At 56.9% G+C, this 57,274-nt stretch carries 55 protein-coding genes (2 of these 55 cut by a window edge); 27 read left to right on the top strand and 28 right to left on the bottom strand.

The window, feature by feature from the left end:
- Nucleotides 1-201, top strand: partial view of a 30S ribosomal protein S12 methylthiotransferase RimO gene (gene rimO / locus BM035_RS07610; RefSeq protein WP_092030986.1) — the 3' end only. It extends 1,146 nt beyond the left edge of the window; only the last 201 of its 1,347 coding nucleotides appear in the window; its start codon lies off the left edge, out of view; it ends in the stop codon at nucleotides 199-201.
- A gap of 455 nt (nucleotides 202-656) precedes the next feature.
- Here rimO and gatB read toward each other — a convergent pair whose 3' ends face one another.
- From gatB to gatC, 3 genes are read right to left on the bottom strand one after another with little or no spacing between them, the layout of a single operon-like run.
- Entirely contained in the window at nucleotides 657-2,108 is a 1,452-nt protein-coding gene (gatB, locus tag BM035_RS07605) for an Asp-tRNA(Asn)/Glu-tRNA(Gln) amidotransferase subunit GatB (RefSeq protein WP_092030984.1), read from the bottom strand.
- A 34-nt stretch (nucleotides 2,109-2,142) separates the two neighbouring features.
- Nucleotides 2,143-3,600 (bottom strand): Asp-tRNA(Asn)/Glu-tRNA(Gln) amidotransferase subunit GatA, encoded by a 1,458-nt coding sequence (gatA, locus tag BM035_RS07600; protein ID WP_092030983.1) that lies wholly within the window; start codon nucleotides 3,598-3,600, stop codon nucleotides 2,143-2,145.
- An 11-nt stretch (nucleotides 3,601-3,611) separates the two neighbouring features.
- Nucleotides 3,612-3,899 (bottom strand): Asp-tRNA(Asn)/Glu-tRNA(Gln) amidotransferase subunit GatC, encoded by a 288-nt coding sequence (gatC, locus tag BM035_RS07595; RefSeq protein WP_014577753.1) that lies wholly within the window; start codon nucleotides 3,897-3,899, stop codon nucleotides 3,612-3,614.
- Between the two features lie 374 nt (nucleotides 3,900-4,273).
- Between gatC and BM035_RS07590 the strand changes: the two genes are divergently transcribed.
- From BM035_RS07590 to BM035_RS07560, 7 genes are read left to right on the top strand one after another with little or no spacing between them, the layout of a single operon-like run.
- The gene (locus BM035_RS07590) at nucleotides 4,274-5,314 is read left to right on the top strand and encodes a rod shape-determining protein (RefSeq protein WP_008170134.1); all 1,041 of its coding nucleotides are present in this window, start codon (nucleotides 4,274-4,276) and stop codon (nucleotides 5,312-5,314) included.
- Nucleotides 5,315-5,343: 29 nt separating this feature from the next.
- A complete protein-coding gene (mreC, locus tag BM035_RS07585) occupies nucleotides 5,344-6,240 on the top strand; it encodes a rod shape-determining protein MreC (protein WP_092030981.1) in 897 nt (298 codons plus the stop codon).
- Nucleotides 6,240-6,716, top strand: coding sequence for a rod shape-determining protein MreD (gene mreD / locus BM035_RS07580; protein WP_069183063.1), 477 nt, complete (start codon nucleotides 6,240-6,242; stop codon nucleotides 6,714-6,716). Before mreC ends, mreD begins: the two co-directional genes overlap by 1 nt.
- Before the next feature lie 2 nt (nucleotides 6,717-6,718).
- The gene (locus BM035_RS07575; protein WP_092030979.1) at nucleotides 6,719-7,324 is read left to right on the top strand and encodes a Maf family protein; all 606 of its coding nucleotides are present in this window, start codon (nucleotides 6,719-6,721) and stop codon (nucleotides 7,322-7,324) included.
- A complete protein-coding gene (rng, locus tag BM035_RS07570; RefSeq protein ID WP_092030978.1) occupies nucleotides 7,321-8,802 on the top strand; it encodes a ribonuclease G in 1,482 nt (493 codons plus the stop codon). Before BM035_RS07575 ends, rng begins: the two co-directional genes overlap by 4 nt.
- Nucleotides 8,803-8,842: 40 nt before the next feature.
- Nucleotides 8,843-12,598 (top strand): YhdP family phospholipid transporter, encoded by a 3,756-nt coding sequence (locus BM035_RS07565; protein WP_053112676.1) that lies wholly within the window; start codon nucleotides 8,843-8,845, stop codon nucleotides 12,596-12,598.
- A 30-nt stretch (nucleotides 12,599-12,628) separates the two neighbouring features.
- Nucleotides 12,629-13,474, top strand: coding sequence for a carbon-nitrogen hydrolase family protein (locus BM035_RS07560; protein ID WP_008170148.1), 846 nt, complete (start codon nucleotides 12,629-12,631; stop codon nucleotides 13,472-13,474).
- A gap of 9 nt (nucleotides 13,475-13,483) precedes the next feature.
- On the opposite strand, the gene yjgA is transcribed toward BM035_RS07560, so the two are convergent.
- From yjgA to BM035_RS07500, 12 genes are all read right to left on the bottom strand, one after another.
- The gene (gene yjgA, locus BM035_RS07555; protein WP_008170149.1) at nucleotides 13,484-14,011 is read right to left on the bottom strand and encodes a ribosome biogenesis factor YjgA; all 528 of its coding nucleotides are present in this window, start codon (nucleotides 14,009-14,011) and stop codon (nucleotides 13,484-13,486) included.
- Nucleotides 14,012-14,026: 15 nt separating this feature from the next.
- Nucleotides 14,027-15,388 carry a magnesium transporter gene (gene mgtE, locus BM035_RS07550; protein WP_062781914.1) on the bottom strand — a complete coding sequence of 454 codons (1,362 nt, stop codon included), beginning with the start codon at nucleotides 15,386-15,388 and terminating at the stop codon, nucleotides 14,027-14,029.
- A gap of 9 nt (nucleotides 15,389-15,397) precedes the next feature.
- Complete coding sequence (locus BM035_RS07545; protein WP_008170151.1) at nucleotides 15,398-15,667, bottom strand: HPr family phosphocarrier protein; 270 nt, start codon at nucleotides 15,665-15,667, stop codon at nucleotides 15,398-15,400.
- A gap of 7 nt (nucleotides 15,668-15,674) precedes the next feature.
- Nucleotides 15,675-16,559 (bottom strand): RNase adapter RapZ, encoded by an 885-nt coding sequence (rapZ, locus tag BM035_RS07540; protein WP_008170152.1) that lies wholly within the window; start codon nucleotides 16,557-16,559, stop codon nucleotides 15,675-15,677.
- Between the two features lie 28 nt (nucleotides 16,560-16,587).
- Nucleotides 16,588-17,058, bottom strand: coding sequence for a PTS IIA-like nitrogen regulatory protein PtsN (gene ptsN, locus BM035_RS07535; RefSeq protein WP_008170153.1), 471 nt, complete (start codon nucleotides 17,056-17,058; stop codon nucleotides 16,588-16,590).
- Between the two features lie 87 nt (nucleotides 17,059-17,145).
- The gene (gene hpf, locus BM035_RS07530) at nucleotides 17,146-17,454 is read right to left on the bottom strand and encodes a ribosome hibernation promoting factor (protein WP_092030976.1); all 309 of its coding nucleotides are present in this window, start codon (nucleotides 17,452-17,454) and stop codon (nucleotides 17,146-17,148) included.
- Between the two features lie 101 nt (nucleotides 17,455-17,555).
- Nucleotides 17,556-19,082, bottom strand: a complete 1,527-nt coding sequence (locus BM035_RS07525) for an RNA polymerase factor sigma-54 (RefSeq protein WP_175497359.1) — start codon at nucleotides 19,080-19,082, stop codon at nucleotides 17,556-17,558.
- Between the two features lie 151 nt (nucleotides 19,083-19,233).
- Nucleotides 19,234-19,959, bottom strand: coding sequence for an LPS export ABC transporter ATP-binding protein (lptB, locus tag BM035_RS07520; protein ID WP_008170158.1), 726 nt, complete (start codon nucleotides 19,957-19,959; stop codon nucleotides 19,234-19,236).
- On the bottom strand, nucleotides 19,937-20,491 hold the full coding sequence (lptA, locus tag BM035_RS07515) for a lipopolysaccharide transport periplasmic protein LptA (protein ID WP_008170160.1): 555 nt from the start codon (nucleotides 20,489-20,491) through the stop codon (nucleotides 19,937-19,939). The genes lptB and lptA overlap by 23 nt, the downstream gene beginning before the upstream one ends.
- Nucleotides 20,475-21,059, bottom strand: a complete 585-nt coding sequence (gene lptC, locus BM035_RS07510) for an LPS export ABC transporter periplasmic protein LptC (RefSeq protein ID WP_008170163.1) — start codon at nucleotides 21,057-21,059, stop codon at nucleotides 20,475-20,477. The genes lptA and lptC overlap by 17 nt, the downstream gene beginning before the upstream one ends.
- A complete protein-coding gene (locus BM035_RS07505; protein WP_008170166.1) occupies nucleotides 21,056-21,604 on the bottom strand; it encodes a KdsC family phosphatase in 549 nt (182 codons plus the stop codon). Before BM035_RS07505 ends, lptC begins: the two co-directional genes overlap by 4 nt.
- Nucleotides 21,605-21,626: 22 nt before the next feature.
- Nucleotides 21,627-22,607, bottom strand: coding sequence for a KpsF/GutQ family sugar-phosphate isomerase (locus tag BM035_RS07500; RefSeq protein WP_008170168.1), 981 nt, complete (start codon nucleotides 22,605-22,607; stop codon nucleotides 21,627-21,629).
- 188 nt (nucleotides 22,608-22,795) lie between these two features.
- Between BM035_RS07500 and BM035_RS07495 the strand changes: the two genes are divergently transcribed.
- The 11 genes from BM035_RS07495 (at nucleotide 22,796) to BM035_RS07445 (ending at nucleotide 31,770) form a co-directional block, all read left to right on the top strand.
- Complete coding sequence (locus tag BM035_RS07495; protein ID WP_008170170.1) at nucleotides 22,796-23,608, top strand: ATP-binding cassette domain-containing protein; 813 nt, start codon at nucleotides 22,796-22,798, stop codon at nucleotides 23,606-23,608.
- Nucleotides 23,605-24,387 carry a lipid asymmetry maintenance ABC transporter permease subunit MlaE gene (mlaE, locus tag BM035_RS07490; RefSeq protein ID WP_008170172.1) on the top strand — a complete coding sequence of 261 codons (783 nt, stop codon included), beginning with the start codon at nucleotides 23,605-23,607 and terminating at the stop codon, nucleotides 24,385-24,387. Before BM035_RS07495 ends, mlaE begins: the two co-directional genes overlap by 4 nt.
- Nucleotides 24,388-24,421: 34 nt before the next feature.
- Nucleotides 24,422-24,871: an outer membrane lipid asymmetry maintenance protein MlaD gene (mlaD, locus tag BM035_RS07485; protein ID WP_008170174.1), complete on the top strand. Its 450-nt coding sequence runs from the start codon at nucleotides 24,422-24,424 to the stop codon at nucleotides 24,869-24,871.
- 32 nt (nucleotides 24,872-24,903) lie between these two features.
- Nucleotides 24,904-25,557 (top strand): MlaC/ttg2D family ABC transporter substrate-binding protein, encoded by a 654-nt coding sequence (locus BM035_RS07480; RefSeq protein WP_008170176.1) that lies wholly within the window; start codon nucleotides 24,904-24,906, stop codon nucleotides 25,555-25,557.
- Complete coding sequence (locus tag BM035_RS07475) at nucleotides 25,554-25,886, top strand: STAS domain-containing protein (protein ID WP_008170178.1); 333 nt, start codon at nucleotides 25,554-25,556, stop codon at nucleotides 25,884-25,886. Before BM035_RS07480 ends, BM035_RS07475 begins: the two co-directional genes overlap by 4 nt.
- Nucleotides 25,887-25,990: 104 nt before the next feature.
- Complete coding sequence (locus tag BM035_RS07470; protein WP_008170179.1) at nucleotides 25,991-26,233, top strand: BolA family protein; 243 nt, start codon at nucleotides 25,991-25,993, stop codon at nucleotides 26,231-26,233.
- A gap of 28 nt (nucleotides 26,234-26,261) precedes the next feature.
- Nucleotides 26,262-27,524: a UDP-N-acetylglucosamine 1-carboxyvinyltransferase gene (gene murA, locus BM035_RS07465; RefSeq protein ID WP_008170181.1), complete on the top strand. Its 1,263-nt coding sequence runs from the start codon at nucleotides 26,262-26,264 to the stop codon at nucleotides 27,522-27,524.
- Between the two features lie 40 nt (nucleotides 27,525-27,564).
- Nucleotides 27,565-28,206, top strand: a complete 642-nt coding sequence (gene hisG / locus BM035_RS07460) for an ATP phosphoribosyltransferase (RefSeq protein ID WP_014577730.1) — start codon at nucleotides 27,565-27,567, stop codon at nucleotides 28,204-28,206.
- A gap of 53 nt (nucleotides 28,207-28,259) precedes the next feature.
- Nucleotides 28,260-29,564, top strand: a complete 1,305-nt coding sequence (gene hisD, locus BM035_RS07455; RefSeq protein WP_092030975.1) for a histidinol dehydrogenase — start codon at nucleotides 28,260-28,262, stop codon at nucleotides 29,562-29,564.
- Nucleotides 29,565-29,725: 161 nt separating this feature from the next.
- Nucleotides 29,726-30,778, top strand: coding sequence for a histidinol-phosphate transaminase (hisC, locus tag BM035_RS07450; protein WP_092030973.1), 1,053 nt, complete (start codon nucleotides 29,726-29,728; stop codon nucleotides 30,776-30,778).
- A gap of 248 nt (nucleotides 30,779-31,026) precedes the next feature.
- Nucleotides 31,027-31,770, top strand: coding sequence for a Nif3-like dinuclear metal center hexameric protein (locus tag BM035_RS07445; RefSeq protein WP_053112668.1), 744 nt, complete (start codon nucleotides 31,027-31,029; stop codon nucleotides 31,768-31,770).
- Nucleotides 31,771-31,998: 228 nt separating this feature from the next.
- On the opposite strand, the gene BM035_RS07440 is transcribed toward BM035_RS07445, so the two are convergent.
- Entirely contained in the window at nucleotides 31,999-32,439 is a 441-nt protein-coding gene (locus BM035_RS07440; RefSeq protein WP_008170195.1) for a YhcB family protein, read from the bottom strand.
- 231 nt (nucleotides 32,440-32,670) lie between these two features.
- On the opposite strand from BM035_RS07440, the gene zapE reads away from it, so the two are divergent.
- The 6 genes from zapE (at nucleotide 32,671) to BM035_RS07410 (ending at nucleotide 41,818) form a co-directional block, all read left to right on the top strand.
- Entirely contained in the window at nucleotides 32,671-33,768 is a 1,098-nt protein-coding gene (zapE, locus tag BM035_RS07435) for a cell division protein ZapE (protein ID WP_008170197.1), read from the top strand.
- Nucleotides 33,769-33,804: 36 nt separating this feature from the next.
- Nucleotides 33,805-34,989 (top strand): thiolase family protein, encoded by a 1,185-nt coding sequence (locus BM035_RS07430; RefSeq protein ID WP_008170199.1) that lies wholly within the window; start codon nucleotides 33,805-33,807, stop codon nucleotides 34,987-34,989.
- A 283-nt stretch (nucleotides 34,990-35,272) separates the two neighbouring features.
- Entirely contained in the window at nucleotides 35,273-35,485 is a 213-nt protein-coding gene (locus tag BM035_RS07425) for a hypothetical protein (RefSeq protein WP_008170200.1), read from the top strand.
- Nucleotides 35,486-35,613: 128 nt separating this feature from the next.
- Entirely contained in the window at nucleotides 35,614-37,506 is a 1,893-nt protein-coding gene (locus tag BM035_RS07420) for a DUF1302 domain-containing protein (RefSeq protein ID WP_092030972.1), read from the top strand.
- A 34-nt stretch (nucleotides 37,507-37,540) separates the two neighbouring features.
- Entirely contained in the window at nucleotides 37,541-38,902 is a 1,362-nt protein-coding gene (locus BM035_RS07415; protein WP_092030970.1) for a DUF1329 domain-containing protein, read from the top strand.
- A gap of 213 nt (nucleotides 38,903-39,115) precedes the next feature.
- Nucleotides 39,116-41,818: a LuxR C-terminal-related transcriptional regulator gene (locus BM035_RS07410; RefSeq protein ID WP_092030969.1), complete on the top strand. Its 2,703-nt coding sequence runs from the start codon at nucleotides 39,116-39,118 to the stop codon at nucleotides 41,816-41,818.
- Here the strand turns inward: BM035_RS07410 and BM035_RS07405 are convergent.
- From BM035_RS07405 to pilB, 12 genes are all read right to left on the bottom strand, one after another.
- Nucleotides 41,784-42,698 (bottom strand): acyltransferase, encoded by a 915-nt coding sequence (locus BM035_RS07405; protein ID WP_008170205.1) that lies wholly within the window; start codon nucleotides 42,696-42,698, stop codon nucleotides 41,784-41,786. The genes BM035_RS07410 and BM035_RS07405 overlap by 35 nt on opposite strands.
- A 12-nt stretch (nucleotides 42,699-42,710) precedes the next feature.
- A complete protein-coding gene (locus tag BM035_RS07400; protein WP_008170208.1) occupies nucleotides 42,711-43,646 on the bottom strand; it encodes a glucosaminidase domain-containing protein in 936 nt (311 codons plus the stop codon).
- A gap of 89 nt (nucleotides 43,647-43,735) precedes the next feature.
- Complete coding sequence (locus tag BM035_RS07395; protein ID WP_092030967.1) at nucleotides 43,736-45,907, bottom strand: hypothetical protein; 2,172 nt, start codon at nucleotides 45,905-45,907, stop codon at nucleotides 43,736-43,738.
- 137 nt (nucleotides 45,908-46,044) lie between these two features.
- A complete protein-coding gene (locus BM035_RS07390) occupies nucleotides 46,045-46,602 on the bottom strand; it encodes a YfaZ family outer membrane protein (RefSeq protein WP_092030965.1) in 558 nt (185 codons plus the stop codon).
- A gap of 112 nt (nucleotides 46,603-46,714) precedes the next feature.
- Complete coding sequence (yacG, locus tag BM035_RS07385) at nucleotides 46,715-46,903, bottom strand: DNA gyrase inhibitor YacG (protein WP_008170214.1); 189 nt, start codon at nucleotides 46,901-46,903, stop codon at nucleotides 46,715-46,717.
- Nucleotides 46,904-46,965: 62 nt separating this feature from the next.
- Nucleotides 46,966-49,317 (bottom strand): response regulator, encoded by a 2,352-nt coding sequence (locus tag BM035_RS07380; protein ID WP_092030964.1) that lies wholly within the window; start codon nucleotides 49,315-49,317, stop codon nucleotides 46,966-46,968.
- A 43-nt stretch (nucleotides 49,318-49,360) separates the two neighbouring features.
- Nucleotides 49,361-50,104 carry a tRNA (N6-threonylcarbamoyladenosine(37)-N6)-methyltransferase TrmO gene (gene tsaA, locus BM035_RS07375; RefSeq protein ID WP_092030962.1) on the bottom strand — a complete coding sequence of 248 codons (744 nt, stop codon included), beginning with the start codon at nucleotides 50,102-50,104 and terminating at the stop codon, nucleotides 49,361-49,363.
- A complete protein-coding gene (locus BM035_RS07370) occupies nucleotides 50,104-51,198 on the bottom strand; it encodes a hypothetical protein (protein ID WP_092030960.1) in 1,095 nt (364 codons plus the stop codon). The genes tsaA and BM035_RS07370 overlap by 1 nt, the downstream gene beginning before the upstream one ends.
- Entirely contained in the window at nucleotides 51,191-51,790 is a 600-nt protein-coding gene (gene coaE / locus BM035_RS07365) for a dephospho-CoA kinase (RefSeq protein ID WP_092030959.1), read from the bottom strand. The genes BM035_RS07370 and coaE overlap by 8 nt, the downstream gene beginning before the upstream one ends.
- 3 nt (nucleotides 51,791-51,793) lie before the next feature.
- Complete coding sequence (locus BM035_RS07360) at nucleotides 51,794-52,669, bottom strand: prepilin peptidase (protein WP_092030957.1); 876 nt, start codon at nucleotides 52,667-52,669, stop codon at nucleotides 51,794-51,796.
- A gap of 120 nt (nucleotides 52,670-52,789) precedes the next feature.
- Complete coding sequence (locus BM035_RS07355) at nucleotides 52,790-54,010, bottom strand: type II secretion system F family protein (RefSeq protein WP_092030956.1); 1,221 nt, start codon at nucleotides 54,008-54,010, stop codon at nucleotides 52,790-52,792.
- Nucleotides 54,011-54,012: 2 nt separating this feature from the next.
- Nucleotides 54,013-55,728, bottom strand: a complete 1,716-nt coding sequence (pilB, locus tag BM035_RS07350) for a type IV-A pilus assembly ATPase PilB (RefSeq protein WP_092030954.1) — start codon at nucleotides 55,726-55,728, stop codon at nucleotides 54,013-54,015.
- A gap of 429 nt (nucleotides 55,729-56,157) precedes the next feature.
- Here pilB and BM035_RS07345 point away from each other — a divergent pair, with 429 nt between their 5' ends.
- Complete coding sequence (locus BM035_RS07345) at nucleotides 56,158-56,616, top strand: pilin (RefSeq protein ID WP_092030953.1); 459 nt, start codon at nucleotides 56,158-56,160, stop codon at nucleotides 56,614-56,616.
- A gap of 73 nt (nucleotides 56,617-56,689) precedes the next feature.
- A protein-coding gene (locus BM035_RS07340) for an O-antigen ligase family protein (protein WP_092030951.1) crosses the window boundary here: on the top strand, nucleotides 56,690-57,274 show its beginning. Its footprint extends 1,191 nt past the window's final position; only the first 585 of its 1,776 coding nucleotides appear in the window; it begins with the start codon at nucleotides 56,690-56,692; its stop codon lies beyond the right edge, outside the window.

Here is a 57,274-nt window from a genome sequence, read left to right as displayed (position 1 = left end):
CAGGCCAAAATCGGCCAGACAATCGACGTGCTGATTGACGAGGTCGACGAGGAAGGCGCCATCGGCCGCTCCAAGGCAGACGCGCCGGAGATTGACGGTATGGTTTACCTTAACGACGAGACCGACCTTGTTCCGGGTGAGATTGTTCAGGCGGTTGTTGAGCATGCTGATGAGCATGATCTTTGGGCTCGGCTTCTTTGATGGCTTCCGGCTTGGGCACCTAGCCTGCCGAATTTGGGGGTAGGCCTCGGCGGGGTGTGCCTCCCAAAAACCGCTACGAGCACATCCATGTGCGCTTGGCGTCGGCCATCCATGGCCGCCGACATTTTTGGGAGTCACACCCCGCCAAGGCCTCAGAATCTTCAGGGATAGGGAGCAATCGGGCCGGATAAACAAGGTCAGTAGGTCGGATCAGGTGAAGCCGTAATCCGACCTATCATTTTGTTTTGATGGCCTGTCTTCGCGAGGGCACGCCGCCAGCTCGAGTGCCGTGGTGGGTAGAGCCTCCCAAAAATCTGGAGCGCCAGGGATGGCGCGACGAAGCCCTACAGGGATGTATTCACGGGCGTTTTTTGGGAGGCTCTACCCACCATGGCAGTCCCCCCAAGCTAGCAGGCTAGGGCCGCAGTCAGAAACCACGACCCAAGCCAAAAGGGTCACCCCCCAAGCTTGCGAACAAGAATCTCATTAAACAGCTTGGGATTCCCCTGACCTTTGGAGGCCTTCATCAGAGGCCCCATGAAACCCCCAAGCATCTTCTTGCGCTTCTTCGGGTCTTCCTCGTTCTGATACTGCGCCACCTGATCCGGCATGCCCGCTAGAACCTCATCTACCATGGCTTCCAAAGCGCCGGTGTCAGACACCTGCTTCAGACCCTTGGCATCGATGATGGCGTCAACGCTGTCGTTCTCACCAGACCACAGCGCCTCGAACACCTTCTTCGCGCCGGCGGATGAAATCGTATTGTCGGCAATCCGTACCACCAGATCGCCCAGCTGAGCACCGCTGATGGGCGAATCGGCAACCGATTTCTCCTCTGCATTCAGGCGCGCAGAGAATTCGCCCTGGATCCAGTTGGCGACCAGCTTTGCGTCTTTGCCCTGGCTGGCCGCTTCTTCAAAGAACGTGGCCAGTTTTGAGTCGCCGCTGAGCAGGCTGGCGTCGTAGTCGTTCAGGCCGTAATGGTCCATAAAGCGGACTTTGCGGGCGTCCGGCAGTTCCGGGAGACTGTTGCGGGCTTCTTCAATGAAGGAATCATCGATTTCTACCGGCAGCAGGTCCGGGCAGGGGAAGTAGCGGTAGTCGTTGGCTTCTTCCTTGGTGCGCATGGAGCGGGATTCGTCACGGTCGCCGTTATACAGGCGGGTTTCCTGCACGATGCTGCCGCCGTCTTCCAGAACGTCCATTTGCCGCTCAACTTCGTGGGCAATGGCCTGCTCCATGAACCGGAACGAGTTCAGGTTCTTGGTTTCGGTACGTGTGCCCAGAGTGTCGGCCCCCTTCGGTTTCAACGAAATATTCACGTCGAAACGCATGGAGCCTTGGGACATGTCGCCGTCGCAGATGCCCAGGGATGTCACGATGCTGTGCAGCTTCTTCGCGAAGGCGACGGCTTCTTCCGCGTTGTTCATATCCGGTTCGGTGACCACCTCAATGAGCGGTGTGCCGGCCCGGTTGAGATCCACGCCGGTCATGCCGTGGAAATCCTCATGCAGGGATTTGCCGGCATCCTCTTCCAGGTGGGCGTGGTGAATGCGAACGCGCTTGGTCTCACCGTTCGGCAGATCAATGTCCACGAAGCCGGGGCCGACAATCGGGCGCTCCAGCTGAGTGGTCTGATAGCCTTTGGGCAGATCCGGGTAGAAGTAGTTTTTCCGCTCGAACATGGAGCGGCGCTCGATCTCCGCATTCACTGCCAGGCCAAACATGACCGCATAGCGGAAAGCCTGCTCGTTGGGGACCGGCAGCGTGCCGGGCATGGCCAGGTCAACGGCGTTGGCCTGCGTGTTAGGCTCGGCGCCGTAAGCGGTGCTGGAGCCTGAAAAAATCTTGGTTTTGGTGGCGAGCTGAACGTGAATTTCCAGCCCGATCACAATGTCCCACTGCATAGTTGCTCTCTCCTGTAAGGGGCCTGTCCCGGGCTTATTGCGGTTCACGCTGGTGCCAGTCGGTCACCTGCTGGAATTGATGGGCGGCGTTCAGCAAACGGGCCTCGGAGAAATAATCCCCGATTATCTGAAGACCCACCGGGAGACCGTCCACGAAACCGGCCGGTACCGACATGGCCGGTACACCCGCCAGGTTGATGGCGATGGTGAATACGTCTTCCAGGTACATGGTCACAGGATCGCTGGTTTTTTCACCCTGAATAAATGCCGGCGAGGGCGTGGTGGGGCTCATCAGCACATCCACTTCCTTGAAGGCATTGATGAAATCCTGCTGGATCAGCCGCCTCACCTTCTGGGCTTTGAGATAATAGGCATCGAAATAGCCGGCAGAGAGAGCGTAGGTGCCCACGAGAATCCGACGTTTCACCTCTTCACCAAAACCCTCCGCGCGGGAGCGGGTGTAAAGATCCATCAGGTCCTTGGGATCCTCGCAGCGGTAGCCATAGCGTACCCCGTCAAAACGGGACAGGTTGGCGGACGCCTCTGCTGGAGCAATTACATAGTAGGCAGCAATCGCGAGCTTCGCGTTTGGCAGCGACACCTCTTTAACGGTGGCGCCCAGTTTCTCGTATTCCTTTACTGCGTTGCGAACCTGCTGCTCCATCGCCGGGCTTAGCTGATCGCTGAAATATTCCCTGGGCAGGCCGATTCTTAAACCTTTTAGGGGCTCGTTCAGCGTGGCGGTGTAATCCGGCACCTCGCGGTCAATAGACGTCGAGTCCTTCGGATCAAAACCTGCCATCACATTCAGCATCAGCGCATTATCTTCTGCTGTGCGAGCCATAGTGCCGCCCTGGTCGAGACTAGACGCAAAGGCAATCATCCCGTACCGGGACACCCGGCCATAAGTGGGCTTCAGGCCAGTAACACCACACAGTGCCGCTGGCTGACGGATCGAGCCGCCAGTATCCGTGGCGGTAGCTGCCGGAGTCAGTCGAGCGGAAACCGCCGCAGCCGACCCGCCTGATGAACCGCCCGGCACCCGCTTATTACCTTCACTCAGGCCCCAAGGGTTGGTCACTGCGCCAAAATAACTGTTCTCGTTGGACGACCCCATGGCGAACTCATCCATGTTGGTCTTGCCCAGACACACGGCCCCTGCCTCGCGGAAATTCGCAGTGACAGTCGCATCGTAAGGGGGGACAAAGTTCTCCAGCATCTTGGAGCCGCACGTCGTGCGAACGCCGTTGGTGCAGAAAATGTCCTTGTGCGCGAAAGGAACGCCCGTCCAGGGCGTCGCGTTCCCAGACGCCCGCTGCTCATCCGCCACGCGGGCATCGGCCAGCGCCTGCTCTTCGGTCACGGTGATAAAACTGTTGTACTTCGAATCTTCCCGCTTGATGCGGTCGAGGAACTCCTGGGTCAGCTCCACACTGGAAATCTTGCCGCTTTCCAGTTCCCGGGAAAGCTCTGCTACGGATTTGTTATGCATGACGTGTCCTTTCACTCGATCACTCGGGGAACCAGATAAAGCCCGTTCTCGGTAGCCGGCGCAATCGCCTGGAACGCTTCCCGCTGATTGGTCTCGGTTACCTCGTCAGCGCGCAGGCGCTGGACTGCATTCAACGGGTGGGCCATGGGCTCAACCGAATCGGTGTCGGCGGCCGCCAGCTGATCCACCAGATCCAGAATATTGCCCAGATCCTTCTCCAGAGCCGAAACCTGCTCGTCATCCACACGAATGCGGGCGAGCACAGCGACTTTCTCAATGTCCTCACGGGAAATGGTCACGCATTGCCTCCCAGGTAAATGAAATGTCGGTAATAAATCTTTTGAAAACGAGGGCCAAACCTGAGCTTCGGGGCCGTTCGGGGAATCCTTTTCAAAACTGTAGAGGGCCATGGATGGCCCGAAACAAGCCCACATGGATGTGCTCGTAGCGTGTTTTGAAAAGGATTCCCCGAATGGCCCTTCACCAGGGCCAGAAAACCAAAGCGAGTATGGTAACAGATTCGAACAATGGCGGGAGGCCCCAGCCCATAAGGTAAATGTGTGAACCGTAAGGCGTGAGGCCCGCTAGCGCCTTGCCTGCAGGGGTGCTCACTGCTAAAGTTGCCGCATCTTTTCTTTGCGACTGCAACTCTCAGGTTGAAACTACACGAATGTTGATAAAAAGACTCCGAGGCATCTTCTCCAGCGATCTGTCCATCGACCTGGGCACCGCCAACACCCTCATTTACGTGCGTGAGCGCGGAATCGTGCTGAACGAGCCCTCGGTAGTGGCCATTCGCACCAACAACTCCCAGAAAATGGTCGCCGCGGTAGGCGCCGAAGCCAAACGCATGCTCGGCCGTACACCGGGCAACATTACCGCCATTCGCCCAATGAAAGACGGCGTAATTGCAGATTTCGTGGTAACCGAAAAAATGCTCCAGCACTTTATACATAAAGTGCATGAGAACAGCTTCATTACCCCTAGCCCGAGAGTGCTGGTGTGTGTGCCCAGCAAGTCTACGCAGGTTGAGCGCAAGGCCATCCGCGAATCCGCCCTCGGTGCTGGTGCACGGGAAGTCTTCCTCATTGAAGAGCCCATGGCGGCTGCTATCGGTGCCGGCCTTCCGGTTGAGGAAGCCAGCGGTTCCATGATCGTCGACATCGGTGGTGGTACCACCGAAATCGCCATTATTTCCCTGAACGGCATCGTCTATGCCGAATCCGTGCGTGTTGGTGGTGACAAGTTCGACGAAGCCATCGTTACCTACGTGCGCCGCAACTACGGCAGCCTGATTGGCGATTCGACCGCCGAGCGCATCAAGCACGAAATCGGCTGCGCCTACGAAGGCCTCGAAATTCGTGAGATCGACGTGCGCGGCCGCAATCTTGCAGAGGGTGTGCCCCGGGCATTCACCCTCAACAGCGAAGAAATTCTCGACGCGCTGCAGGAATCCCTGGCGCAGATCGTTCAGACCGTCAAAAGTGCTCTTGAGCAGTCTCCGCCCGAACTGGCGTCCGATATTGCCGAGCGCGGTATTGTACTGACCGGTGGCGGCGCTCTGCTGCGCGGGCTGGACAAGCTGATCAGCGAAGAAACCGGCCTTCCGGTGATCATCGCTGAAGACCCGCTGACCTGTGTTGCCCGTGGTGGCGGCAAGGCGCTGGAAGTGATTGATCGGGGTGGCATCGGAATGTTCTCCCAGGAGGGATAATCCTGTGGGGAGGGCTCGCCATTAAAACCATCTTCGTCCAGGGGCCTGTTCCCGGCTTCAGACTCCTCATTGTTCTACTCGTATCGGCAGCCCTGGTGGTTGCCGATGCGCGTTTCGACAAGCTCTCAACCGTGCGAAGCACCATCGCTACTGGTCTGGCCCCCGTGTACTGGCTGGGCAACGCGCCATACGAACTTACCGACTGGGCCGCCGGGCTGTTTGAAAATAAACAGGATCTACAGGAAGAAAATGAAGATCTCCGCGCCCGTTTGCTGATCCTTGAACGTCGCGCCCTGAAATACGCCGCCCTTGCGTCGGAGAACAACGAGCTGCGCCGCCTGATGAACTCTTCCGAAGTTCTGGACGATCGGGTGATTGTCGGTGAGGTTGTCGGCGTTTCCCCGGATCCCTTCTCCCACGAAATCATCATCAACAAGGGCCGCAGCGACGGCTTGTCGCCGGGCCAGGCAATCCTCGATGCCCATGGTTTGATGGGGCAGGTGGTGCAGAGCAGTCAGATCACCTCTCGCGTTCTGCTGGTATCTGACAGCAGCCATGCGGTGCCCGTGGAGGTAGTGCGCAACGGCCTGCGGGCGATTCTGCTGGGCACCGGTGACACCGATACCCTGGATCTCGTTCATGTGCCGGACACGGCCGATATCCGTGAGGGCGATCTGCTGGTCAGTTCCGGGCTCGGCGGACGTTTTCCGAGGGGGTACCCGGTTGCGGAAGTCAGCCGTATTTCCAAGGAACCGGGCGAACCGTTTGTTTCCATCGAAGCGTCGCCCAAGGCGCAGCTGAACCAGAGCCGTCTTGTACTGGTGGTATTCCCGCCGGAGAATGCCTCTCCGATCGAAGTCGAGGTGGTCGAGGGTGAGACTGCCGCTAACGCCGAGAATGACGGCAACCAGGGAGGGGAGGACTGATGTTATCCGTAATCAGCTATCCGGTTTTCGCGCTCTCCGTGGTTGTTGCACTGGTGTTCAGTATTTCCCTGTTTCCTGTGGGTTGGTTCGAGTTCCGCCCGGAGTGGCTGGGGCTGGTGGTGTTCTATTGGACATTCCGGGCTCCGGCCCAGTTCGGAATCCTCCTGGCCTGGTGTCTGGGCTTGTTGCTGGATGTGCTCGAAGCCACTCCCCTTGGCGTCAATGCCATGGCCATGGCGCTGATCGCCTTTCTGGTGCTTACCATCCATCAACGTCTGCGCATGTATCCGATGCCCCAGCAGTGCCTGATGGTGTTCCTGTTGCTGGGCATCAATCAGATGCTGGTGCATTTCGTGAAGCAGCTGCTGGGGGCCGATGACGCCGGGTTCAGCTACCTTTGGCCGGCCCTGACCAGTGCCCTGGTGTGGCCGGTATTCTGTATCCTGCTGGACAACATTAACCGCAAACTGGGTTAGCCATGCCATCCATCATTCTTGCTTCGGCTTCGCCGCGCCGGGCGGAGCTGTTGCAGCAAATCGGCCTGAAATTTTCGGTTCGTCCGGCGGACATCGACGAAACAGCGGAAGTCGATGAAACGCCGCAACATTATGTGGAACGTTTAGCCCGGGAGAAGGCGCTGGCTGTGGCCGAATCCGCGCCGCAATGCCTGGTTCTGGGGTCGGACACTTCAGTGGTGCTCGATGGAAGAATCCTTGGTAAGCCCACAGACGCGGCGGATGCCCGGGAAACCCTGGCCCGCCTTTCGGGTGCGACGCACCAGGTGATGACTGCCGTGGCGCTGGCCAACGATGGGCAATGCCAATCCGTTCTGGTCACAACGGAAGTCTGTTTCCGGGATCTCTCCTCCGAAGAGATTGATGCTTACGTGGCCAGCGGCGAACCCATGGACAAGGCCGGAAGTTATGGAATTCAGGGCCTTGGTGGTATTTTTGTTGATGAGCTCCGGGGTAGCTACAGTGCCGTGGTTGGCCTGCCGCTGCAGGAAACCGCCGCGTTGTTGGCTGGTGCCGGTTACCCGGTCTGGAAAAACTGGCCGCGCAGTCTGGAGAGCCAAACATTATGAGTGAAGAGATTCTTATCAACGTCACCCCGGTGGAAACGCGGGTGGCCCTGGTTGAAAACGGCATGCTGCAGGAGGCCTACATAGAGCGCACCAGCAGGAAAGGCATTGTCGGGAACATCTACAAGGGCAAAGTGGTGCGGGTTTTACCGGGCATGGAAGCCGCGTTCGTCGATATTGGTCTGGAACGGGCTGCATTTATCCATGCCTCCGATGTGGTTCCGAGTCAGTCCAATGGCGATGAGCCTGCCGACACCCCCAAGACCGTCCCGGATATCCGCAGCCTGCTCCGGGAGGGCCAGTCCCTGGTGGTTCAGGTTACCAAGGACCCTATTGGCACCAAGGGCGCCCGTCTGACCACCCAGCTTTCAATCCCTTCAAGGTATCTGGTGTTCATGCCCGGCGTCAGTCACGTTGGCATTTCGCAGCGCATTGAGGATGATGCCGAGCGAGCGCGCCTGAAAACCCTCGTCGAGGAGGCGGCAGCGGCAGATCAGGACGTTCAGGGTGGTTATATCATCCGGACGGCCGCAGAAGCGGCCTCGCCTGAGGACCTGATTGGCGATATGGCCTATCTGCACCGGTTGAGCCAGTCCATACACGAGCGAATTGCCCGGGTTCAGGCCCCGGCCGTTGTATACCAGGATCTGCCGCTGTTTATTCGCACCATCCGTGACCTGATCCGACCGCAGACTGAAAAGGTTCGCATCGACAGCCGCGAGAGCCACCAGAGGGTGATGGAGTTTGTTGAAGAGTTCGTTACGGAATTTGCCGACAAGGTAGAGTACTACCCGGGCGAGCGGCCCATCTTTGATCTCTACTCGGTGGAAGACGAAATCCAGAAAGCCCTGAGCCGGAAGGTCCAGCTCAAGTCCGGCGGTTATGTGATCATCGACCAGACCGAGGCCATGACCACTATCGATATCAACACCGGCGCGTTCGTGGGGCACCGTAACCTGGAAGAGACCATCTTCAAGACCAATCTGGAAGCAGCCCGGGCGATCAGCCGCCAGCTGCGGCTGCGGAACCTGGGCGGTATCATCATCATCGATTTCATCGACATGGAAGATCCCGAGCATCAGCGCCAGGTGCACCGGATGCTGGAAAAGATGTTGGAACGGGATCACGCCAAGACCAAGATTACCGGGGTGTCCGAGCTGGGCCTGGTGGAAATGACCCGCAAGCGCACCACCGAGAGCCTGGGCCAGGTGCTTTGCGAACCCTGTCCGATCTGTGACGGACGCGGTTTCCTGAAGACCAGCGAAACCGTGTGTTATGAAGTTTTCCGGGAAATTCTCCGGGTCAATCGTGCCTACGATGCCGAAAGCTATCTGGTGATGGCCTCCCAGAGCGTGGTGGACCGCCTGCTGGATGAGGAATCCGATAACGTGGCCGATCTTGAAACCTTCATCAGCAAGACCATTCGCTTCCAGGTGGAGCCCTTCTACAGCCAGGAGCAGTATGATGTTGTTCTGCTCTGATGCCGGGAAACTGCGCCGGTTACCGGGTTAAGGGGTCTGAATGTCCTCCGCTGACCACGAACCGCCGCTTCCGGAGAACCTGCCCGAGAGCCCTCCGGTTCGGCTTTTGGCGCGGCTCGCCAGCCTGATCTGGTGGATGCTGCTGACACTTCTGGTGCTGCTGGCCTTATACGCCGGTCTTGGCCGCCAACTGACCCAGAATGTGGACAGCTTTCGCGATGATCTGGCTCGTGAGCTGTCAGACCGACTGGGCCATGATGTCAGCATCGGTGGCCTTTCATCCCAGTGGTACTGGCTCGACCCCGCCTTTACGGCCAGCGACATTCAGGTCACTCACCCTGACACCGGAATTGTCGTTGCCAACCTTCAGCATCTGAATATCCGCTTTGCTGCACTGGCCTCGTTGATGCGTCTGAGGATTGTCTTTGAGGACTTCCAGGCAGACGGTCTGGAACTGACCGTGAATCAGGAGCGCGGCGGTGATGTTGCGGTGAGAGGCGCAGAAATACCGGAACCGGTCAGCAATCAGTTGCAGGAGTGGCTGGAGCTTGCCGGTGACTGGCTCTCTGATCCTTACGTCAAGATTACCCGCGTCAATCTTGGTATCCGGGATAACCAGGGCAACCTGCGCCACCTGGATATCCCCCAGCTGGATCTCGACTACCGCCGTGGATTGTTCCACGCATCCGGCCGTGCCATGCAGTCTGGTACTACCCAGCAGCTGGCCAGTTTTGCCCTCGTGGGCCAGCATTTTTTCCGGGGTGACTTTACCGGCCAGTTGTACCTTGGCGTCGATTCCGGCCGGCTGTTCGACGGACTGGTTGACGAGTACCAGTGGCGATCCCTCCGGGTGGAAGGCTTCGATCTTGGTGGTGAAGCCTGGCTTACGTTCCGCAACGGTTTGCTGCAACAGGTGACCGGTACGGTGCGGACCCCCTATCTGCAGTTGGGTGTAGGCTCTCAATCCCTGGCGCCACTGGAAGACATCCGCGCGAGATTTGGCTGGCGTCGCCACGATACGGTGATGACCGACGAGACTGTGGTCGAATCCGGGGCCTTCGCCCTTGGCGAGTGGCATCTGAAGCAGCTCCAGTGGACCTGGGACGGCGATGTGGTTTCACCTTTCAGTCTGAGGTTGGCGCCGTCGGAGGGAGGCATGTCCGTCATTGCCGACGCCCTTCCGCTAGCGCCCACACGTCGCCTCGCTGCGCGGCTTCCGTTATTGCCGGAGCGTGCACTCCGGGCCCTTCAGGACTATAGGCCCGGTGGCTTTCTGGACCAGTTGAGAATCTTCTTCCCCGAGGGCGCCCCGGAAGACTTTCAGCTTTCCGGCCGGTTGCGTGACGTTAGTGTTCGGGCCCACGGCGGCGCGCCCGGCGTTACCTCTGTAAACGGAGACATCGCTCTGGACCGGCAACGAGGCTATGTCCGGATTGCCGCCGGCGAGTCGCCCGTTTCTCTGGATTTTCCCCAGCTTTTCGGGGGCGCCTGGTCATTCCCCGTACTTGAGGGCGAAGTGGCCTGGCTGCTGGATGGCGCTATTACCCGTGTGTTTTCGGATGGCGTACGGATGCGTTACGGCGAGGCCACCGAACTGGACGGTGCTTTTGACCTCAGGATGGATCGAGAGGGTGAAGACAATCTGGGGCTCAAAGTGTCGGTGAAAAACGGCAACGCCGACATGCTGGCAGATTTCGTTCCGGTTAAGGCGGTAAACCCCGGTTTGTACGATTGGCTCACGACCGCCATTCTCGAGGCCGATATTACCTCAGGGACGTTTTTCGGCCATGGTCAGATAGGTTTTGGTGCACCCCGGGGCTCCTTCGTCACCTCAATGATCTATGAATTCGATCAGGCATCTGTCCGCTACGATGACGCCTGGCCGGAGGTCACAGGTGCCCGGGGCAGTGTCAGGGTTCACAATGGCGACACGCTGGTTCGACTCGAAGCAGGTCAGACCGGTGGCCTGGATCTCGATCCCGGGACGGTTCGCGTGGAGCCCTCCGATCAAGGCACACGGATAAGGGTGGATACCTCGGCACGGGTGCCCGGCGAATCGGTCGGGTTCTGGATGGAAAATAGCCCCCTGGGTGATATGGCAGGCACAGAGGCCCAGAAGCTTGAATATGGTGGTGAGTATCAGCTGGACCTTGGTGTCGACTTGCCATTGGGGACGGAGCAGCCAACCGTGGTTGAGGCAAAAATTGCCGCACAGGAAGGCACCGTCTCCTACCCCTCGGCAGGGTTGGCCTGGCGGTCGGTTCAGGGTGAACTGACCTACCACAGCGAAAACGGCTTCTCCGGTGGCCCTTTGACTGCCGAATTTTTCGATGAACCGGTAACCATTGCCTTCAGCAAGTCCCGGGCGGGCAATGCCCTTACCATCCGGCAGTCGGGAACGCTACCGGTGCCCGGGGTGTTTGAGCAGGCGGGACTTGAGACCAGTTCGGGTTTTGGTTTGCAGGGCAATGTTACCTATACCGCGGACCTGGACGTGGGATCGGATTCAACGTCGGGCATCCGCGTGCGGTCCACTCTTGAGGGGCTGGCGGTTGACTGGCCGGAGCCACTGTCAAAAACGGCGGATGAGGCAGCACCGCTGCGGGCAACCATCAATCCCTCGGCCGCCGGCGGGCTTGGCATTACGGGCGACTGGGAAAACCGCGCAACGTTCGATCTGTTATGGAAAGAGACCGGGTTTGATTTGCGTCTTGGCCGCCTGCACCTTGGCCCGCAGGTGTTGAACGATATTGATATCAATGCCCTCGATCTTGGTGACCGGTGGGTGGTGACCACCAGCTCGCAACGCGCCGAAGGCCGACTGACAATTCCGCAAAATGGCGACACGGTGAAGGCCGATTTTCAGGTGTTACGGCTCGTGCGCAGTGAAACACCCCCTGAGGATTCGCCGGAATTACTCACCCTCGAAGAGCAGCTTGAGGCGTTCCGCGCGCTGGATATGGGAAACTGGCCGGATATCGATGTCTCGATTGCGGAACTGCAACTGAACGACGAATCGTTGGGACAGTGGGCCTTCCGGCTCCGCCCCGAACCTTTTCGGTTGCAGGTAAATGACATCGAGGGGCGCCTGAATTCCCTGACACTGCTGGGCGACATGAGCTGGAGCATCGTCGGAGACCGGGAAACCAGCCGGTTTACAGGTTCCATCAGCGGGGGTGCGCTCGCGGATCTGAACGAGCTCCTCGACACTGAAATGCCGGTCACTAACGAGGGGACCAACATAGAGCTGGATCTGGACTGGCCCGGCCGTCCGGATGAGCTTTCCATACCGGAGCTCAGTGGCTCGGTCAGTCTAAGGCTGGATGAGGGTGTGATCCTGGAGCGAAACAACACGGCGCAACTGTTCCGGGTGTTCAATCTGCTGAACTCTGACACCCTATGGCGCCGGTTGAAGCTCGACTTTTCCGATCTGTATGAGCGTGGGGTGGCATTCGACGCGATCTCGGGCAAGGCGCAGATCATCAATGGCTTGCTGACCATGGATCCCGAACTGCAAATAGTGGGCCCATCCGGCGCCTTCAAACTCAGTGGCACGACCAATATGGCCAGCGAGGAGCTGGATATGCGGCTTGTGGTTGTGTTGCCCCTGACTCAGAATCTGCCATTGGCGGCGCTGCTCATGGGTGCCGGTGCGCCGATCGGCGGCGCCTTGTTTGTGCTGGACAAGATTCTGGGCGATCCTTTGAGCAGGCTGACAAGCGCAACCTACAGCGTGACCGGCTCATGGGACGAGCCGGAAGTGAATCTGCAACGGGTTTTTGACACCGGCGAATAACTTTTCTGTTTGGCAATATCGGAGGCAGTCATGAACAAGCGTGTTTCCAACCGGGTCGCAGCCATCCAGATGGTCAGCGGTCATGACATTGACGCCAATCTGCGCGAAGCGGAACAGCTGCTGGCCCGGGCTGCCGAGCAGGGCGCCTCGGTCGCCGTACTGCCTGAGAATTTTGCGGTTCTGGCCACCAGTCAGATGATTGATCGTGGTCGCCAGGAGGCGGGGGCCGAGCCTGTCATAAGAACCTTCCTGGCCGAACAGGCCCGGAAACTGGGGCTCTGGATCGTTGGCGGATCGATGCCCGTGGCCAAACGACCGGACGGCTCAGATCTGGAGGATCGGGTCAGGGCAACCTGCATTGTCTTTGATGACCAGGGTGAGGAAGTTGCCCGTTACGACAAGATTCACCTGTTTGATGCCATGGTGGAAGACGCCCATGGTCAATACCGTGAATCGGACACCTTCGAGCCCGGCGAACAGATAGTGACCGTGGATACGCCCGCGGGCAAGCTGGGGTTGGCGATCTGCTACGATCTTCGCTTTCCGGAGCTGTTCAGGCTGCTGCGTGAGCAGGATGTCGACTGGATTTGCCTTCCGAGCGCTTTCACCTGGCAGACCGGTGATGCCCACTGGTACCCCCTGATCCGGGCCCGCGCGATCGAGAACCAGGTATGGTTAGTGGCACCTGGCCAGGGTGGCCAGAACAGCGAGCGCCGTCGCACCTATGGCCACAGCCTGATCTGTGATCCCTGGGGGCGGATCGTGACGGAAATGGGGGAAGGCCCGGGCCTGGTCACCGCCGAACTGGACGCCGATCAGGTAGCCAATCTGCGCGCCCGGATGCCGGTGTGGGAGCACCGCCGGCTCAAAGGTTGAACCAACGGCTCACATGGCCTCGGCGTCATCGATGCACTCCCTGAGATAACGGAACAGTTTCCGGGCCTGGCCGGTGTTCTTCTGTTTTTCGACGTCTTTTCGGGCGTTTCGAGCAAGGTTTCGCAGGTGCTGCATATCGGCAGTGGGGCAGTAGCTGAAGAACTCGCCAACAACGGAATCGCCTTCGGCAATCATCCGGTCCCGCCAGCGTTCCGCCAGGTGGTGTCTGCGGGTGTGTTCTTCGCTACCGGCATCGAAGGCGTCGATGGCTTTCGCCAGGGCTTCAGGATCATCTTCCTGTCGGATGACCTTACCGATGTATTGCAGGTGCCGTCGTTTGGCCTCGTTCTGGCGGATACGGCGGGATTCCTCGATCGCGGCGCGGAGGGTCTCGCTGATTGGCAAGGTTTCCAGCTGATCGTTGCTCAGGTCCAGCATCCGCTTGCCCAGATCCTGCAGGGCATGCATTTCCCGTTTCAGCTGGGATTTGCTGGGGCCGTCGTATTCCGGCGCGTCGTTGTCTTGATGGTCTTTCATAAATCCGAGATCCGCTTAAGCGTAGAAAATCGTCGCGAGGCCAAGAAAGGCCATGAACCCGACTACATCGGTCACAGTCGTGAGAATCACGCTGCCTGCCAGGGCCGGATCAATATTGCGAGATTTGAGAAACAGTGGCAGAACCGTGCCAACCAGCGCTGCGGCGACAAGATTGATCACCAGCGCGGCAGCAATGATCGCGCCGATCATCACATCCTGGAACCAGAGCATGGCTGCACCCGCCACCACGGCGGCCCAGAGCAGGCCGTTCAGTATCCCTGACAGAAATTCCCGGTTCAGCAGCCAGCCTACGTTGGCGCCGCTGATCTGCCCCACGGCCATACCGCGAATCACCAGTGTAAGCGTCTGACTACCAGCAATGCCGCCCATACTGGCAACAATTGGCATCAGCACTGCGAGCGCCACCACTTTGGCGATCGTGTCTTCAAATAGCCCGATGACGGCGGAGGCGGTCAGTGCCGTAATCAGGTTGATGCCCAGCCAGACGGCACGGCGACGGGTGGTTTTCCACACCGGCGCAAAGGTGTCCTCGTCTTCGTCCAGACCCGCCATACTCATCAGTGAGTGGTCCGCATCCTCCCGGATAACGTCAACCACATCATCGATGGTGATCCGACCCAGCAGGCGGCCCTCCTCGTTTACCACCGGCGCCGAGATCAGGTCGTAGCGTTCAAACAATGTCGCTACCTTGGTGTCGGAGAGGCTCACGGGAATGGGCTCGATGTCGGTATCCATGACTTCCCGCACGGTGGAGGCGGGGTTGGAGACCAGCATTTTCGTGATGGGCAGCATGCCAATGAAATCGTCCCGCCGGCTGACCACGATCAGGCTGTCGGTCATGGGTGGCAGGGTGCGGTGCCTGCGCAGGTAGCGGAGCACAACATCGATACTGATGTCCGGGCGCACCGTAATGGTGTCCGTGTTCATCAGACCGCCGGCGGTGTCCTCCGGGTAGGAGAGAACTTCCTCCACGCGCTGGCGGTCCTGCTCGTCCATGGTGTCCAGGACTTCCTGGATCACCGTATCCGGCAGTTGCTGCAGCAAGTCGGCCAGGTCGTCCGACTCGAAATCCTCGATGATATCCGCCAGTTCCTGAGCGTTCAGCTGGCTCAGGAAGTAGCCACGGATATCGTCGCTCAGGTACTGGAGAACTTCCCCTTCCAGTTGCTTGTCGACGAGATTCCACAGCAGGGCCCGCTGCCGTGGCGGTGAGGATTCCAGCAAATGGGCAATATCACTGGGGCTCAGGCCACCGTTCAGGATGCGGGCAACCTGCTTCAGTGCGCCACTGTCCAGTGCTTCGCTCAGGGAGCGAAGACGCTGGCGGGCCTGGCTTTTTTCCAGAATATCGGTCATGTGTTTATTTTACTCACCCTCACCGAAATAGTCGTTAATCAATTCCACCAATGCTTCGATGGCCTGTTCCTCATCCGGTCCGTCGGCAATGAGCTCCACATCGGTTCCTTTGCTGGCGGCCAGCATCATCACCTGCATGATGTTCTTCGCGTCCACATCCCGGCCTTTGCCGCTGATACGCACGCTGCTGTCGTATTCCGATGCCGTGTTGACCAGCTTCGCAGTGGCGCGCGCATGCAGGCCCAGTTTGTTGATGATGGTAATGGGGCGGCGAATCATGGCTTGATCAGATCTCTTCCCGGGTCTGCAGGTGTGGCAGTTCGGTGTGCCGCACTTGCACATTGCTGTACCGTTGCCGGAAGTACTCACCCAACTGCTCGCACACATACACCGACCGGTGCTGGCCGCCGGTACAACCAATGGAAATGGTCATGTAGCTGCGGTTGCTGTCTGCAAAAGAGGGCAGCCAGGTATCCAGAAATGATTTCAGGTCCTCGATCATCTTCCGGCTTGCCGGTTCTTTTTCCAGAAACTCGATAACCGGCTGATCCGTCCCGACATACTTGCGGAGGCTGGTATCCCAGTAGGGGTTGGGCAGGCAGCGGACATCGAAAACGTAGTCGGAATCCAGCGGCACGCCGTGTTTGAAGCCGAATGACTGAAACAGGAGAGCCAGTTCCTGATCTTTTCGACCGACCACGCGCTGCTTGACCATGTCCCGCAGCTCGTACATGGACATGCCGGTGGTATTTACGTAAAGATCGGAAAGCTTGGAGAGGGGCTCCAGCAGTTTCTTCTCGCTGGTAATGGCTTCCCGGAGAGAGGTCCTGTCGTCACTCAACGGATGCTTTCTGCGGGTGGCGTGAAAACGCTGCAGAAGCGACTGCTCGTCGGCGTCCAGGAAGATGATTTCAACGGTAACCCCGGTTTCCTGGAGGCGCCGGTAGATCTCCTCGAAATTGGCCAGCTCGCCGGAAAGGTTCCGCGCATCGATACTGACGGCCATCTTGCCCAGTCGACCAGGCCTGGTCTGGCTGGCGGCTTCCCGTGTGAGGGGGAAGAGCAGGCCAATAGGAAGATTGTCGATGCAATAAAACCCGAGGTCCTCCAGCACATGAAGTGCGGTACTCTTGCCCGAACCGGACCTGCCACTGACGATAATCAGCTTCATGACCACCTTACCTCCACTGCAGTGAATATCAGCCGCCTGAGGCGGTCATGCGCTGGTACAGCGTGCTGGCGTCCTCGGATTGCCGGAGGCGATCACAGAACGACCGCTCATTGAACTTTTCAGCCAGTTGGCTGAGCAGCTCCAGGTGTTCGCTCGTTGCTTCCTTCGGGACGATCAGGGCGAAAATCAGATCCACCGGCTGATTGTCGATAGCATCGAATTCGACGCTTTCTTCCAGCGTCATCAGCACGCCCACCACGTGATCAAGTCCTTCCAGACGGCAGTGGGGAATGGCGATTCCCTGGCCAATGCCGGTGCTGCCCAGGCGCTCGCGGGAAATCAGGTTGTTGAAGAGCTGGGTCTCGCTGAGCGTGTTGTCCTGATGGTTTATCTGCTCGGCAATAAACTCCAGGGCCCGTTTCTTGCTGGACGCAGCTACCCTGCAGAGGGTGAGCTCCGGAGCAAGAATGTTCTCTATGGTCAGGGATGTGTCGCTCATGGATCGACTGCGTTTCCGTTAAAAAAAAGGCTGCGACACGTTACTCATGTCGCAGCTCGATTAGATGAATTGCATGAAAACAGTCAGTTAGCGAGAGCCGTTTCCGTGCATCCGGTCTACATTCTTTTCCTTGTGCTTGAGGATCTGACGGTCAAGCTTGTCGATCAGGGCATCGATGGCTGCGTACATATCCTCATTTTCTGCCTTTGCGTGAATCTCACCACCAACCACGTGCAGCGTGGCTTCCGCAATCTGGCGCACCTTCTCCACTTCCAGGGTTACCTGGCAGTTGCTGATGTGGTCAAAGTGACGCTCGAGCTTCTGGAACTTCTCTGAAACATAATCCTTCAGTGCGGGAGTAAGTTCTACGTGATGGCCTGAAATATTGAGTTGCATAGGCGTCTCCTGTTGTCATCGTTCCGGCTCCCGGGAGCCGGTCTGGGTGCTGGCGCATTGTGCGCCGGCAAATAGTACGTTGCGCCCGGACCCCGGGGTGTTCAGACCAGCCGCTTGCGTTCGTTCGAAGGCGGAATGTGCATGGCCTCCCGGTACTTGGCAACGGTGCGTCGCGCAACCTTGATTCCCTGTTCTCCTAGCATGGCTGCAATTTTACTGTCGCTCAACGGCTTTTTGGGCGTTTCCGCGGCAATCAGCTTTTTGATCATCGCGCGGATCGCCGTGGAAGAACATTCACCGCCTTCGTCAGTGCTGACATGGCTGGAGAAGAAATATTTCAGCTCGAAAATTCCCCGGGGGGTGTGCATGTATTTCTGGGTGGTGACCCGGGAAATCGTGGACTCATGCATCTCAACCGCCTGGGCGATATCAGAGAGGATCAGCGGTTTCATGGCTTCTTCACCCTGATCCAGGAATCCTTGCTGGTGCTCGACAATACGGGTCGCCACTTTCAGCAGGGTTTCATTGCGGCTCTGCAGGCTCTTGATAAACCATTTCGCCTCCTGCAACTGATCCCGCAGGTAGGTGTTGTCGGCACTGCTGTCCGCACGCCTTATAAGAGAAGCATAGCTGGCATTGACCCGGATGCGCGGTGCAATTTCAGGATTCAGCTCAACACGCCAGCGGCCATTGTGTTTGCGAACGATCACGTCCGGAATCACATAATCGGGTTCGGCCCGGTCAATGACATCGCCCGGCCGCGGATTCAGGCCGGTGATCAGCGCCAGGACATCCCGCAACTGGTCTTCTTTCAGGCGGCTGCGGCGCAGCAACTGGGCGTAATCGCGGTTGCCCAGCAGGTTGATGTAATGGGTAATTACAAGGCGTGCCTGGGCCAGCCAGGGTGTTTCCGGCGGCAGCTGGTTGAGCTGGATCAGCAGGCATTCCTGTAGGTCCCGGGCAAACACGCCGGGCGGATCAAAGTGTTGCAGGCGGTGAAGCACGGCTTCCACTTCATCCAGTTCAAGGGGGTCTTCATCGTTCTCATCCAGCAGTCCGGCGTGGATTTCCTCCAGCGGGCTGGTGATATAGCCCCGTTCGTCCACTGCATCCATCAGGGCATGGGCAATGGCCTGGTCCCGTTCACTGAGGGGCGTCAGATTGAGCTGCCATTCCAGGTGATCCTGAAGCGTTTCGGTCGGGGAATTACGGGTTTCGAAATCGTGATCGTTTTCGTCGTCGTTGCGGGCTGCCGGCGCTGGTGCGGACTGGTAGATGTCGTCCCAGGCGGTATCAACCGGCAGATCGTCCGGAATGTTGTCAGGAATCTCGTTCTCCGAGGACCAGTCCGGGCCGTTCTCGGATTCATCCCAGTCGCTGGCCGGTTCCGGGGCAGCTTCAGCGGCGGACTCGGTGGCGTTGGCCTCGCGCTCGTCGTTTTCGCTGGCTGCGTCGGTCTGGTCATCGTCCTCGGAGGTCTCCAGCATGGGGTTGGATTCCAGTGCCTGCTGGATTTCCTGCTGGAGGTCGAGAGTGGAGAGCTGGAGAAGCCGGATCGCCTGTTGCAGCTGGGGCGTCATGGTCAGGCTTTGACCCAGCTTTAACTGTAAGGAGGCTTTCATAACCATGGTTCAGGATCCGTCACTCATCAGCGCGTTGTGTCATAAGTCGTGAAAAAATCTTTATATGCCGGTTACTTGCCGTGATTTTAATTTACCCTAGCAAGTTCTTTGCCGAGTTTACTTGCTACAGGTCATCAAAACAATCAGCCATTGGGTGTCAGAGTCTGAATTCGTCGCCGAGATAGACTTCCTTGACCTGCTGGTTGGCCAGGATGGCGTCGGCATTGCCGGAGGCGATGATGTGGCCGCCGGAAACAATGTAGGCATTCTCGCAGATGTCCAGGGTCTCACGCACGTTGTGGTCGGTGATCAAAACGCCAATGCCTTTGTCCCGAAGGTGCCGGATGATGTGTTTGATGTCACTGACGGATATGGGGTCCACACCGGCGAAGGGTTCATCCAGCAGGATAAAAGCCGGCTCCATGGCCAGTGCCCGGGCAATCTCCACCCGTCGGCGTTCACCGCCGGACAATGCCATGCCAACACTGTCCCGGATATGGGTGATGTGGAATTCTTCCAATAACCCCTCGAGCTTCTTCTCCCGCTCTGCCTTGCCCAGCCCCGGCCGGGTTTCGAGGATGGCCATGATGTTGTCGCGTACGGACAGTTTGCGGAAGACCGAGGCTTCCTGGGGCAGGTAACCGATGCCCTGGCGGGCCCGACCATGCATGGGCAGGGGGGTGATATCCCGGCTGTCGATCGTGATCCGCCCGCGATCAGCGGGGACGAGCCCAACGATCATATAGAAGCAGGTGGTTTTCCCGGCACCGTTGGGACCAAGCAGCCCGACAATTTCCCCACTGCGGATTTCCAGGGAAACGTCGATCACCACTTTTTTCTGTTTGTAACTCTTTGCCAGGTTACTGGCTCTCAGAACTGCCATCGGATCCCTGTCTGTCTGTACTGCGTGGCTGAATCACCATCTCTACCCGGCCGCTGCCCTCGCCGGTGTCTGCGCCGCCCTCAGCGGTGACAACCCGGCCGACGGTATCATAATGAATGACATCACCCCGGAACAGGTTGCCATTCTGCTCGATGACTGCTTCCCGTTCAAAGGTCAGCTGGCTGTCGGTGGCAGACCAGGTAATGTTCAGGGCACGGGCATCGGTTTCGCCTTCCCCCTCGCGCGCCGGTTGACGGTATATAGCGGGCGTACCAGAGGCTTCGATCCGGCTCAGGCCGTCCTCGGTCCGGTACAGGACGACCCGCTCGGCAGTCAGGCGGGTATTGCCCTGCTCAAGTTCCACAGCGCCGGTGTAGGTGGCAATGCCCTGGCCGTCATCCAGGCGGGCGGTATCTGCGGTGACCTTGATAGGAGTGTCAGAATCAAGGTCAAATGCAGCCGCCGGGCCGATCATCACGACCGTTAGCAGGGCAGCCATCAGGCGCCGGTATCGGTTAGTTTCCGGTTTCATAGAGTCCTTCCACCTGGGAGTTCAGTTCCAGAATTCGTTCGTCTATCCACGCTTTCATGCCCGTGGCCCGGGTTATGCCGGTAACATCACGTATTTCTACGGGCGCGTCTGTATATACCATGCCCCGGTCGTTATCCAGGGTCAGGCTTGATGTTGTCAGGACGGCGTCCCGTTCGCCAATCGTGCGCTGAACCCGGACATTGTCCGTCAGGTACACCAGATTCTGGTTTTGCAGCAAGCTGCCATTGTCGGCCTCGACAATCCACGGCAGGGCCTCCTGGTCCCCGTACAGCTCGGCCCGGGGAGATTCCATGGTGGCCAGGTTGCCTTCCTCGAACTGCTCAATTCGGGGGCTGGAAAACCGGATCTTGAGATTGCCCGCTTCATCGAAGGAGGTGTACTGACCATTCACCACGAAACCGTCTGGTTCGGCGTCTCCCCGTAGGGCCGCTGCCTCGTCATCAATCACAGGGGGTTCATCGCTGCGCCAGAGCAGGAATACGGCTGCCACCACGGTAGCAGCCAGTGCCAGTGCTCGCAGCCAGGGTCTGTCCAGCAGCCAGTTCATGCCTCGGGCTCCAGATAGGGGGCAAGTGCTGCGTCAAGCCTGCCATGGGCCGTCAGCAGCAAGTCGCAGGCTTCGCGGACCGCCCCTTCGCCGCCCCGGGCAATGGTGCAGTAGTCGGCATGCTGCTGCACCAGCCAGTAACCGTTGGGCACGGTGATGCCCAGTCCGGCGAACCTCAGTGCCGGGAGATCTGGCAGATCGTCCCCCATGTATGCGATGGCCTCGGGGCTGATATCCATGGTGCTGACCAGTTCCTGAAGGGCTACCTTCTTGTCCTCTCGCCCCTGCATCAGGTGGGGAATGCCAAGATCCCGCATGCGCTTCTCGGTCAGGGGGGACTTTCGTCCGGTGATCACGGCCACGGTAATCCCGGCTGCCATCAGTTGTTTCAAACCCAGGCCATCCAGAATGTTAAAAGCCTTGAGCTCATCACCAGTGGCGCTGAAATAAAGTTTACCGTCGCTCATGATGCCGTCGACATCCAGTGCGATCAGGCGGATCTTTACGGCCTTTGCCAACAGCGAATCCGGCCATTGGTGCTTCATATCAAACAGCTCCTCATAGCCCCTAGATAACGCCGGCACGCAGCAGGTCGTGCATATTGATGGCGCCAATCAGACCACCCTGGTCGTCGGTAACGGGGAGGGCGTTGATCTTCATCTCCTCCATTATGTTCAGCGCTTCCGCCGCCAGATGATCGGCCTGGATCGTTTTACCATGCCGGGTCATGACCTCGTTGATGGGCGTATTGTGAATGTCCACCGATCGATCCAGAGTCCGTCGAAGGTCACCGTCCGTAAATATTCCGGTAAGAGTGCCTTTATCATTGACGACGGTGGTCATACCGAGACCCTTTCGGGACATCTCAAGAAGAGCACCGCTCAAGGGGGTATCCTCGTTGACGACTGGAATCTGATCACCGCTGTGCATGATGTCGGAGACCCTGAGCAGCAGCCGACGCCCGAGGCTGCCGCCGGGGTGAGAGATAGCGAAATCCTCGGCACTGAAGCCCCGGGCCTCAAGGAGTGCAACGGCGAGGGCATCGCCCATCACCAGGGTGGCCGTTGTGGAGGAGGTGGGCGCCAAACCCAGTGGGCAGGCTTCCACCATAACGCTGACGTCCAGATTGGCGACGGCTTCCCGGGCCAGTGTGGAGCTGGCATTGCCGGTCATGCTGATCAGCGGAGCGCCCATGCGTTTGATCAACGGCAGAATGGTGACCACCTCGCTGGTGTTGCCGCTGTTGGAAATGGCGATGACCACATCCTGGGAGGTGATCATACCCATGTCACCGTGGCTTGCCTCGCCCGGGTGCACGAAAAACGATGGCGTTCCAGTGCTGGCCAGGGTGGCGGCAATTTTGTTGCCAATGTGGCCGGATTTTCCCATGCCGGTCACAACCACGCGGCCCTTGCAGTTCATGATAACTTCGCAGGCCCGCGTGAACTGGTCGTCGATTCGGCCTTCAAGGGCATCAATGGCGTCGCGCTCAATGCGGATGGCGCGGATGGCAGAAGATCGGAAATCGCTGGGAGTCTGTTCGGTCATCGGGCTTTGGGCCTGGCTGTCGGGACGTTGTAAATGTTGGGCAGAGTATACCATTTTCACCCGGCAACGATGCCCGGTTACCGAAAGTTCAGTCAAACTGATCATTGCTATCAGTACATTTTGGGCACTTTGGATTGAGCTTGCGCGCTCCTTGGCATAATGTAGCCCCTCTTTGAAAGGTAAGGACTATGAATTCACCGGCTTACATATCGCTCAAGGACGTCGTGTTCTCCCGCTCAGGGCGCCGTATCTTCGACGGTGTCAGCCTGGACATCCCCCGCGGAAAAATCACCGCCATCATGGGGCCCAGCGGAACCGGGAAAACCACGCTGCTTCGCCTTATTGGCGGCCAGCTCAGGCCGGATTCGGGCAGTGTTGTGGTGGACGGCCATGAAGTGCCGAAGCTCAAGCGCAAAGCCCTCTACAGCCTTCGGGAAAAGATGGGCATGCTGTTCCAGAGTGGGGCGCTGTTCACCGATCTGAGCGTGTTCGAGAACGTGGCCTTCCCGTTGCGGGTGCACACAAAGCTGCCGGAAGACATGATTCGTGATGTCGTGCTAATGAAGCTTGAAGCCGTCGGATTGCGAGGCGCACGCCAACTGATGCCGTCGGAACTGTCCGGAGGTATGACCCGCCGGGTTGCTCTTGCCCGAAGTATTGCCCTGGATCCCGAGCTGATCATGTACGACGAGCCGTTCGCCGGCCAGGACCCGATTGCCATGGGCGTTCTGGTAAAGCTGATCCGCGATCTGAACAGCTCCATGGGGCTGACCAGCGTTCTGGTCTCCCACGATGTGCCCGAATCCCTGAGCATCTGCCATTACGCCTGCATTATTTCTGATGGCAAGGTAATCGGTGAGGGCACACCGGAGGAGCTCCGGGCGCATCCTTCCGGGAAGGTCCAGCAATTTTTGCAGGGGCAGCCGGATGGCCCGGTGCCGTTCCATTATCCGGCCGAAGGCGCCGCCAGTGACTTCGGCCTGTCGGGAGGTGCCTCTTGATTGACAGAATAGCGGCATTCGGACGCCTGGGGCTGGATATCGTTTCTTCATTCGGTCGTTCCGGTCGTTTTCTGGCGGGCGTTCTGGGCGGTGTTCCCCGCCCGGCAACGGGCTTCCCGCTTCTGATGAAACAGATTTATGCCGTTGGGGTGCTCTCTCTGGCCATTGTTGTGGTGTCGGGCCTGTTTATCGGCATGGTGCTGGGGCTTCAGGGATACACTATTCTGAGCGACTATGGCTCGGAAGCGGCCATCGGTCAGATGATTGCGCTGACCCTGGTGCGTGAGCTTGGCCCGGTGGTGACAGCATTGCTGTTTGCCGGCCGCGCGGGTTCAGCTCTGACGGCAGAGATTGGCTTGATGAAAGCCACCGAACAGCTATCAAGTATGGAAATGATGGGTGTAGACCCGCTGCGGCGTGTCATTGCGCCTCGCCTCTGGGCCGGGTTTATTGCCATGCCGGTACTGGCGGTGATTTTCTCGGTAGTCGGCATCTGGGGCGGTATGCTTGTGGGTGTGGACTGGCTGGGTGTGTTCGAAGGCTCCTTCTGGGGCAACATGCAGTCGTCTGTGGATTTTGTGGATGACGTCCTGAACGGCGTCATCAAAAGCGTTGTTTTTGGTTTTGTTTGTGCCTGGATCGCGGTTTACCAGGGCTATGACTGCGTGCCGACATCGGCAGGTATCAGTTCGGCGACCACCAAGACGGTGGTGTACTCATCGCTGGCGGTGCTGGGGCTGGATTTTGTACTGACCGCTGTCATGTTTGGCGATTTCTGAAACATCGATCAACGAGATATTACCGGAGCCTGAAATGGCACAGAGAACCACTGAAATCGTAGTTGGCCTGTTCATGATCGCAGGCTGCGCAGCCCTGCTTTTCCTGGCGCTGCAGGTTAGCGGGCTGTCGCCGAAGTCGGCCGAGAGCACCTATACCATTTACGCCAATTTCAACGATACGGGCGGGCTCACGCCCCGCGGTCGGGTCTCGATGGCCGGGGTAACGGTTGGCACCATCGAATCCATCAGCCTGAACACGGAAACCTTCCAGGCTCGGGTCGAGATGTCGATTCATTCGGATGTGGACAATATCCCGTCGGACAGTTCCGCAGTTATACGTACATCCGGCCTGCTCGGCGAGCAGTACATTGATATATCGATTGGCGCCGAGATGGATTCGCTGAAAGAGGGCGATACCTTCTATTCGACACAGTCGGCCATGAACCTGGAACGGCTGATCAGCAACTTTGCATCGGGCCGTTGATTCGGGCCGGAAAGATCAAACAGGAGATCCTGATGTTTGCACTGAGACACCACATTCTGATCGGCCTCTTCATGGCCCTGGCTCTGGTCGCGCCGACCCAGGCGAGTGAAGCGGAGGAGCTTCGCAAGTATGTGGATGCCAACACCCAGCGGCTCGTGGACAAGCTGAACGAGGAGCGCGGACTCTACGAGCGGGATCCAGAGGCTTTTTATAAAAGCATGGATGAGGCTCTGACCGATTTTGTCGACTTCCGCCGCATCGCTGCCAGGGTGATGGGCCGTTACGCACGCCAAACGACGCCTGAGCAACGAGACGAGTTCGTGGCCAAGTTCAAGCGCAGTCTGTTTGACAGCTACGCCCAGGCGCTGGTTAATGCCGAGAATTTCGAGATCCAGGTCAAGGAGGCGACCATCAACCCCCAGAGTGACGATCGAGCCTCTGTGCAGATGGAAGTGATCAGTGCCTCCGGTAATCGCTACCCGGTGACCTATTCGATGTACAAGACGGCGGAAGGCAAGTGGTTGATGGAAAACGTCATTGTTGAGGGCGTCAACATAGGCCTGGCTTTCCGGGATCGATTCGGCCAGGAAATGGAAGAAAACCGTGGCCAGATCCAGGCGGTGATTGATGGGTGGAGCGACGCTGTTGAAAGTCTGAACCTCGATCAGGAAGTCAACCAATCATGACCAGCGGCTCGCCTGTGGTTCAGCTCCTGGACGGCGTGCTTGTCGTGACCGGTGAAGTGAACACAGACACCGTGGTCGGCTTGAGAAAGCAGGGTGAGAAGCTGATCCGTTTGGCTTCTGTCGATCTGGTCGTCGACCTCGATGGACTGGTGACGGCCCACAGTGCTGTTCTCTCCATGCTGCTCTGCTGGCAGCGCCTGGCGCATCAGGCAGGCGTTGCCCTTTCGTTTCGTGGCGTCAGCCGCCGTCTGGCCTCGCTGGCAGCCCTGAGCAATCTTGATGATCAGCTTGAGGGGTTTGGTCCGGAAGCCGTCCATCCCGCCCACTGATTATTCCGGCCTCGCTCCCTTTCTTGACCGGATGCTAAAGCTGACCCGAGCGCCGGAATTGGTTACAATCTCGCCCCTGATTTCAAAACACCCGAGGATTGTCTATGGATGCCGCCCAAGTCACCGAGCTGGTCAAAGAAGCGTTGCCCGGCTGTGAAGTTCAGGTTCAGGTTGATGGTACCCATTACCTGGTCGTCGTGGTGGGTGACGTATTCGAAGGCCTGCCGACTATCAAGCGCCAGCAGTTGATCAACAAGGCGCTGTTCCAGCAGATCATGGATGGCTCGATTCACGCCCTTCATCCAAAAGCATTTACTCCGGCCGAATGGGCTGAGCGCCAGGGCTGAACGGCCCGGACAAAACAGGATATTTATTGTGGATAAACTTCTGATCAGAGGCCGCAAGCCTCTGGATGGTGAAATCCGGATTTCCGGTGCCAAGAACGCCGCACTGCCGATCCTGGCAGCCACTCTGCTGGCGGATGAGCCGGTAACCGTAGGCAATCTACCGCACCTGCACGACGTAACCACCATGATCGAGCTGCTGGGTCGCATGGGTGTTGAAGTGATCATTGATGAGAAAATGAGCGTGGAAATCCATGCCAACACCATCAAACACTTCCATGCCCCTTACGAGCTGGTGAAAACCATGCGGGCCTCCATTCTGGTGCTGGGTCCGCTGGTGGCTCACTTCGGCGAAGCAGAAGTATCCCTGCCCGGCGGTTGTGCGATCGGCAGTCGCCCGGTGAACCTGCACATCCATGGCCTGGAAATGATGGGCGCGGACATCAAGGTCGAGAATGGCTACATCAAGGCCAAGACCAACGGTCGTCTGAAAGGCGCGCACATCTTCCTGGATATCGTCACCGTAACCGGCACCGAAAACCTGATGATGGCCGCGGCCCTGGCCGACGGAAAAACCATCCTGGAAAACGCGGCCCGCGAGCCGGAGGTTGTTGACCTCGCCGAGTGTCTGATCGCCATGGGCGCAGACATCAAAGGTCACGGTACCGCCACCATCGAAATCAACGGTGTTGAGCGCCTGCACGGTTGCCATTACAACGTGCTGCCAGACCGTGTTGAAACCGGTACCTATCTCGTCGCTGCGGCTGCAACCGGCGGTAGGGTAAAACTGAAGGATACCCGGGAAGACCTGCTGGAAGCTGTTGTGCTCAAGCTTGAAGAGGCCGGCGCCCACATCAACACCGGCCCGGACTGGATTGAACTGGACATGAAGGGTAATCGCCCGAAGGCGGTTAGCCTGCGTACAGCGCCATATCCGGCCTTCCCGACCGACATGCAGGCGCAGTTCGCTGCAATGAACGCCGTGGCCGAAGGCACCGGTACCATTGTGGAAACCGTATTCGAGAACCGGTTTATGCACCTTCAGGAACTGATCCGCATGGGTGCGGATATCACGCTTGAGGGCAATGCCGCGATCATCAAGGGTGTGGACCACCTCACCGGCGCGCCGGTTATGGCCACGGACCTCAGGGCCTCGGCAAGCCTTGTCATCGCCGGCCTCATGGCCGACGGCGATACCATCGTAGATCGCATCTATCACATAGACCGCGGGTACGAGTGTATCGAAGAGAAACTGCAGTTGCTGGGTGCCACCATCCGCCGCCTGCCAGCGTGAAAGACATCTATCCAGACACTACGGGAAACCGGAAGAATCCATGACAGATTCCATAACCATCGCCTTGTCGAAGGGACGAATCCTGGAAGAAACCCTGCCGCTGCTGGCGGAAGCAGGAATCGAACTGATCGACGACGTCAAAAAGTCGCGCAAACTGGTGTTCCCGACAACGGACCCCAATGTTCGGGTTCTGATTATCCGGGCCACAGACGTGCCGACTTATGTTCAGTACGGCGGGGCGGACCTTGGTGTGACCGGCAAGGACGTGCTGATGGAGCATGGTGGGGAAGGGCTGTATGAGCCACTGGATCTGAACATTTCCCGGTGTCGCCTTATGACCGCCGGCCCAAAAGATCAGACTCCGCCATCCGGTCGTATCAAGGTGGCAACAAAATTTGTAAACCTGGCCCGCCGATATTACTCGGCCCAGGGCCGTCAGGCAGACATCATCAAGTTATACGGTGCCATGGAGCTGGCTCCGATTCTCGGGCTGGCCGACGAGATCGTCGACATTGTCGACACCGGCAACACGCTGAAGGCGAACGGCCTCGAGGCCCGGGAACTGATTGAGCACATCAGCAGCCGGCTGGTGGTCAATCGTGCCTCCATGAAGATGAAACACGAGCGTATTAACCCCATAATCGAAAAGATGTCCGCAGCTGTGGATAAACGCCGGACCTAATGTCAGGGCCGGCCAGAGTCAGTTAGTCGTTAATCCCATATAGGATTTGAGTTATGACCGCCAAGATCACCCGATTAAACGCTTCCCAAAGTGACTTTAATGATGCGTTGGCCAAACTTTTGGCCTGGGACGACAGCGTTGATCATCAGGTGAACGAGTCGGTGCGCCACATCCTGCATGAGGTGAAAACCCGGGGTGACCAGGCAGTTCTGGAATTTACCGAGAAATTCGATCGCCTGAAGGTTGGGTCCGTCGCCGAATTGGAAATGGACCAAAGCCGTTTGCAGCAGGCTCTGGACGCGATTCCCCAGGATCAGCGGGTTGCCCTTGAAAAAGCGGCTGAGCGAATTCGCGACTACCACGAACGCCAGAACCAGAAGTCCTGGCAGTATGAGGACGAAGACGGAACCGTGCTTGGCCAGAAGGTAACGCCTCTGGACCGCGCGGGCTTGTACGTGCCTGGCGGCAAGGCTGCTTACCCGTCATCCGTGCTCATGAACGCTATTCCCGCGAAAGTTGCCGGTGTCAGCGAAGTGGTGATGGTCGTTCCAACGCCGGATGGTGTGGTGAATGACATGGTGTTGGCCTCGGCAGCGATTGCCGGCGTTGACCGCGTGTTCACCGTTGGGGGCGCCCAGGCTGTTGGCGCGCTGGCCTACGGTACAGAAACCATTCCGGCAGTCGATAAAATTGTCGGCCCCGGTAATATCTTTGTTGCCACCGCCAAGCGTGAAGTGTTTGGCGTCGTCGGCATCGACATGATTGCCGGCCCGTCGGAAATTCTCGTGATCAGCGACGGAAAGACCGATCCCGACTGGATCGCCATGGACCTCTTCTCCCAGGCAGAACACGACGAACAGGCCCAGTCCATCCTGATCAGCCCGGATGCTGAATTCCTTGACGCTGTCGAAGCCAGTATCAACAAACTGCTTCCAACCATGGAACGTGCCGACATCATCCGCACCTCCATGACTGACCGCGCCGGGTTGATCCACGTTGCCGACCTGAAACAAGCCGCCGAAGTCTCCAACCGCATCGCCCCGGAACACCTGGAGCTGTCGGTTGAAGACCCCGAGGCCATGCTCAATGACATTCGCCACGCCGGCGCGATCTTCATGGGCCGCTACACCGCCGAAGCCCTGGGTGACTACTGCGCCGGTCCGAACCACGTGCTGCCCACCAGCGGCACCGCACGGTTCTCTTCACCGCTGGGCGTCTACGACTTTCAGAAACGGTCTTCCATCATCGGCTTCAGCGCTGCCGGTGCTGACCGCATGGGACGTGTGGCCTCGGTTCTGGCCCGTGGCGAGGGCTTAACGGCACACGCCCGGTCGGCGGAATATCGTATTAAAGATTAAAAGACTTCACCCCCTATGTATGCAGGGCGGCGGGGAGGTCACTCTCCGAGAATGTCGGCGGCCATGGATGGCCGACGCCAAGCGCACATGGATGTGCTCGTAGCGGTTCTCGGAGAGTGACCTGCCTGTCGCCCGTCTGCACCAAATGGAGTGCATAATCGATGAGCAAATTCTGGAGCCCCCTGGTAAACGACCTGGTTCCGTACGTACCAGGCGAACAGCCAAAAATGGCCAACCTGGTGAAGCTGAACACCAACGAAAACCCCTTCGGCCCCTCACCAAAAGTCATCGAAGCCATCCAGGCCGAACTGAACGACGGCTTGCGCCTCTATCCCGATCCGGAAGGCGAAAGCCTGCGCGAGACCATTGCGGCTTACCACAAGATAAAGCCGGAACAGATCTTCCTCGGCAACGGCTCCGATGAAGTCTTGGCCCACATCTTCTTCGGTTTGTTCCAGCACGGCGAACCGATCCTGTTCCCGGACATCACCTACAGCTTCTATCCGGTTTACTGTGGCCTCTATAACATCGAGAGCAAAAAAGTACCGCTGACAGAAAGCTTTGAAATCAACCCGGAGGACTTCAAACAACCCAACGGCGGCGTCATCTTCCCGAACCCGAACGCGCCAACCGGTCGGTATCTTGAGCTGCAATATGTTGAAGAAATCCTGGCTGCCAACCCGGATCGTGTCGTTGTTGTGGATGAAGCCTACATCGATTTCGGTGGCGAGTCGGCGATTACCCTGGTCGACAAGTACCCGAACCTGCTGGTCTCCCAGACGCTCTCCAAGGCGCGGTCACTGGCCGGTTTGCGGGTAGGTTTCGCCGTCGGCCACCCAGACCTGATCGAGGCCCTGAACCGGGTGAAGAACAGCTTCAACAGCTACCCGCTGGACCGCCTGGCCCTGGCCGGCGCGAAGGCGGCCTACGAGGATGAAGCCTGGTTCCGGAAGTGCTGCGAGGGCGTGATCTCCGAGCGCGAGCGTGTAATTACCGCCCTCGAAGATCTTGGATTCGAGGTGTTACCCTCCAAGGCAAACTTCATCTTTGCCCGTCATAAAGATCAGCCGGGCGAGGTTTTGGCCAAAGGCCTGAGGGAGCAGGGTATTATCGTCCGGCACTTCAATAAGCCCCGAATTAGCGAATTTCTGCGAATCACTATTGGCACTGTTGAGCAGAATGATGCTTTGATTGAGGGGCTCCGGTCCCTCTAGCCTGCTAAGTTGGCGGGTAGAGTGAGGCAGACGCCCCTTCCCGGGAACCGCTACGAGCACCCGCACACGGGTCCAGCCAGCAATCATAGATTGCTGTCGTTCGGCTGTCGCATGAAGCTTCGCTTCATAAGCGCTCGGCCTCACCCATGTGCGCTTGGCGTCGGCCATCCTTGGCCGCCGACATTCCCGGGAAGGGGCGTCTGCCTCACTCCTCGAGCTTCTCTGAAATAGTCCGGAGTGGAGTTTTTATGGCAAATCGAAGCGACATCCTTGAGAAAATCAACGAATGGCTCCAACCCGATAATTTCCAGGATTACTGTCCCAATGGCCTGCAAGTTGAAGGCACGCCTGAAATTAAAACCGTCATCTCTGGCGTAACGGCCTCAAAGGCTCTGATCGAAGCTGCGATCGAAGCAAACGCCGATATGATCCTGGTCCACCACGGTTACTTCTGGAAAGGCGAGGATCAGCGCATTCAGGGGATGAAACGAGAACGTTTGAAGCAACTCCTGGACAACGATATCAATCTTGTCGCCTACCACCTCCCGCTGGATGACCATCCCGAATACGGCAACAATCGTCAGCTTGCGAACATTCTCAACATCAAGAACCCGCGCCCGTTAGGTGGTTTGGTGTGGGAAGGCGAGCTGGAAGAAGCAATGTCTCCCGAGAAGTTCGGTCTTCACATTGCCAGACAGCTTCACCGTGAACCGCTCTGGGTGGGCGAAGGTCCGACTGCGATCAAGCGGGTAGGGTGGTGTACCGGTGCTGCACAGGGGTTTATTAACATTGCTCTGGATGCGGGGCTCGATGCCTATATCAGCGGTGAAATCTCCGAGCCGACGACGCACACGGCAAGGGAGTGTGGTATCCACTACTATGCGGCTGGTCATCACGCGACTGAGCGTTATGGTGTGCAAGCGCTCGGGAAAGCGTTAGCCGAGGAATTTGGGGTGAGTCACAAGTTTATTGATTGCGACAACCCTGTCTAATCAGGAATAGATGGTTAGATGAAGGCTTAGTGCGAATTGCACAGAGTCGACGGAGCGGGGTAGTCACCCCTTTCCGAGAATGTCGGCGGCCAAGGATGGCCGACGTCAAGCGCACATGGATGTGCTCGTAGCGGTTCTCGGAAAGGGGTGACTACCCCGGTCCCTCCCCGAACTTAGAAGTCTTATCGAGACTAAACTCCCAAGTTTCCGCTAGAGCAAAAAAAGAACTCAGGCCTGCTGAGCCTTATCACCCTTCTTGAGCCCAAAGTCCTCAGCAAGCGTGCCGGAATCCTTCGGATCCGTCTTCGGCGCATAATCCCGTGGTGGCTCGGAAGCGTCCTCGCGAACCTCCTCAAGGCGTTTCTTGGAAGTCTCCTGCGCCAACTCCTCCATCCAGTCTTCGTCATTGCAAAGACGGTTGGCGCCGCGAGCCATATGCTGGTTCACATCGCGGTAGGCATCGTTGAAGCGGCGCAGCAAATGGGCCGACTCCATGAAATGCTCGTTCACCTGGGCCTGGTAGCGGGTATATTCGCTTCTCAGTTCCTCAATCTGCTGTTCCGCCCGGCGCTGCCGAAGCGACGTTCCCTGCCCGGAACGGCCAACAAATACCCCGATGACAATGCCAACAACCAATGCGGCAATCGCTGCCAGAATCAGGTTTGTCATATGCTGTGTCGTCCTTTTACCTAGAAGTGAGCCAAGCCCCTGTCCGACGAGTATAACGCCCCAGGCTCCATCATCCCATGATTGTGGCCTGCGCCAATCGTCGTATTGCTGCCCAGGCGGCCAACGTGGCGAAAAATCGCCAAATGCGAGACAATATGGCGCCCAAATTTACGATCAACTTCCGGGAATACCTTGATGACAGCTGCGATGTCCTCCGAAACCAGTGCGACCATGACCCCTTGGCAACGTTACCAGAAGGATCTTGAACGCCCGGATTTCCAGAAGGACTCTGCCCAGGAAGATGCGGTCAAGCGCCTTCAGTCACTTTACGACAAACTGGTTGAAGCCGAAAGGGATCGCAGCAAGCCCAAGGCCAAACTTTTCCGCAAGCTCAAAAAAGGCAAGGAAGAGCCGGTCAAGGGCCTGTATTTCTGGGGCGGGGTAGGTCGCGGCAAAACCTACCTGATGGACACCTTCTACGAGTCGCTGCCTTTTGATCGCAAGATGCGGGTTCACTTCCACCGTTTCATGCAGCGTGTCCACAGCGAACTCAAATCGCTCAAGGGCGAGAAAAACCCTTTGGAGCTGGTGTCCAAGAAGTTTGCCGATGAAACCCGGGTTATCTGTTTCGACGAGTTTTTTGTGTCCGACATTGGCGACGCTATGATCCTCGCCACTCTCATGGATGGTTTATTCAGCCGCGGCGTCACCCTGGTGTGTACCTCCAACATTGTGCCGGATGGTCTTTACAAAGATGGTCTCCAGCGCGCCCGGTTTCTGCCCGCTATTAAGCTCGTCAAAAAGCACACCGATGTGGTTAACGTTGATGGCGGCGTAGACTACCGGTTGCGGACGCTCGAGCAGGCGGAACTGTTCCACTCGCCTCTTGATGAAGATGCGGACGTCAGCCTGCGCAAAAGTTTCGATGCTTTGGCGGTTGAGGCCGGCAAACACAGCAAATCCATGGAAATCAACGGCCGTAAAATTCCGGCCCAGGCGCACGCAGACGACGTGGTCTGGTTCGATTTCAAAGACGTCTGCGACGGCCCACGAAGCCAGAACGATTACATCGAGATGGCCAGGCAGTTCCACGCCATCATCGTCAGCAACGTGCCCGTCCTGGGCAAAGAAAAAGACGATCAGGCGCGCCGGTTCATTAACATGATTGACGAATTTTACGACCGCAACGTTAAAGTCATCATCTCGGCGGCGGCACCTATCACAGAGCTTTACACCGGCGGCCGCCTCGGCTTCGAATTCGAGCGCACCGAATCCCGACTGCTGGAAATGCAGTCCCGGGAATACCTCGAAGCACCGCATAAGCCATAAAAAAAACTACCAGACAACCAACAGAGAGATTCAGAAATGAGCACAGACAACGTCGTTATCGTAAGCGGGGTTCGTACCCCCATGGGTGGATTCCAGGGTAGCCTGGCCAGTGTCAGCGCAACCGATCTTGGAGCGATCACCATCGCCGAGGCCGTAAAACGCGCCGGTCTGAAGCCTGCGGATGTGCAGGAAGTCATCATGGGCAACGTCCTGCCTGCCGGCCTAAAACAGGGCCCGGCCCGCCAGGCTATGCGCAAGGCCGGCCTGCCGGATCACACTGGAGCTACCACCATCAATAAGCTCTGCGGCTCCGGCATGAAAGCCGCCATGTTCGCCCATGATCTGATCAAAGCCGGCAGCAATGACATCATGGTAGCTGGTGGTATGGAGAGCATGTCCAACGCCCCCTATATTCTGCAGGGCGTCCGCAGCGGCTACCGCATGGGACCGGGCCAGGCACCCCAGGATCATATGTTCCTGGACGGCCTCGAAGACGCCGAAACCGGTCGCCTGATGGGTGCCTTTGCCCAGGAAATGGCGGACAAGAAAGGCTACACCCGGGAAGAAATGGATGAATACGCCATCACCTCCCTCACTCGGGCCAAAAAAGCCATTGAGGAAGGCCTGCTGAAAGACGAGATCATTCCGGTAACCGTGAAAAGCCGAAAAGGCGAGGTGGTCGTTGAGGACGACGAGCAGCCCCACAACGCCAACATCGACAAGATCCCGAGCCTCCGCCCGGCCTTCGCTAAAGATGGCACCGTCACAGCGGCAAACGCCTCTTCGATCTCAGACGGCGCTTCTGCGTTGCTGCTGATGCGCGAGTCCGAGGCTGAAAAACGCGGCCTCAAGCCGCTGGCCCGCATCGTCGGCCACAGCACCCAGTCCCAGCATCCGTCCGAGTTCACCTGCGCCCCGGTTGGCGCCATTGAAACCCTGTTTGGCAAAACCGGCTGGAGTAAAGACGACGTCGACCTCTTCGAAATCAACGAAGCCTTCGCCATGGTCGCCATGATGCCCATCCGCGAACTAGGCCTGGACCCCGAGAAAGTCAACATCCACGGCGGCGCCTGCGCGCAGGGTCACCCCGTCGGCTCCACCGGCTCTCGCCTGCTTGTCACCCTCATGTACGCTCTTCAGCGTTACGGCAAAAAGAAGGGCATTGCAGCTCTTTGCATCGGTGGCGGCGAGGCTACGGCCATGGCGATTGAGATGCTTTAAGCAAGAATCCTGGATAGCTCTTTTGCTTCGGTTGTTGGGCAAGGGGCGGTCGTCTTTCTGAAACACGCCGTGAATACGTCCCTGTAGGCTTGACGGCAGCATCCATGCTGCCGACAGTTTCAGAAAGACGACCGCCCCTTGCCCCTGACAATACGAGAAGGCTTTTCGAGGCACTGGTGCCGAAGCTTCCTTTTGTCGTGAATCTGGTGACATCTGAGTCGCAGATTACATCGGAACTATGGGCGCTGACGTCGGGGTGAGCCTTCCGGGAATGTAGAGGGCCATGGATGGCCCGAAACAAGCGCACATGGATGTGCTCGTAGCGGTTCCCGGAAGGCTCACCCCGGCGGCAGTGCTTGCTCCCAAGTTTAAAGCGAAAAAAACCACCAAAACCAAAGTGGTTGCATCTAATTTTGTTGTCTATAGTGATTCTGTGCGACGAAACCCGGCGGCAAACGGCGTTTACAGGGGGATGATAGCAAAATCATACTTTTGACTGATCAAAGCGCCCGAAGGCGTTAGCTATAGTGCCAACATCACGAGCACTGTGCATGAAGCCTCCAATACATCGTGAACACCAATAATCAGAGCAGCGACTCAGAACAACAATGGAGTAGCCTTCCAATGACAAGAAAAACACATCAATGGCAGCGTTGGACCAAATTACCGCTGGCCGTGGCAGTTGCAGCCGGGATGTCCGGTCACGCAGCCGCCTATTCGTTTTATGTGGGTGATGTGGAAGCCCAGTTCAACACCACGCTGTCTGCGGGTGCAGGTTGGCGGGTCGAGGATAGAGATAAGCGTCTGATCGCGCAGGGTAACCTTGGCCCCGAGTATGCCCCAGGTGCCTCCCTTGCCAATATTGGTTCCTCTACGAACAACTATGACGACGGCAACCTCAACTTCGAGAGTGGCGATACTTACTCCAAGATCGTCAAGGGTAACAGTGAACTTTACCTGAACTACTACGTTGACAACCCCTACCTTACACGCGTGGGCGGCCTGCTTCGTGGGCGTTACTGGTATGACTTCGAGTTGAAAGACGAGAACCGCGCCGTTGATTTTGTCGGCCAGCAGCGTGAGCTGAATCCAGACGCGAAAGATAATGCTTCCGGTGGTGAAATCCTCGACGCCTACATTTTCTCTGACTGGTATTTCGGTAATGTTCCGGTCAGCCTTCGCTACGGCAAGCAGGTTGTGAGCTGGGGCGAGAGCACCTTTATCCCGGGCGGCATCAACGTCATCAACCCGGTGGATGTTCCCGCCTTCCGGGCGCCGGGCTCTGAACTGAAAGACGCGCTTCTCCCGGTCGAGATGTTCTACATGTCTGCGGGTATCACAGAGAACGTCACCGTTGAGACCTTCGTACAGGCAGACTGGGAGCCGGTTCGTCCGGACGACTGTGGTACCTTCTTCTCCACCAACGATTTCGCAGCTGATGGTTGCGGCCCGGTACTTCTCGCTGGCCAGCTACCGGATTCCCAGGCCTTTGCACAGGGCTTCATCGCGCCTCGGATTGGAGACCAGGAAGCGGATTCCAAAGACCAGTTTGGTGTGGCCGTGCGCTGGTATGTACCTGAGCTGAATGACTCAGAGCTGGGTTTCTACTACATCAAGTACAACAGTCGTCTGCCATACGTCAGTGGTCTGGTGAACAACCCATCCAGCCCGACTTCGACGCAGCAGAACGATCCGAGCCTGCCGTTCTCCAGCTTCCCGAGCTACTTCATCGAGTACCCGGAGAACATCAACCTGTACGGCATCAGCATCAACACCACCACACCCGGTGGCTGGTCGCTGGGCGCTGAATACAGCTTCCGCGACAACGTGCCTTTGCAGTGGAACGCTTTTGAATTGATCTTTGGTGGCTTGCAGCAGCGTGATCCAGCAGGTGACCCACTTAGTAAGCTGGAAGCGCAGCGTCTTGCAGAAAATCCGGGTGCAAACCTGGCTGGCAAGCCGGTCGCCGGATACGATCGTTTCAATGTGTCCCAGGCTCAGTTTACGCTGATCAAGTTCTTCGATCAGGTAATGGGCGCCAGTCGGCTGTCTTTGATCACGGAGTTCGGTGCAACTTATGTGCATGACCTGCCGGATTACGACGAAGCTCGTTACGGTCGTTCAGGCACCTTCGGTATTGGTACTCTCCCGTTCGGCCCAATCGACATCTGTTCCGACGGTGGTGCCAACATCAACACCAACTACTGTAACAACGAAGGCTTCACAACCGACTTCTCGTGGGGTTACCGTACCCGTCTGGTTTGGGATTACCTGGACGCCGTGGCCGGTGTTAACCTGTCACCGCAGCTGGCCTGGAGCCACGATGTTGAGGGCTACGGCCCGCAGCCGGGTGGTGCTTTTAACGAAGGCAGCAAGGCCATCGGTCTGTCTCTGCAGGCGGTGTACCAGAACAAGATTACCGGCAACATCGGTTACACAAACTTTTTCGGCGGCAAGCCGTATAACGAGTTGACTGACCGTGATTTCGTGAGTGCTAGCGTTTCATACTCATTCTGAACCCGGAAAGAATTCGTTGAACGAGGGAATTTAAATGAAACTTAACAAGAAACTACTGGCCACAGGCGTCCTGGCAGCGAGCATGTTTGCCGGCCAGGCCTGGGGTGCGGTTTCTGCTGAAGAAGCGGCCAAGCTGGGTAACTCGCTGACACCGATGGGTGCAGAAAAAGCCGGTAACGGTGGCGCCATTCCTGCCTGGACCGGTGGTCTGACAACGCCGCCTCCCGGCTACAACAATGACGGCATCTATGTGAATCCGTTCGCGGATGAGCAGCCCAAGTTCACCATCGATCAGAGTAACGTCGAGCAGTACAAAGACAATCTGTCCCCGGGCCAGGTTGCGATGATCGAGCGCTACGATGACTACTTCATGCCGGTGTATGAAACCCATCGTACGGCTGCTTATCCTGAAGAGGTCATGGAGCAGACCGTTGAAAACGCGACCACGGTTGAGCTGATCAAGGACGGTAACGGTCTGGGGAACTATCAGTCTGCCACCCCGTTCCCGATTCCCCAGAATGGTCTGGAGGCAATCTGGAACCACATTACCCGTTACAGAGGTGGTTCTGTACAGCGTACCGTTGGTCAGGTGACGCCGACTGAAGGTGGTGAATTCTCTGTTGTGAAATTCCAGGACGAGCTTACCTGGCGTACCTACCTCTCGGATTACAATCCGGACGAGGATGCGAACGTTCTATTTTACTTCAAGCAGGCCATTACCGCTCCGGCACGTCTCGCCGGTAACGTACTGCTGGTACACGAGACCATCGACCAGGTTGCCGAGCCTCGCCGTGCGTGGGTTTACAACGCCGGTCAGCGTCGGGTTCGTCGGGCGCCTCAGGTAGCGTATGACGGACCGGGTACCGCGTCTGACGGTATGCGTACTTCGGATAACTTCGACATGTTCAACGGTGCTCCGGACCGCTACAACTGGGAGCTGGTTGGCAAGAAGGAAATGTACATTCCGTACAACTCCTACAAGCTGACCGATCGCAGTCTGAGCTATGACCAGATTATTCAGGCTGGTCATATCAATCAGGATTACACTCGCTACGAGCTGCACCGTGTATGGCATGTTCGCGCAACCCTGAAAGAAGGGGCCCGCCACATCTATGCCCAGCGTGACTTCTACATTGATGAGGACTCCTGGCAGGCATCTGTCATTGATCACTACGACGGCCGTGGCGAACTCTGGCGTGTTGCAGAAGCCCACAATATGCAGTTCTATGATCAGAAAGTGCCCTGGTACGCCATTGAGACGCTGTACGACCTGCTCTCTGGCCGCTACCTCGCGCTTGGTCTGACCAACGAGGAAGAGAACCCGTATGAGTTTGGCGTTGAGCGCCGCTCCAGGGATTACACGCCGGCCGCACTGCGCCGCGCCGGTACCCGGTAAGGGTTCTGAAGAAGACCAAAAAACGGCGGGCCTCATGGCCCGCCGTTTTTTTTACACCCTGGAAAACCCTTTCACGTCAAAATTTTGCAGCCCACCCCTCAATTGGTTTAACCTTCTTATCATACTAAAGGCGTACCCGATGTCGGTCGCCATTGAAAAGTCAGTGCAAGATCCACTTTTCCGGCGGTGCAAGGCAGTGCGAGCCGGAGCTAAATGGGGCAGTGCGTGAAACCATTCAATGATGGCTGTGCAGCCAACGACGAATTCCAGTCAGCGAACAGTGGTCTTCAACGGGGCGAGTTAATCAGGGACCTGCTCAGACAACGGGTTCATATTCCCCCGGTTCCGTCCGATTCAATGGTTCGGCCAAAGCTTGATACCAGGATTTCCGAAGCACTGACTTCCAGAGGTGTTCTTTTTCTGGAGGCGCCCTGTGGTTACGGCAAATCCCACGCTGTGGTCAGCGGCCTCGTCAGCGCTCAAATGGCTGCCGATCAAGTCCGCTGGATTACGCTGAACTCCCAGGATAATGCACCATCCCGCTTCCTGACCTTGCTTGCCATTGCCCTGGATCTGCCTGAAACCCCGGAGCAGGGGCTCCATAGCGGCGCCACCTTCTCGGATACCCTTTCGATGATGCAGGTCGCTTTGGCGCGAGAGGGTTCCGGCCAGCCACGGGTCCTGGTGCTCGACAACCTCCAAAATCTCAGCAATCCCGCCGTAGTGGACCTGCTTCAACAGCTGGTGATGGAATTTCCGAGTGGTTCGTCCATCGTTCTTATCTCCCGTAAGGCGCTACCTTTCGAAACGCACAGCCTCGAGCTGGAAAACCGTTTCACCCGCATCGGGTCTGAAACGCTTGAGTTTTCCCGTTCAGAAACCTTCGAGTTTTTCCGTTCCGCCACGGCGAAGAGCGAGCTCACCAGTGTTGCTGTCGATAACCTCTACTATATGACCGAGGGCTGGGCGACGCCCTTGGCGCTGTATCGTCGGGAGGTTGCTCAGAATATCGAGCGCAAACCCATTCAGGAAACACCGAGCGTTGAAAGGTTTTTGAAGGAGTCGGTGCTTGGCAATCTGACCCCGGGGCAGATGCGGTCCATGCGGGGTATTGCAGAACTTGAACTGTGCTCCGATGAACTGTTCCTGGCGCTTGAGCGACTCCTGCCTGAAGCTGGCTTTGTTCCCTCTCAGGCTGCCGAGCGGGGGCTGCCCCTGAAGCCGATGCCGGGCCGTGGTCGCTGGTTCCGTGTAAACCCGTTGTTGCAGGAATGGCTGAAGTCGCCCGTAATGGCCGGTTATTCGGAGCGGATGCTGCAGGCGAGCCGATGGTTTGGCGTGCGCGACCAGTTCCCGGAAGCATTGAAATACGCGCTACTGTCTGGAGATGCCGAGGAAGTCATCCGCATAGCCGCTGAGGGATCAGAGGCTTTGCTGTTGGGTCAGGATACCGCATCGCTCCTGCGCCTTCGCAAGAGTTTGCCGGCCCAGCTCCTGGAACGAAGCGTGCGTCTCAGAATTGTCTACAGCTGGGTTCATGCAATTGGCGGCCAGTTCCGCCAGGCTCGAGCGCTGATTGATGGTCTGGCCGAGGCCGACCGACAGGAGCAGGCTGCACGGATTTGTGCCCTGAAAGCGTTTATCCTGCGGGGCGAGGGCAGTGTTGGGCCGGCTTTGGACATGGCTGATGAGGCCCTGGCTGAAGGGGAACTCAGTACTCAGGGCCAGCTTGTCACGCAGATGGTCCGTTCCAGTGCATTGTGCGCGGCGGGTCGATTCCCGGAGGCCCGGGAAGCAAACCGGGCTGCGTCGAGGCTCGCAAGAGAAGCGGGCGATTCCGGTTCGGAAGCACTGGCGGTTTATGCCCATGCCCGGATCGAACTGGGCAAAGGCGCCCTGAAACATGCAGAGCAATTGTTGCGCACCGGTCTCGATACCGCCATGCAGGAGCTTTCGCGTCCCGCCCGGATTGGTGAAACCCGCCTGCAACTGAATCTTGTGCTTGTGCTTTGGCATCAGGGTCGTGAAGCGGAAGCAGATCGCCTGTTGGTCACCTGTGGGCGTCATGCTGAACAGACCAGGGATCTTGGATTGCTGCTGGCGATGACCATCCGTGTCTTGATGTGTCGGGCCCAGGGTCGCCTAGAGGATGCGTTTGTCTGGATTGGTCGGGCCGAGCGTACCATGCATTCCTGGCAAGTCGACGAATCACTGTTCGTACCCGTTCTCGAGGCCCTGAAAGCCAACTGCTGGTTGTCGCAGAATCAGATCGACAGTGCCGATCAGGCGGTTCGAAAGCTTGCTCCTTACCGGGAAGCGGGCTCCGTACCGGAGCTTTTCCCCATGATGCCGGGCTTGCTGGACTGCCTTCAGGTTCGGGTCGACCTCGCCCGCGGTGATCTGATAAAGGCACGGGAAACCCTCCAGGGTATCCGTGAAAGATATGAGGGAGCCATTCCATGGGGCGTGGAGCTCCACATGCGCTTGCTTGAGGCTGTGATTGTTCTGGATGAAAAGGGACCGGTGGTTGCTCTGAAGATTCTGTCTACCGTCGTGAGCGAGGCTGCCGCAGAGCACTTCATCAGTCCTTTCCGGGAGCTCAGGAACGAGTTGCAGGAGCTAATGACGAAGGGCTTTGGTCAGCTTCCCGAAAGCGCATTTAAAGAGGCGCTGGGCGAGGTGTTCGAGCTGCGTGAGGTCGCTGGTACCCTGGACACCCTGGCAGAACCCATCAGTGAGCGGGAGCAGGGCGTGCTCGAGCTGATTGCAAAAGGGCTCTCTAACCAGGAAATTGCTGACAAGCTGCATATCTCCTTGCACACGGTGAAAACCCATGCTCGCCGGATCAATGCCAAGCTGGAAGTGAAATCCCGGACTCAGGCTATTGTCCGGGCCCGGGAGCTTGGGCTGCTTTAAGCTCATCGATTCGCGCATCTTTTTCGGCCCAAATCTGGCTCACCCAGCGCTGGAACGCAATCCGGGTCTCCCGGTTGTTTTCGTAATCCATTCCCAGAAACTCGCCTGGAATTTCCCGCGTCCGAACGTCAATAATAATCCTTCGGATTCGCCCGCAAAGGTAATCCCAAAAGCCGGCCCTGCCTTCGGGATACACGATCGTGACATCCAGCATGGTGTGAATCATGTCGCCCATCGCGTCCAGTACAAAAGCCGTTCCGCCTGCTCTCGGTTTCAAGAGGTGCTTGTAGGGTGAATTCTGGCGATCATGCTTCTCGGGCGTAAAACGGGTGCCTTCCATGAAGTTGAAGATCGTCACCGGCGTGTAGCGAAACTTCTCGCAGGCAGCCTGGGTGGCCGCTACATCCTTTCCCTTGAGCTCAGGGCGTTTGGCAATCTGTTCCTTGGTGTGGCGATGCATGAACGGAAAATCCAGCGCCCACCAGGCAACCCCCAGAAACGGCACCCAGATCAGCTGTTTCTTCAGGAAGAACTTCAGCAGGGGAATCCGGCTGTTCAGTACGTACTGAATGGCGGGAATGTCGGCCCAGCTCTGATGGTTGCAGGTGACAAAATACCAGTGCTTCCGGCTGAGATTTTCCACGCCCCGCACATCCCAGTCGACCTTGTGCAGAAGTTCCATCAGCAGATTGTTGAAGCCAATCCAGACCCACGCGATGGTGTTGAGGATCACCGTGCAGCCCTTTCGTACGGCGGTAATGGGCAGAACGAGTTTAAGCAGGGCGACTGCGAGGAGAAACGGAATCAGCACCAACGTGTTACACAGGATGAGCAGGGCCGCCAAAGTCCCCTTCAGCGGCGCGGGGAGAAAATCGAGCATGGGGTAGGGTCTCTAACCTTCAGCCGGGTTGGTTTTCAGTGATGATTGGCGGGGTAGCAAACCGGTTTCCGCTTCGGTAGAAGCCAGCTGTTCGAGGCTGCCGGGTTCGAGGTTTCTAACCACGCTGCGGAAATCGTCGTCGTAAAACTCCAGGTTGTTGTAGTGAATCATTGCCCGGATCTCTTCAATGTATTCTTCTCCGCGCTCGGAGTAGCCAAGCAGACCCTCTGCAAGCTCCAGGCCTGAGAGAGGGGCATTATCACGGCGGTCTTCGAGGCGGACGTCTCGCAACAACTGATAGGTCGGGTGGCGATTCAGGTTCTGTATGTACGCACGAACCGAGCGGTAGGGTGAGGAGAACTTGGCCACCTCATGGCTCGCGCCCTCTGCTCGGCCGCGGGGAACAAGTCCGCAGCCTTTCGAAAAGCACCACTGGCCAAAAAGGTTATTACCTTTCGTGGCAAACCGGGAGGTGCCCCAGGCGGATTCGTTGGCGGCCTGTGCCAGGATCAGAGACGGAGGAATCACATCGAGACGCTTGCGTAGCAGGGCAAACTGCTCGTCGCTGCCGGGCTCGGCATCCACTCTTAATCGCTCAGACTGTTGGGCCAGCCAATCATACTCCTTGCTGGTCAATGTCTCCTTCGCAGCTAGGCTATCCAGGTAGTCTCGCTCAATCAGAATCCGTGAGTTGGCCAGAACAATCCGTGGGTAGAGAAACGAGAAGAACGCGGCCTTCTTCTCCGTGGTGTCCTGATACTGAGAAAAATCTGGCAAGTCGTCGTTGGCCCAACTTGGGAGCGGGGGCAGGGACGACAGTGCGGGTTCGGAGCCTGTGTTATCGGAGTTGATCCGGTCAATACTGGCCTGTGGCGTATAAAAGCCACCGCCGATCGCAAATGCAATCAGGGGGAGCATCAGTATGACGGCCCGTTTACCCGCAGACATAAAACCTCTCGTTTCAATCGATATAGCAATGATTATAACAGGTTATACGAGAGCGTTTGCCAGTTGGGTTTTGTCGGATGCCACTGCCGTCAGGGCCGTCGTGTGGCAACCAGCAAACCGATCTGTTCCTCACCACCCCCTGTGGTTCGGAAACGCAAATAGAACTGGTCCTGACTGGCGGTGTGAAAACCCTCAAGTACAAGGTTGCCTGAGGTGAACTCTACCCTCCCTTCGCCCAGTTGGCTGAGCGCCAGGTCGATGTCCGCCTGGCTCTCCAGCGCAGGTTTTGTCACGGTCTCGTCATCAACGGAATGGGTGCTGGTCAGCGAAATCGGCGAGAGTGTTGCCGAGCTTGAGGATTCGATGGTCAGCAGGGCATTGTCAAAATGTCGGAGGCGGTTTGTCTGCGATGTCAGGGCCAGGGCCACGCCCTGAAGCCTGAACTGTCCCGAAGCCGGTACGGTGTTCGCGGTTTGTTCCGCGGCAATCAGGATACCGTCGCCCAGGGGACCATCGTCCAGGTTGAATGCCATCAGGGTGCCATCCGGGGTGCTGGCGCCGACACCAATATCTGGCTGCTGGAAATCACCGGAAGCGGTGGTTATGTCAAGGTTCAGTCGTCCGATATCCACATCCCCGTTGCTGAGCCGCGAGGTTCGGTTGCTCAGGGTCCAGGATTCTGTTCGGGTACCGGTGGAGTCCGTCGAGACAGTGCCTGAACTGTCTCGTTGTAATGACGTAAAGCTCTGGGATTGGTTCACTGTGCCGCCAGAAATCTGCCATTGGCCAACGCCTGTTTCGATGGTGAGAGGCGTTGTCTCGTCGCTGAATCGGGTTCCAAGATACAGCATGTTGTAGTCGCGGCCATTCAGACTGTCGGCGTCGAATCCCTCCTTCCTGAGGAGGTTGACCTCAAGAACTGACAGATACTGATCCTCCAGAGTACCCAGCCGTCGCAACTGGTCGCCGTCTGCTTCCAGCTCGATCGCTTTGCCAGCGCTGAAATAGCCGCTGATCACCCGGTCGGGCCCAGTGGTTTCATCCTCAGGCGCGCTTGTGAAGGCGTCCAGATAGTAGGGATTGCGAGTCCAGCCAATAATTTTCGAGCTGCCCCGGCCGGTAATGCTCTGATACAGGGCCCGGCCTGCCAGCAGGCGAGTGTCTTCCAACAGCGTGGCTGCTCCGGGGGATGAAGAGTGAGTGTTCCGTTCCCAGTATTCAGAGCCCCGCACGAAGAAGTCGTTTCCCGCCTGGTGAATCAGAGCCTCGCGATCGTATGGGATATCGTTGGCCAGAGAGGTCACTCGGATGTTGAAGGCATCAAAGCTGGTCAGGGTGAGAGCCGGATAGACATAGCCGGTGCCATTATCATCGGTCAGCACCTCTTCCTGGGCCGTTCGAACACCCCATTGTCCGGACCCGCTCAGGGTAGACTCGAGAAAGGTCTGCCCCAGCTCGATACCCAGGAATACTGAATTGTAGTCTGCGGAACTGGCGCTGATCTTTCCCGAGGACGTCTCATCGAGCACGGCGTAGTCGGCCATTGCGCTCACATAACGGGCAAAGTCTCCTCGATCTTCGAGAATATCCAGGGCACCGCCGAGGCCAACATTGGATGGAATCTCAATTTCAAAGTCGTGCACCTGATCGGCCAGGGTAGACCAGACATACTTGTTCAGGCACAGCTCGCCACCCTCATCGGCAACGCAATCCATAATGGTCTGGAACTCACCGGCCGTATAGCTGTTGAGCGTGTTACGCACCAGATATTCGGAAAAAGGATTCACCTTCACATCCCGGTCTGCATCGGCCGCCAGGGCTCGCATCCGGGTGTTGCCATAACTGGCATCGATAATCACATCTGGTCCAAGGGGCAGGCCTTCTGTGAACTCGATAATGGTGAAACCTTCGCTGTCGGTGCGGCTGGAAATGGGAGGCTCGCCCAGGTTCTGCAAGGCCTGGTTGGTGTAGTAAACACTCACCCTGTCCGGCTGTACGATTCTCAGGTTGCGGCGGGTAGGCTCGCCCTCGCTGGTGACACCACCCGGTACTTCCATGGTCACCCGTACTTCATTGCTGGCAAGGCCACCGGCGTTGTTGGAATCGCCGGTGCTACCGGAGCTGAAGTCATCGACCGGATTCTTGTTTCCAGCGAAGTCGTTGGGCTGGCTGGCCGCGCCCTCAATGGCGTCTTCGCCACTTCCGCATCCGGCGGTGAGCAACAGAGTTGAGGAGAGCAATAAACCGAGTGTGAAACGCATGCCTGGCTATCCGTGCAGAAAATACAGGCAAACAGTCTAACAGTCGGATTCTCGGGAAAGCGTGAGGAAAAGCACGAAAGGGTTATGGAGGGAACACGAAACGGGCCCCACCGGGCCCGTTTCAGAAAAGGCAGGAATCAGAAGAAAATCTTCATGCCCGCCATAACGCCTTCATCGAGATTGACGTCTCGTGAGGAGTTCTCGATATCGGTGTTCAGATAGCGATAGCCGGCGAAAATCTCGGCGTTGCGGATAACCCGATAGCTACCACGCAGCTCAAGGCTGGTCATATCATCGGAATCGCCAAACGAGAGAATGCTGGGGGCGTAGTGCAGGCCACCGGTGAACGACAGGCCAGGGACATCCGGGATATTGACGGTCGCAAAACCGCCAAGACCGACAGCACCGCCATCGGCGCGGCTTTGATCCCAATAGATACCCCTCATGCCGATGCCGGCTGTGGTGGGCAGGTTGCCGATTGCCGTGCGGCCCTGGGCATGGAAATCAACGTTGAAAATATCGCGGCCACCTTCGCGGTAGGTGTAACCGGTGCCAAGCTGGAGGTCGTTGTTGGTGCCGAAGAAATTTACCTGGCCCTTCACCGAATCGTTGGTGAGGCTGAGGTCGACATCCCCTGCAAAGGCAGGCGCGGCAGCCAGTGAGAGAATCATCAGGGAAATCCGGGACGCTTTCATATATGTGCACCTTCGTTACGTTTTTAGCAGAATTGCCGGTATGTTAACGGGGTGTTCCGGGCCACTCAACTTAAATGCCGGTAAGTCCCCGTTAACTTTCATTTTTCGCAGGTCAGTGCCGGGTGGTCTCGCCGCCCTGGTCCAGATCCTCCGGTGATGCGTTCTCTGCGGGTACCCGGTATTCCTCGTTGGCCCAGGCTCCCAGATCGATCAGTTTGCAACGCTCGGAGCAGAAAGGGCGCCAGGGATTGGTCTCGGTCCATTCCACGGACTTTTTACAGGTTGGGCATTCAACGTTCATGGTTGCCTTCGGGTATCGGAAACGTGTCTGAATGTCTGTGCCTGTAGTTCGGTAAGCCGGTCTCAGGAGGCAGCAGACGCCTGACAATATTGTTCCAGTACTGCCCGCAGCATTTCAATATTGACAGGCTTGGCAACAAACGAATCCATACCGCATCGGCGGCAGCGTTCCTCGTCTTCTTCCATGGCACTGGCGGTCAGCGCGACCACCGGGATGCGCACGCGGTTGTGGGTTTTCTCCCATTCCCGCAGGCGTCGGGTGGCTTCAAAGCCATCCACACGGGGCATCACACAATCCATGAACACCAGATCGAACGGGTGCCACTGCCAGAGGCTGGCCGCGGCCTCGCCATCGTTGGCGGTCATCACGTCGCAACCGAGTTTCTCCAGCAGTCGACGGGTCAGGGTGCGGTTCACAGGGTTGTCCTCCACCAGCAACACCTTCATTCGGCCGCAGGGAAGCTCCCGGCGCCGGGCGGTATCGGTGGTGGCTTGCAGCGAGAATCGGGTCAGGAAGCGCCGTTCTTCTTTGGCTGCATCGGCAAACAACTGGTTGAGGATTGGCGTCAGGCAAGACTCTCGCAGAGATTTGCTCAGGAAAGCATCGGCGCCCGCCTGGCGGAAATGTTCGGCGTCGCCCCGTTGCGGGTTGGACGACAGGATCAGCAGGCGCATATCTGACCAGAGCGGGTTGCTACGGATCTGCCGGCACAGCAGGTCGCTGTCCATATCCGGCACAAAGCCATCCAGAATGATCGCGTCGAACGGCTGGTGGCCATCGAACGCCGTTCGCAGGGACGTCAGCGCCTCGCCGGCGGATTTCACCGCTTCGATGTGCACTTCGTGCCGGGACAGCATTTCGAGAGTGATCTTGCGGGATAGCTCATAGGAATCCACTACCAGAATCCGGCGGTTCTTCACCATCCGGGTATCCGGCCGAACCCGGGCCGCGTTCTCCGGGGCCACGGGCAGAGTCAGTTCCATCCAGAAGGTCGAGCCTTCACCGGGTCGGCTTTCAAGATCCATGGCCCCGTCCATCAGGCCCACCAGTTGGCGGCAGATGGTGAGGCCAAGGCCGGCACCGGGCAGTTGACGCTGGAACTGTTGGCCAAGCTGCACGTAGGGCTCGTAAACCAGGGGAACATCTTCCGGGTTGATACCCACGCCGGTGTCTTCCACCGCAATGCGAAGGCGAGCCTTGTCATCCCGACGGCCCAACATCTCGATACTGATCAGCACATGGCCGGAATCGGTAAACTTGATGGCGTTGGACGTAAGGTTCAACAATATCTGGCGAATGCGAACCGGGTCGCCTTTCAGGGCCCAGGGCAGGTTTTCGTCGATCCGAAGTTCCAGTGCGAGGCCTTTCTCCCGGGCGCGAGAGCCAAGCATGTGTACCAGATCATTGAGGGTTTCCCGAAGATCGAAAGGGATGTCTTCAAGTACCAGTTTGCCCGCTTCCATGCTGGAAATATCCAGCAGGTCGTTGATGATGGCCGAGAGGCTTTCCGAGGCGCTCAACAGTGTCAGCACGTATTCCCGCTGCTCCTGATCCAGCGGCGTATCAGTAAGAAGGTTCGCGTAGCCCAGTACCGATTGCAGCGGAATGCGCAGTTCGTGGCTGACATTCGCGAGGAACTGGTTCTTGGCGTGGTTGGCCCGAACCGCCTCGTCCCGTTCACCCTGGGACTGGATCGTGGTCTGGCGCAGGGAGCGGGTGTCCTCAAGGATCTGCAGGCGCATCTTGTTCAGAGCCTGCTCCAGCTCCGAGAGTTCATCTGGCGTTTTTCGGGGTTTGCGCTTGAGCTTCAGAGGGTCTACCAGCGCGTCGAGATTCAGCCGCGCGGCGTAATCGGCCATGGATTCCAGATGTCGGGACAGCGTTAAACGAACGATCACCAGCAAGCCCAGGGTGCCCAGCATGACAACAATGGATTGAAACAAAAGGTTCAGGAGCGCACGGTTACGCAGGTCTTTGTAGATCTGATCTATGGAGGAGGTAACGGTGAGCGTGCCAACGTTTTCAGGACTGCGGTTGTTGGAGCGGTCGAAAACCAGTGGAAAGGTTTGCGATATGACCCGGCCCTCAGGGTAAGTACCGGTGCTGAAGGTTTCGCCGGTGCTGGTCACCACCCGCCCGTACTGGACAGCGGGCACTGCTTTCATATCATCCAGGCTGTTGGCCACCTCGCTGAAATTCATCAGCCAGATGTTGTTGCTCATGCTTCCGGAAACCAACTCCGCGGCCCGTGTCTGGTCATTCAGCAGATCGTTCTTGCGCCGCTCGAATTCTCCGATCAGCTGAACGCCCGTTGCCACCAGAGACAGAAAAAGGCTGAACAGCAATACGTAGGCGAGCAACCTTGCCGCCAGTGGTCGTATTCCCAATCGTTTGAAGAACCGCTTTGAAGGCAAGGCACATATTCCCTGTGTCGACTACAAAATCACCAAAAGCAGTTTAACAGACCGTCAGCACTTCGACACGTTTCCGTGAATGATCATTCACGAATCGGAATCGCACGTTCAAATCGTACAGATGCGCACCGTAAATGCGCTCTTCTTCCCGTCCTCTGCGAAAGGAGGGGCGTGGATCGTAAGCCACCACATCCTCGATCAGCGCTCGCAGTTCCGGATACTCTTCGGGTGACAGCTTGCCAATCTGGGCCTCCGCTTCCGGCAGAAAAACCACGTCGAGTTTTTCCGTGGGTGGCGAGTCTGCCCAGCCCAATGTCGCTTCAGGAACTGAATCGGCGAATGGCAGGTAGGGTTTGATATCCAGTATAGGTGTGCCCTCGATGAGGTCATGATCACTGATGCGGAGAATGAGCTGTCCATCTTTGCGCACCAATCCCTCATTGCGAACGACCGAAAGGCCGAGGCTGTTTGGGCGAAACGGAGACCGGCTGGCAAACACACCCATCTTCCGATTGCCGCCCAGCCGGGGAGGGCGCACCACGGGCCGCCAGTCTGCCCGCACCGCCTCGTGAAACTGAAAGGTCAGCCAAAGGTGGCTGGCGGTCTCCAGCCCACGGAAGGCATCTTCCCGGTCAAACGGTGGCTGGATAATCAGCTCGGCCCGGGCATGACGGGTCAGCCCGGGCTGTCGAGGCACCCCGAACTTGTCCTGAAAGCAGGAGCGCGTAATGGCGATAGGCGTTAGAGTAAGGGCCTCGGTCGCGGGTTTCGAGGGGTGTCTTGGCATTACAAACGATCATCCTCAATGATACCGGAGAAAAACATTTCCACCCGAAACACCACAGAAGCACGGTCTTTAAAGCTCTCCTCCCGCGGGAATTCCAGTGCTGGAATCAGCTCCGCATAGAGCCAGTTGCTGTGTAGACGGTAGCGGAACGTGAGATCCCCGAACGCTGATGTGGTGCGCCAGGAAGGTTTGCTTTCCCCAAGTACGCCCAGCCGGGGCGTTACAATCAAGCGGTTATTCATGCGCTTACGCATGCTGAATATCTGAGCCGCAACAAATTCCTTGTCGTTGTGCACCCACTCCAGCTCTGAAGACGAGCGAAAATACCAGTCATTGCCCACCGGGCGCCCAACGCCAATCCAGGTTCGCTCGCCCCAGCCATCCTGATGAAAATAATAGAACCGTTGCTGAGCGTTCAGAATCCACTTGTCGTCCAGCCGCCAACGTTTCTCAGCCGTTGCCCGCCAGAACGCGTCTGGAGGAAGTCGCAGGCGCACACCCACGTCGTTGGAAAAGTTGATGGCATCGCCAATCTGGGTCAGGTAACGCAGAGCACCTGTGGCTTCCGTATCGGAACGCTCGGGCTCCGTAAGCTGCCGGTCCCGCTGACGCTCCCCGAGAGGAATCAAATCCTCGCTTTCGCTTTCGATAACGAGGCGCAGCTTTCGCTCGGTAGTGGGAATGTCCAGCCGGAACCGAGCCTCTGGCTCAAACTGTGCCGGATCGCCGTACTCGGATTCTGTCGCAAAGCCAACGCGCAGATAGCTCTCATTATTGGGGAGGCTCTGGGCGCTGCCAGATAGCGTCCTGTCTGCCCACTGGCCAACCGACTGGATCTTCTGCCCGTGAAGGCGCTCCTGCCGCAGCACCCAGTTGCTGAATTTGAGCCAGTAGGAATCCAGCGGATCTGCCCAGTATTCATCTGGCTCAAATGTGTAAAAGCCGATCGGGAGCTGGGCCGGGGACAGAATCTCAGTCACAGAGCGCTCCCGAACCTCAAACACCGGCTCGATGCTGTGGGTTGGGGAAGAGAGTGTCAGGAAGAGTGCAGCCGCAAGACCTGCAAAACGATAGCGGAAAAACCAGTCAGCCAAATTCCACCAGCAACCTTTCATGCAGCTCCCGCACCTGACGCGTTACATCATCCAGAGGGCGGTCATTATCAATCACCTCATCCGCCCGCGCCAGCCGATCTTCACGGGACATCTGAGCCGCAATGATCCGCTCAACCTGCTCACGGGTATTGGTGTCCCGGGCCATGGTGCGCTCAATCTGGGTTTCTTCAGGCACGTCGATCACGATAATGCGGTCAACCAGTTCATGCTGGTCGGTCTCGAGAAGGAGAGGGGAGACCAGAAGCACGTAGGGAAGCTGGTAGTTTTCCGGGTTCAACTGCCGAATCAATTCCTCGCGGATGATCGGGTGCAGCAGCGACTCCAGCCAAACACGCTCTTCCTGCTTCTCAAAGACAATCCCACGAAGCTGCGCCCGATCCAAAGCACCCTCAGAAGTGAGGATGGTCTTCCCAAAATGCTCTGAAATCCGTTCCAGTGCAGGCGTTCCCGGCTCAACCACCTCACGGGCAACGTCATCGGCGTCCACCCAGTGCACGCCGTGCTCACCAAACAAGCGAGTCACAGTGGATTTTCCGGAACCAATCCCGCCGGTAAGGCCAACAATCTTCATGAATCAGACTCCCAGGAATCCGTACCAGAACGCCTGAATCTCACTGCCAAACCACAGACAAATCAACCCCGCCGTCGCGAGGTAGGGCCCAAACGGAATCGGAACTTCCCGCCCATGCTTCTTGAACACCATCAGGCTGATACCCACAACGGCACCTACAACCGAGGAAAGCAGAATCACCGCTGGCAACAACTGCCACCCCAGCCAGGCGCCGAGTGCGGCAAGCAGTTTGAAGTCTCCGTGGCCCATGCCCTCCTTTCCTGTGACCAGCTTGAAGAGCCAGTAAACAGACCACAAAGAGAGATAACCTGCCACCGCACCCCAAAAGGCACTGTTGAAATCCGTAAGCACGCCGAAATAATTCAACACGAGGCCCAGCCACATCAGGGGCAGCGTAATGCTGTCTGGTAGGAGCTGGGTGTCGAAATCGATAACGGTCAGGGCCACCAGAGCCCACACCAGCAACAAGGCCCAGAGGGCGGATTCGTTCGGCCCGATGACGGCAATGGTCACCACCGAGAAAATCGCCGTTAGCGCCTCAATGATTGGATAACGTGGCGAGATAGGCGCCTTGCAAGATGCGCATTTGCCCCGAAGAACCAGCCAGCTTACTACAGGGATGTTCTCCCAGGCGCGAATGCCATGGCCGCAAGAAGGGCAGGTGGAGGCCGGTTTGGACAGGGTGATCCGCTCTTCATCCTTTCGCTGTGTTTCAGGCAGCTCAAGGAATTCCTCGCACTGGCAGCGCCAGTCCTGGTGCATCATTTTCGGCAGCCTGAGAATGACAACGTTCAGGAAGCTGCCGATGCAGAGGGAAACGAGGGTGACAGAGAGGAAAAGAAGCCAGGGAGTGGCGAGAAAGGCGTCCAGAGTAATCATCAATTATCCGAAAATCAGGCAGGCGAACTCGGGGTTAGAAAAACGCTTTCTTCTGACCCCAACTTAAAGCGTGAACTCGGGGTCAGATGAAAGCCTTCATCTGACCCCTTTTTCAGGTCGTTAACCAACAACTTGACCCATCTGGAAGATCGGCAGATACATTGCAATGATCAAGCCACCAACCAGAACACCCAGAACCGCCATAATCATTGGTTCCATCAGGGCTGTGAGGTTATCGACCATGTCGTCGACCACTGCTTCATAATGCTCCGCCACCTTGGCCAGCATCTCGTCCAGGTTACCGGATTCTTCACCGATGGCTGTGAGCTGTACAGCCATCACTGGAAAGATATCCTGCTGGCGCATAGAAGCTTGCAATTGGGTACCGCTGGATACGTCGTTCTTTATGCGGTCGATGGCGTCCCGGTATACAGCATTACCCGTCGCGCCAGCAACAGAGTCAAGTGCGTCTACCAACGGAACACCAGCAGCGAACGTAGTAGAGAGAACTCGGCCAAATTTGGCGACTGCAGATTTATCGAGGATCTCTCCAACAACGGGCAGCTTTAACACATATTTATCTACGAAATCAGAGAATTTCTGTGAACGGCGCTTGGCCTCTTTGAACAGAAATATCGTGCCCACAATTCCCAATAACACCACGAACCACCAGCTTTGCAGCCACTCCGAGAGCCTGACGACAAACTGAGTGAAAACGGGGAGTTCCGCGCCGAAACCCTGAAATAAACTTTCGAACTGTGGCACAACTTTTACGAGAAGAATCGCTGTCACAATGATTGCAACAACAATTACCGCGATTGGGTAAGTCATGGCTTTCTTGACTTTTTTCTTGAGAAGTTCAGTTTTCTCCAGGTATGTGGCAATTCGGTCTAGCATCTGCTCCAGCGCACCTGCTTTCTCACCGGAATCCACCAAATTACAATACAAATCATCAAAATACTTTGGGTGTTTTCGCAGCGCGCCTGCAAAACTGGTACCCGACGAAATGTCATTTCGGATACTCATGACCAGTTCTTGAAGCCCCTTGTTCTCCAAACCATCAGCAACAATGTCAAAGCTCTGCACCAGAGGCACGCCAGCCTTCATCATGGTCGCAAGCTGACGAGTCAGCATGGCAATGTCGAAGGGGGTAATTTTCTTGCTGCCACCAAAAAGAGGCTTGGGCTTTTTCTTGACTTTATCCGGAATGATCCCTTGTTTACGAAGTTGAGCCTTAACCAGTGCCAGGTTGGAGCCAGTGAGCTCGCCCTTAGACTTGTTACCCTTCCGGTCTTTCCCTTCCCAAACGTACGATTCCAGCTTCTGTGCTTTCTCTGCCATGCTTAGTCCTTCGTCACGCGGTTGGCTTCCTCAAGGCTTGTTACGCCTTCGATCACTTTTATAAGTGCCGATTGGCGCAAGTTACGGAAGCCCTCGGCCTGAGCCTGCTTTGCAATTTTGATGGAACTGGCTTCTTCCATAATCATGTTCGCCAGCTCGTCGGTAATCTTGACCACCTCGTATATCCCGACGCGGCCTTTATATCCTCCATTGCATTTATCACAGCCCTTGGGGCGGTACAACGTGAAGCCTGTATCAATTTGTTCCTGTGTGAACCCTTCCTCCAATAACACGTCTTTCGGAACGTCAAAGGGCTGTTTGCATGAGCTGCAAAGTCTTCGGCCCAACCGTTGGGCAATAATCAGGCTCACCGAAGTAGCGATGTTGAACGAGGGTACGCCCATGTTCATCATCCGCGTGAGAGTCTCTGCGGCACTGTTTGTGTGGAGAGTGGAGAGAACCAAGTGCCCGGTCTGTGCCGCTTTGATGGCAATATTTGCCGTTTCAAGATCCCGTATCTCACCCACCATGATGACATCGGGATCCTGGCGCAGGAAGGCTCGAAGTGCTTCAGCGAAACCAAGCCCGACCCGAGTGTTGACGTTTACCTGGTTGATACCCTCCAGGTTGATTTCGGCTGGGTCTTCGGCAGTGGAGATGTTGATGTCTGCGGTGTTTAGAATGTTCAGCCCGGTGTACAAAGAAACCGTCTTACCGGAGCCGGTTGGCCCCGTCACCAAAATCATCCCCTGTGGCTGTTTGAGGGCATCCATGTACATCTGTTTCTGATCTTCCTCATAGCCCAGAACATCAATGCCCAGTTTCGCTTGGCTGGGATCAAGAATCCGCAAAACGATCTTCTCACCCCAGAGGGTGGGTAGAGTGTTTACTCGGAAATCGATCGCCTTGGTTTTTGACAACTTCATCTTGATCCGGCCGTCTTGGGGCACCCGTCTCTCGGAAATATCCAGTTGGGCCATGATCTTAACGCGTGCGGAAATTTTCGGAGCCAGCTTGATGGAGGGACGGGAGACTTCTTTCAAAATGCCATCGGTGCGATATCTTACCCGGTAGACTTTTTCATAGGGTTCGAAGTGAATATCCGAGGCTCCGCCGCGGATCGCATCCAGTAGCATCTTGTTTACATACTTTACGATGGGTGCGTCGTCGACTTCACTGGTGACAACAGCACCTTCATCTTCTTGCTCACCTCCCTCAGTTTCAACGCCCTCAAGATCTGAGTCATCAAGATCACCCATGGTGGTGTCCTGGGATTCCAGATACTTGTCGATGGCTTCCCGAAGTTTGGCATCGTCCACCAATATCGCATCGGTGCTTAGACCCGTATTGAACTTGATCTCGTCCAACGCCTGGATGTTGGTCGGGTCCGAGACAGCGATAAACAGGCGATTACCTCTCTTGTATAAAGGCAGAGCGTTGTGCTTGCGGACCAGTTTTTCATCTACCACCTTCTCCGGCATCATCTCAGGCATGAATGCAGAGAGATCCAGTACCGATACGCCAAACTCCATGGCCGCTGAAAACGCCAGTTTTGAGCTGTCAGCGAGATTGTTCTGCGTGAGGTATGTAATTAAGGGAATTCGGTTCTGGGATGCTTGTAAAAACGCATCCTTTGCCGTTGCTTCGTCCAGAAGCCCGTCATCCACGAAGCGCCTCGCAAGGCCCGTAAGCGTGATATTGCTTTTATTGGTAGACATAAATTAAGTAAGAAACGCAGCCTAAGTTATTGAAACCCATGTTTGGTCAATTCTAGTGAGTTTAGATGGCCAGTCCGGGTTTGGGAAGGTCCCCATTTGATATATGGCCTGCAACGGGGTCAGAACAAAGCTTTATTTGGATTCCGCCCTCATTTCATTCTGAGAGCAAGAGCAATCCGAGCTGACAAAATTTGTCACCGAGTGACGTCATCGGGCATCTGGTTTTTCGACCGCGTGGAGGCTCAAGTGGGGGAAGAAGTTAATTTAACGCTCTGTTTATAATGCAATATTTTTAATTTTTGGCAGTTGAAAGAAAGTTGGCACAAGCAGTGCTTATTATCTTGCAGGCTCAAATCGCCGGTCACGGGGCACGACTCCACCGGGCCCGGGCCACGAAGAGTTGATCAACGATAAACACAGAGGTCGATAATGAAAAATATCCAAATGAATCATGCCCAAAAGGGTTTCACCTTGATCGAACTGATGATCGTCGTAGCTATCATCGGTATTCTCGCAGCAATCGCCATTCCTCAATATCAGGACTACACTGCGCGTACTCAAGTAAACCGTGCCTACAGCGAGATCTCCTCCTTGCGCACAGCTGTTGAAGAGCGCTTGTCTCGCGGTCTCACCACCGGCACCTACGCGGATCTCGGTTTTACAGGTTCCAATCTGACCACCGAAACTACTGCTAGCACCATTGACTTCACAGGTGGTACAGGCGACCTCGATGGCACTCTTGGTCAGAATGCCAGCACAGCGATTGCAACCGGCGTGATCACACTTACTCGCGCGGCCGACGGCTCTTGGACTTGTACTGTTGACGGTAATAGCGTTGGTACCTTTAAAGATTCCTACGCACCGGCTGGTTGTACATTTACTCCCTAATTCGGGATGATGTTGAGTTAAATAAGGGCGCCTTCGGCGCCCTTTTTTAGTACGTTATAGCGGTTAGGTAAATATGTTTATATTTTTCGTGATTGCGTCTTTATCCTTTCTGTTTCCGGTCGGACTATATCCGTTCCAGGATCTCACCCGCGACTTTTTGGCTGGTGTTTCGATAGTCGCTTTGTTAATGGTTGCGATTTTTAAGAATGATAAAGTAGCATATGTGCCTAAAATTTCGCTTTTGCTAATACCTCTTGTGGCTATATTTATCGTCTATTTCTTAAGTAATGACGGGCCGCAGTATTCTTACTACCTTTATTCGATAAGTTTTGTGCTCGCATTCTTCGTTCTTGTAAGTGGGGCAGGTCTTGCGAATTATTATGGGCGCGAAAAACTTATTCTTGGTTTCTCATATTCGGTATTGACAATATCAGTGTTGGCTGTTCTTGTCGGGCTTGCTCGATATTATGGTATTCTAAAATTCTTGATTCCATGGATTTCTGTTGATGGAAATAGATTAATAGGCCCCTTTGGACAGCCTAATTTGATGGGGCTGTTAATTTTGAGTGGGATCTCCTCTCTCTGGTATTTGGTGTATTTGAAAGAAAAGGTATCATTCAGGCTTTCCATTTTTTTGTTTTTGATATTGTTTTATGCG

Origin of the sequence: Marinobacter sp. DSM 26671, assembly GCF_900112835.1 — a bacterium.
Taxonomy (GTDB): domain Bacteria; phylum Pseudomonadota; class Gammaproteobacteria; order Pseudomonadales; family Oleiphilaceae; genus Marinobacter; species Marinobacter flavimaris.
This window is presented reverse-complemented; position numbering and strand designations above follow the sequence as displayed.

Bases quoted from the DNA above. Each gene is read 5' to 3' on its own strand.
- hpf (WP_092030976.1), bottom strand. From the start codon at position 17,454: ATGCAACTCAATATTTCAGGCCATCACGTAGAACTTACTCCCGCACTG.
- BM035_RS07390 (WP_092030965.1), bottom strand. From the start codon at position 46,602: ATGAAAGCGTCCCGGATTTCCCTGATGATTCTCTCACTGGCTGCCGCG.
- BM035_RS07525 (WP_175497359.1), bottom strand. From the start codon at position 19,082: ATGGTTATGAAAGCCTCCTTACAGTTAAAGCTGGGTCAAAGCCTGACC.
- BM035_RS07505 (WP_008170166.1), bottom strand. From the start codon at position 21,604: ATGAAGCACCAATGGCCGGATTCGCTGTTGGCAAAGGCCGTAAAGATC.
- BM035_RS07425 (WP_008170200.1), top strand. From the start codon at position 35,273: ATGGATGGCCCGAAACAAGCGCACATGGATGTGCTCGTAGCGGTTCCC.
- yjgA (WP_008170149.1), bottom strand. From the start codon at position 14,011: ATGAAAGACCATCAAGACAACGACGCGCCGGAATACGACGGCCCCAGC.
- rng (WP_092030978.1), top strand. From the start codon at position 7,321: ATGAGTGAAGAGATTCTTATCAACGTCACCCCGGTGGAAACGCGGGTG.
- BM035_RS07410 (WP_092030969.1), top strand. From the start codon at position 39,116: ATGGGGCAGTGCGTGAAACCATTCAATGATGGCTGTGCAGCCAACGAC.
- BM035_RS07395 (WP_092030967.1), bottom strand. From the start codon at position 45,907: ATGCGTTTCACACTCGGTTTATTGCTCTCCTCAACTCTGTTGCTCACC.
- BM035_RS07405 (WP_008170205.1), bottom strand. From the start codon at position 42,698: ATGCTCGATTTTCTCCCCGCGCCGCTGAAGGGGACTTTGGCGGCCCTG.
- BM035_RS07400 (WP_008170208.1), bottom strand. From the start codon at position 43,646: ATGTCTGCGGGTAAACGGGCCGTCATACTGATGCTCCCCCTGATTGCA.
- lptB (WP_008170158.1), bottom strand. From the start codon at position 19,959: ATGGCAGTTCTGAGAGCCAGTAACCTGGCAAAGAGTTACAAACAGAAA.
- BM035_RS07445 (WP_053112668.1), top strand. From the start codon at position 31,027: ATGGCAAATCGAAGCGACATCCTTGAGAAAATCAACGAATGGCTCCAA.
- BM035_RS07575 (WP_092030979.1), top strand. From the start codon at position 6,719: ATGCCATCCATCATTCTTGCTTCGGCTTCGCCGCGCCGGGCGGAGCTG.
- BM035_RS07420 (WP_092030972.1), top strand. From the start codon at position 35,614: ATGACAAGAAAAACACATCAATGGCAGCGTTGGACCAAATTACCGCTG.
- BM035_RS07560 (WP_008170148.1), top strand. From the start codon at position 12,629: ATGAACAAGCGTGTTTCCAACCGGGTCGCAGCCATCCAGATGGTCAGC.
- BM035_RS07430 (WP_008170199.1), top strand. From the start codon at position 33,805: ATGAGCACAGACAACGTCGTTATCGTAAGCGGGGTTCGTACCCCCATG.
- lptA (WP_008170160.1), bottom strand. From the start codon at position 20,491: ATGAAACCGGAAACTAACCGATACCGGCGCCTGATGGCTGCCCTGCTA.
- yacG (WP_008170214.1), bottom strand. From the start codon at position 46,903: ATGAACGTTGAATGCCCAACCTGTAAAAAGTCCGTGGAATGGACCGAG.
- lptC (WP_008170163.1), bottom strand. From the start codon at position 21,059: ATGAACTGGCTGCTGGACAGACCCTGGCTGCGAGCACTGGCACTGGCT.
- zapE (WP_008170197.1), top strand. From the start codon at position 32,671: ATGACCCCTTGGCAACGTTACCAGAAGGATCTTGAACGCCCGGATTTC.
- BM035_RS07470 (WP_008170179.1), top strand. From the start codon at position 25,991: ATGGATGCCGCCCAAGTCACCGAGCTGGTCAAAGAAGCGTTGCCCGGC.
- BM035_RS07480 (WP_008170176.1), top strand. From the start codon at position 24,904: ATGTTTGCACTGAGACACCACATTCTGATCGGCCTCTTCATGGCCCTG.
- hisD (WP_092030975.1), top strand. From the start codon at position 28,260: ATGACCGCCAAGATCACCCGATTAAACGCTTCCCAAAGTGACTTTAAT.
- BM035_RS07360 (WP_092030957.1), bottom strand. From the start codon at position 52,669: ATGATTACTCTGGACGCCTTTCTCGCCACTCCCTGGCTTCTTTTCCTC.
- rapZ (WP_008170152.1), bottom strand. From the start codon at position 16,559: ATGAAGCTGATTATCGTCAGTGGCAGGTCCGGTTCGGGCAAGAGTACC.
- mreD (WP_069183063.1), top strand. From the start codon at position 6,240: ATGTTATCCGTAATCAGCTATCCGGTTTTCGCGCTCTCCGTGGTTGTT.
- gatA (WP_092030983.1), bottom strand. From the start codon at position 3,600: ATGCATAACAAATCCGTAGCAGAGCTTTCCCGGGAACTGGAAAGCGGC.
- gatB (WP_092030984.1), bottom strand. From the start codon at position 2,108: ATGCAGTGGGACATTGTGATCGGGCTGGAAATTCACGTTCAGCTCGCC.
- BM035_RS07545 (WP_008170151.1), bottom strand. From the start codon at position 15,667: ATGATTCGCCGCCCCATTACCATCATCAACAAACTGGGCCTGCATGCG.
- BM035_RS07500 (WP_008170168.1), bottom strand. From the start codon at position 22,607: ATGACCGAACAGACTCCCAGCGATTTCCGATCTTCTGCCATCCGCGCC.
- hisG (WP_014577730.1), top strand. From the start codon at position 27,565: ATGACAGATTCCATAACCATCGCCTTGTCGAAGGGACGAATCCTGGAA.
- BM035_RS07475 (WP_008170178.1), top strand. From the start codon at position 25,554: ATGACCAGCGGCTCGCCTGTGGTTCAGCTCCTGGACGGCGTGCTTGTC.
- mgtE (WP_062781914.1), bottom strand. From the start codon at position 15,388: ATGACCGATATTCTGGAAAAAAGCCAGGCCCGCCAGCGTCTTCGCTCC.
- hisC (WP_092030973.1), top strand. From the start codon at position 29,726: ATGAGCAAATTCTGGAGCCCCCTGGTAAACGACCTGGTTCCGTACGTA.
- pilB (WP_092030954.1), bottom strand. From the start codon at position 55,728: ATGTCTACCAATAAAAGCAATATCACGCTTACGGGCCTTGCGAGGCGC.
- tsaA (WP_092030962.1), bottom strand. From the start codon at position 50,104: ATGCCAAGACACCCCTCGAAACCCGCGACCGAGGCCCTTACTCTAACG.
- ptsN (WP_008170153.1), bottom strand. From the start codon at position 17,058: ATGAGCGACACATCCCTGACCATAGAGAACATTCTTGCTCCGGAGCTC.
- BM035_RS07495 (WP_008170170.1), top strand. From the start codon at position 22,796: ATGAATTCACCGGCTTACATATCGCTCAAGGACGTCGTGTTCTCCCGC.
- BM035_RS07355 (WP_092030956.1), bottom strand. From the start codon at position 54,010: ATGGCAGAGAAAGCACAGAAGCTGGAATCGTACGTTTGGGAAGGGAAA.
- BM035_RS07345 (WP_092030953.1), top strand. From the start codon at position 56,158: ATGAAAAATATCCAAATGAATCATGCCCAAAAGGGTTTCACCTTGATC.
- BM035_RS07565 (WP_053112676.1), top strand. From the start codon at position 8,843: ATGTCCTCCGCTGACCACGAACCGCCGCTTCCGGAGAACCTGCCCGAG.
- BM035_RS07440 (WP_008170195.1), bottom strand. From the start codon at position 32,439: ATGACAAACCTGATTCTGGCAGCGATTGCCGCATTGGTTGTTGGCATT.
- mlaD (WP_008170174.1), top strand. From the start codon at position 24,422: ATGGCACAGAGAACCACTGAAATCGTAGTTGGCCTGTTCATGATCGCA.
- coaE (WP_092030959.1), bottom strand. From the start codon at position 51,790: ATGAAGATTGTTGGCCTTACCGGCGGGATTGGTTCCGGAAAATCCACT.
- BM035_RS07415 (WP_092030970.1), top strand. From the start codon at position 37,541: ATGAAACTTAACAAGAAACTACTGGCCACAGGCGTCCTGGCAGCGAGC.